Genomic DNA, 50,325 nt, shown 5'->3' with positions numbered 1-50,325 from the left:
CCATGGCAACGGCGGTGTCCGTAGGCTGACGTTTTGGCGAATATCAGCTTACTCGGATTTACCGCCGTTTCTCTATCCTGCCTGTCCTCACGCGCCTTGCCCGTTTCACGCTAATCTGCGATGAACCTAAAAAAAGGCGCCCATCCTTCGACAGGCGCCTAAACGATCGCAACCGGCAGTGATCGCCAGCCGGTCAGCACGAAACTGGACAGGAAACTTGGCAGGAAACAGAAAACCCGCCCTCCGAAGAGAGCGGGTCTGAATCTGGCGCGCCCGGGAGGATTCGAACCTCCGACCACCTGATTCGTAGTCAGGTACTCTATCCAGCTGAGCTACGGGCGCGTAGGCAATGAAACTCATTGCGATGTCGTATTCCAGGAAACTATCGGAATGCAACGTAGGAGAAGATGGCGCGCCCGGGAGGATTCGAACCTCCGACCACCTGATTCGTAGTCAGGTACTCTATCCAGCTGAGCTACGGGCGCGTATCAATCTCTTGATGCACCAGGCATCCAACATGCCTGATCATCGGTACCCATGAAGCCGCTTCACGACATGCATCGTAAAATGGCGGAGAGGGAGGGATTCGAACCCTCGATGAGGCTATAAACCCCATACTCCCTTAGCAGGGGAGCGCCTTCAGCCACTCGGCCACCTCTCCCTCATCGGCACGGTGCGTATCCTACCGAGACGTAAGGCCTTTGTCCAGCCCGAGGCGAAAAAAGTTCTCCGCTCGGCCACCACCTTCACTCATCATCGGCAGCGCCATCGTCAGCCTTCTCGCGCTGGATGCGCTGGTAGATCTCTTCACGGTGGACGGCAACGTCCTTGGGCGCATTCACGCCGATACGCACTTGATTTCCCTTCACCCCCAGAACGGTGACGGTGATATCGTCCCCGATCATCAGGGTTTCGCCGACGCGGCGTGTCAGGATGAGCATGACTGATCTCCTTCTCAGACTTGTTACGTGAGTCGCTACGCCGTCACGCTTCCGGACGACGTGCCCTCTTTCTTGGTGGCGAGCACTAGCGACTCATGACACCTGATTGTGCCGTTTAAGGGAAGCCCCCGGCCGAATTGGCGAGGGGACTCCTTAAAGCGTAGAAGGTGTGCGCCGCGCCGAGAAACTTATTCGCTCTCGATATCGGCCTTGTCGAGACCAAATGCCTTGTGCAGCGCACGTACTGCCAATTCCATCTGCTTCTCGTCGATCACCACGGAGATCTTGATCTCCGAGGTCGAGACCATGCGGATGTTGATGTTTTCCTCGGACAGCACGCGGAACATCTTCGAGGCGACCCCGGCGTGTGAGCGCATACCCACCCCTACCAGAGACACCTTGGCGATATTATCGTCGCCACGCAACTCGCCACCGCCCAGATCGGGGATGACCTGCTGCTCGAGGATGCGCATGGTCTGCTTGTAGTCACCCTTGGCTACGGTGAAGGTGAAGTCGGTGTAGTCACCGGCCGGCGCCACGTTCTGCACGATCATGTCGATCTCGATGTTGGCGTCGGCGATCGGGCCCAGGATGCGCGAGGCCACGCCCGGCACGTCCGGCGTGTTGAGCAGGGTCAGCTTGGCTTCGTTGGCGGTGAAGGCGATGCCTGAGATCAGCGGTTCTTCCATGGAATCCTCGTCTTGTTCGGAGTCTGCAACGATCAGGGTGCCGGGGCCGTCCTCGAAACTGGACAGCACGCGCAGCGGAACATTGTACTTGCCGGCAAATTCGACGGCGCGAATCTGCAACACCTTGGAGCCGAGGCTGGCAAGCTCCAGCATCTCCTCCACGGTGATCGAATCCAGGCGCTGGGCCTTGGAGCAGACCCGCGGGTCGGTGGTGTAGACGCCGTCCACATCGGTGTAGATCTGGCACTCGTCGGCCTTGAGCGCGGCCGCCAGCGCCACACCGGTGGTGTCCGAGCCGCCACGACCCAGGGTGGTGATATTGCCTTCCTCATCGACCCCCTGGAAGCCGGCGACCACCACCACCTGGCCAGCGTCCAGGTCTTCGCGCATCTCGTCGGTCTCGATGCGCTGGATACGCGCCTTGGTGTGGGCGCTGTCGGTCATGATGCCGACCTGAGAGCCGGTGTAGGACGTTGCCGGCACGTCCAGCTTGTGCAGCGCCATCGCCAGCAGCGAGATGGTCACCTGCTCGCCGGTGGACACCAGCATGTCCATCTCACGGGGGGTCGGCTCGTCGTTGATCTCGTTGGCCATCCCGATCAGGCGGTTGGTCTCGCCGCTCATGGCGGAGACCACCACCACGACCTGATGGCCCTGGTCGCGGAAGCCCTTGACCTTCTCGGCCACGGCCTTGATGCGCTCCACCGAGCCGACCGACGTCCCACCGAACTTCTGTACGTATAGTGCCATATGCCGTCTTCCTCGCTCGTTGGATTCAATGAATGAAACTGTTGTCTCTGCGAAGTTTTGTCAGGGCAGAAAAAAGGGCCGGGGACCCTCTCGAGCCCCCGACCCCAGAGGGATCACAATTTGGCGTCCACCCAGGCCGGGACGCTCTCCAGCGCCGCCGGCAGTGCATTGACGTCGCTACCGCCGGCCTGGGCCATGTCGGCACGACCGCCGCCCTTGCCGCCGACCTGTCCGGCGACGTGATTGACGAGCTCCCCGGCCTTGACCCTGGCGGTCAGATCATCGGTCACCCCGGCGATCAGGCTGACCTTGCCGGCGGCCTCGTCGGCCACCCCCAGCACGATGATGCCGGAGCCAAGCTTGTTCTTGAGCTGGTCAAGCACGCCACGCAATTCCTTGCCCGACACGCCATCCAGGTGCGTCGCCAGTACCTTGACGCCCTGAACCTCTGTGGCGCTTGCCAGCATGTCGCTGCCGGCGGCGCTGGCGAGCTTGGCCTTGAGCCGCTCGAGCTCCTTCTCCAGGCCGCGATTACGCTCGACCAGGCTGTCGACGCGCTCCTCGAGCTGCTCGGGCTTGGCCTTGAGGCGCTCGGCCACACGCGCAAGGCGCGCCTCCTGTTCGCCGAAGTAGGCCAGCGCCCCCTCACCGGTGATCGCCTCGATCCGTCGCACGCCTGAGGCGATGCCGCTCTCGGCGACGATATGACAGCAGCCGATGTCGCCACTGCGGGCCACGTGGGTACCCCCACACAGCTCGATGGAGAAGTCATCGGCACCGATGGTCAGCACCCGCACGCTGTCGGCGTACTTGGCCTCGAACAGGGCAGCGGCGCCCTTCTCCTTGGCCTCATCGAGGGTCATGCTCTCGATCCGGGTCGGCGCATTGGCCAGCACCTGCTGGTTGACCAGGCGCTCCACTTCCTTGAGCTGTTCGGCGCTCATTGCCTCGAAGTGGCTGAAGTCGAAACGCAGGCGCTCAGGCGTCACCAGCGAGCCCTTCTGCTGGACATGATCGCCCAGCACCAGACGCAGGGCCTTGTGCAGCAGGTGGGTCGCCGAGTGGTTACGCACCGTCGCCGCACGCAGGCTCTCGTCCACCTGGGGCGTGACCTCGCTGCCGACCACCAGCTCACCTTCGAGCAACACCCCCTGATGCAGGTGATGCCCCGCCTGTTTCTGGGTGTCCTTGACCAGGAACCGTCCGCCCTCGACGTTCAGGTAGCCGGTATCACCGACCTGGCCACCGGACTCGCCGTAGAAGGGGGTGCGGTCCAGCACCACCACGGCGGGATGCTCAGGCGTCAGGCGCTCGAGCGCATTGCCTTCGCTGTCATAGAGCGCGACCACCCTGGCGTTGTCCTCGAGGCGATCGTACCCGGTGAACTCGGTCTGGCCCTCGAGCTCGATGGTGGCGCTGTACTCGGCGCCGAACTGGCTGGCCGCCCGGGCCCGCTCACGCTGCGCCTCGAGCTCCCGCTCGAAGCCTTCGGCATCCAGGGTGACGCCCCGCTCACGGCAGACATCGGCGGTAAGGTCATAGGGAAAGCCGTAGGTGTCGTAGAGCTTGAACACCGTCTCGCCCGGTAGGGTGTCACCGTCGAGCGCGGCCAGCGCCTGTTCCAGCAGGCCCATGCCATGATCCAGGGTGCGAGCAAACTGCTCTTCTTCCTTCAGCAGCACGCGCTCGATCTGCGCGCGAGCCTGGCGCAGTTCCGGGTAGGCCTCGCCCATCTCGGCGTCCAGCGCCGCCACCAGGCGATGGAAGAAGGCTCCCTGGGCGCCCAGCTTGTGACCATGGCGGATTGCCCGACGAATGATCCGCCTGAGCACGTAACCACGACCTTCGTTGGAAGGCAGCACGCCGTCCGCGATCAGGAAGGCACAGGAACGGATATGGTCGGCGATCACGCGCAGCGACGGCGCCTCCAGGTCGCTCGCACCGGTCGCCTCGGCGGCGGCCTTGAGCAGATTCTGGAACAGGTCGATCTCGTAGTTGGAGTGGACCCCCTGCATGACCGCGGCGATGCGCTCCAGCCCCATGCCGGTATCGATGGACGGCTTGGGCAGCGGCTTCATCTCGCCGCGGGCGTCGCGATCGAACTGCATGAACACCAGGTTCCAGATCTCGATGTAGCGATCACCGTCTTCCTCCGGACTGCCGGGAGGGCCGCCCCACACCTCGGCGCCATGATCGTAGAAGATCTCGGAGCTGGGACCGCAGGGGCCGGTGTCGCCCATCTGCCAGAAGTTGTCTTCGTCCAGCTTGGAGAAGCGCTCGGGATCGATACCGATCTCGTCTTTCCAGATGCGTTCGGCCTCATCGTCACTGACGTGGACGGTGACCCACAGCTTGTCCTTGGGCAGTCCAAGCACCTCGGTCAGGAAGGTCCAGGCAAAGCCGATGGCGTCGCGCTTGAAGTAGTCGCCGAAGCTGAAGTTGCCCAGCATCTCGAAGAAGGTGTGATGACGCGCGGTGTAACCGACGTTGTCCAGATCGTTGTGCTTGCCACCGGCGCGCACGCAGCGCTGGGAGGAGGTAGCCCGCACATAGTCCCTGGGGTCACGCCCGAGAAAGACGTCCTTGAACGGCACCATGCCGGCGTTGGTGAACAACAGCGTCGGATCGTTGCCCGGCACCAGCGAACTGGACGGCACGCGGGTATGACCCTGTTCTTCGAAGAACCTCAGAAAGGCCTGTCTGATATCTGCGCTTTTCATGAAATATCCGTGGCGATGAGCGATAGAGCGCGTCGAACCGGCCCACTGCCGTGGCACGCCGGAGCATCCGAGCATGAAACCGCGACCCGGGGCTGTCGCAAAAGGGGACATTATAGCGTAGTTGTCAAGCGACTAAAGTGGGTCGTGCAAAACCGCATCCGAGAAGGCCCGTCTGGCGGCGGTTCAATGATCGCCGAGGGCCCGTATCGCCTCGCGCACCTGGTCGAAGTCGAAACCGCGCCCGGCCAGAAAGCGTTCACGTCGAGCACGTTCCCTGGGATCCGCTGGCAGCTCTCGGCCGAAGCGCCGCTCCAGCGCTTCACTGGCCAGTCGATACCAGTCGACGGACTCCTCGCGCTCCAGTTCCGCCAGCGCCTCCCTGGCCAACGCTCGATCGACGCCCCTCTGGCCCAGTTCCGCCAGCATCTTCACCGGCCCTTGCCCACGCATCAACCGACCGCGCAGAAAGCTCTCGGCGAAGCGCCGGTCGCTCTGCAGGCCTTGATCGGCAAGCGCTTCCAGGGCCTGCTCAATGTCCTCGAGGGCGTGCCCCTTGGCCAGCAATCGCCCTCGCAGCTCTTCACGGCCGTATTCGCGTCGAGCGAGCAGATCGATGGCGTGCTCGCGTGGGGACATCTGGCTGGCAGCCTTGTGCATGTCATCTCCTGTTGGCACGGGACGGCGAGCACTGACGGCGCGAGTCCCCTTTCACAAACGCCTCGGGCCCCTGTCGAGGGGCCCGAGGAAAATCGTACGTTGCGACGTCACAGGCCGGCGTGCCGGCCTGCCGCGAGTCGACCTGCTACAGCAGATCGTCGCCAAGGTCGTCGCCAGCGGGCGCCGCGGCTTCCGCTTCCTTCTCGCTCTTCTTCGGCTCCGGCTGGGTCAGCAGCTGGGCACGAATCTGGGACTCGATCTCTTCCATGATGGCCGGGTTGTCCTCGAGGAACTGGGCGGCGTTGGCCTTGCCCTGGCCGATCTTGTTGCCCTGGTAGCTGTACCAGGCGCCGGCCTTGTCCACCAGCTTGCACTGAACGCCAAGGTCCACCACCTCGCCGGCGTGGTAGATGCCCTTGCCGTAGAGGATCTGGAATTCGGCCTGACGGAAGGGCGGCGCCACCTTGTTCTTGACCACCTTGACCCGGGTCTCGTTGCCGGTGACCTCGTCGCCCTGCTTGACCGAGCCGGTACGACGGATATCCAGACGCACGCTCGAGTAGAACTTCAGGGCGTTACCGCCGGTGGTGGTCTCGGGGCTACCGAACATCACCCCGATCTTCATGCGGATCTGGTTGATGAACACCACCATGCAGTTGGCGTTCTTGATATTGCCGGTAATCTTGCGCAGCGCCTGGGACATCAGTCGGGCCTGCAGGCCGACGTGGGAGTCGCCCATCTCGCCTTCGATCTCGGCTCTGGGCGTCAGCGCCGCCACCGAGTCGATGATGATCACGTCGACGCCACCGGAACGCACCAGCATGTCGCAGATTTCCAGCGCCTGCTCACCGGTATCCGGCTGCGACACCAGCAGATCATCCAGATTGACGCCAAGCTTCTCGGCGTAGCTGGGATCGAGGGCATGCTCGGCGTCGATAAAGGCGCAGGTTTTGCCGTCCTTCTGGGCCTGGGCGATCACCGACAGTGTCAGGGTGGTCTTGCCCGAGGACTCCGGACCAAAGATCTCCACCACTCGACCATAGGGCAGACCGCCGATGCCAAGTGCGATATCGAGACCCAACGAGCCGGTGGATACCGACGGCATCACCACCCTGGGAGCGTCTCCCAGACGCATCACCGTACCCTTGCCGAACTGGCGATCGATCTGGGAAAGGGCGGCGTCCAGCGCCTTGCTGCGGTTCTGATCCTGCGCCATTACGGAGCTCCTGTAGACAATGGATCGGGGTCGAGCGCCTTGCCCGAGTCCCCATCGGGCCCTGCGCCGGACCCTGGCAATTACTGTATGACTGAACAGTAGTATGACGAAATTTGCGGACGACGACCAGCCCTTCGAGGTGACGAATCGAGCGCATAGGGCAAATCAATAGTGGATGAGGGGTTGATCGCTGCGCTGGCACACCCGCGGGGCCGGAACGCTTGCGCCACACGCCCGGCGCACGGCGCTGGGCGCTACGCCCACGGCCACCTCAAGGGCACCGCCGGCTGGGCTCAGGTCAGGCTCTCGAGCCGCCTGATCAGGCCTTCGAGCGCATGGACCACGGCGGCCTGGCGAACCTCATCGCGACCGCCGGCAAAGCGCTGGCGATCGGCCTCGAGCCGCCCGTCGACGGCGAAGGCAAACCACACCGTACCGACAGGCTTTTCAGCGCTGCCGCCATCCGGACCGGCGACGCCACTGACCGAGACGCCAAGTCGGGCACCACTGTCGCGACAAGCACCCTCTACCATCGCCTCCACCACCGGCTGACTGACGGCGCCATGGGCGTCCAGGGTCTCGCCGGGCACCCCCAGCAGCCGCTGCTTGGCGGCGTTGGAGTAGGTCACGTAGCCGGTCTCGAAGTAGCGTGAACTGCCGGCGATATCGGTAATGGCAGCGGCCACGCCGCCACCGGTACAGGACTCGGCGGCGGTCACCGAGACCCCACGCTCGACACACAACTCACCCAGCCGAATCGCCAGGCGACGAACACGATCGTCTGCATTTGTCATCGCAGGCCCGTCTCTTGTGGTGAAAACAGGGTGTCACGATACGACATCACGACAACAATGACAGGCTCGTCGTCGCCTCGGAAACGTCTTGCCACGACAACCGCGACAACAAGCCGACAGGTACAGCGCCCACCAACGCATCGCGGCGACCGAGGTCGCCGCGACAGTGATACCCGTCATCCAGGCAGGTTCAGCGCTTGGCAATGATCCAGATGGCGTGAACGATACCGGGAATATAGCCCAGCAGGGTCAGCAGGATATTGAGCCAGAAGTGCAGACCAAAGCCCACCTGCAGGAAGACGCCCAGCGGGGGCAGCAGGATCGCGAGAATAATGCGTACAACGTCCATATGACAGCTCCTTTGAATAGTCCGTAAAGACAGTTCCTTGTAGGCGACTCCTTGAGAGAGTCCCGCAAGGGAAGAGAGTTCCTTGAAAATCGCTCCGCACTCACCAGAAAAGGCGTCGACCGATCACCCACAAGGGTAGACGGACACCCTCTGGCCCCACAAATGCTGCATCGTGGATACATCATGCTGACACGCCTGGCCCCCGGGAAGAAAGCCCGAGACGGATCTCGGCACAGCGGTACAGGCGCGCCCTGCGCCCATGCTATCCTTGACGCCTTTCGCCAGCGTCCCTCGCGATGCCGGCCCGCCGCCGACGACTCATCAACATCGCTTCGAGATCCCATGAACGACATGGCCAAGCCCAGCGCCCCCAGCCATACGCCGATGATGACCCAGTACCTGCGGATCAAGCGCGAGCACCCCGAGGTGCTGCTGTTCTACCGCATGGGGGACTTCTACGAGCTGTTCTACGAGGACGCCAAGCGCGCCGCCGCGGCCCTCGACATTACCCTGACCCAGCGCGGGCAGTCCGCCGGCAAGCCGATTCCCATGGCCGGCATTCCCTATCATAGCGCCGAGGGCTACCTGGCACGCCTGGTCAGCGCCGGCGAGTCGGTGGCGATCTGTGAACAGATCGGCGACCCGGCCACCTCCAAGGGGCCGGTGGAGCGCAAGGTGGTGCGTATCGTCACCCCCGGCACCCTCCACGACGAAGCCCTGCTCGACGCCCGCCGCGATAACCTGCTGGTGGCGATCGCGCCCCAGGGGGAGCGCATCGGCCTGGCCTGGCTCGAGGTTTCCAGCGGCCGCTTCAGCGTGCTCGAGGTGGAAAGCGAGGCAGAGATGCTGTCGGAGCTGACCCGCCTGGACCCGGCGGAGCTGCTGGTACCGGAAAGTACCGAGCTGCCGCCGGCGCTTGGCGAACGCCGGGGCCTGCGTCGTCAGAGCGACTGGCTGTTCGACCACGAGAGCGCCCATCGGGTGCTGTGTGACCAGTTCGGCGTGCAGGACCTCAAGGGGTTCGGCTGCGCCCACCTGCACGCGGCGATCATCGCCGCCGGGGTACTGGTGGACTACGCCAGAGACACCCAGCGCAGCGCCCTGCCCCATGTCACCGCCATCGGCGTCGAGAGTCGCGACGACACCGTGGTCATCGACGCTGCCAGCCGGCGCAACCTGGAGATCGACACCAACCTTGGCGGGGGCGGCGACAACACCCTGGCCAGCGTGCTCGACACCACCACCACCGCCATGGGCTCACGCCTGCTCAAGCGCTGGCTCAATCGACCGCTGCGTGATCGCGAGCAGGTCATGGGGCGCCAGGCGGCCATCAGCCTGCTGCTCGACCATGACGGCCATGAGCCTCTGCGCGACGACCTCAAGGCGATCGGTGACGTCGAACGCATTCTGGCCCGGGTGGCCCTCAACAGTGCCCGCCCGCGGGACCTGGCACGGCTGCGCGACGCCCTCAACGCCCTGCCGGCACTCGAGGCGAGCCTTGCCGGCTACGCCGACGGCACCACGCTCGACGGCCTGCGTCAGCACATTCGCCCCTTCCCGGAGCTGGCCGAACTGCTGACCCGAGCCCTGGTCGACAATCCTCCCGTGGTGATCCGCGACGGCGGCGTCATCGCCAAAGGCTTCGACGACGAGCTCGACGAGCACCGGGGCCTGGCCGAACACGCCGGGGACTACCTGGTGAAGCTCGAGACCCGCGAACGCTCGCGCACCGGGCTTGCCGGGCTCAAGGTCGGCTACAACAGGGTTCACGGCTACTACATCGAGATCCCCCGTGCCCAGGCCAAGGAGGCCCCGGCCGACTATATTCGCCGCCAGACGCTGAAGAACGCCGAACGCTTCATCATCCCGGAGCTCAAGGAGTTCGAGGACAAGGCGCTGTCGGCCAAGTCCCGCGCCCTGGCCAGGGAAAAACTGCTGTACGACAGCCTGCTCGACAGCCTCAACGCCGAACTTGCCAGGCTCCAGGCGACGGCCAGGGCGCTGGCCGCACTCGACGTGCTGTGCACCCTGGCGGAGCGAGCCCGGGCGCTGGATTTCGTCCGCCCGACGCTGTCAGAGACCCCAGGCTTCGATATCCGCGGTGGTCGCCATCCGGTGGTCGAACAGGTCAGCGACGGCCCCTTCGTGCCCAACGACCTGCGCATGGACGACGATCGCCGCATGCTGGTGATCACCGGCCCCAACATGGGCGGCAAGTCGACCTACATGCGCCAGGCGGCCCTGATCACCCTGCTCGCCCACAGCGGCAGCTTTGTGCCCGCCGACACCGCCACCATCGGCCCGGTGGATCGCATCTTCACCCGCATCGGCTCCAGCGATGACCTGGCCGGCGGGCGCTCCACCTTCATGGTGGAGATGACCGAAACCGCCAATATCCTGCACAACGCCACCGACCACAGCCTGGTGCTGATGGACGAGATCGGCCGGGGCACCAGCACCTTCGACGGCCTGTCACTGGCCTGGGCCAGCGCCGAACACCTGACCCGTACCCGCGCCTTTACCCTGTTCGCCACCCACTACTTCGAGATGACGGCGCTGGCCACAGAGGCGCCGGCGGTGACCAACGTCCACCTGACCGCCGCCGAACACAATGATGGCATCGTCTTCATGCACCGGGTCGAGGACGGCCCCGCGAGCCAGAGCTATGGCCTGCAGGTGGCCCAGTTGGCCGGTGTGCCCCAGACCGTCATCGCCGAGGCACGGACCAAGCTTGCCGCCCTGGAGCAGCAGGAGATCGATCATGGCCGCAGGAGCGCTGATCCGGATGGCGGAAGCCGACACCACCAGTCCACCCCCCAGCAGGCGGACCTGTTCGCCAGCGCCCCCCACCCTCTGGTGGAAGAACTCGGCGGCCTGGCGGTCGACGACCTCAGTCCACGCCAGGCACTGGAACTGCTGTACCGCTGGAAGTCGGCACTGTGAGGCCCTTGTGAGGCATACTCTTGCCCGATAGCGGCGCGAGGACTAGAATGTGGCACCCAAGGACCGTAGATTATAAAAAGCCATTTCTATATAACATTAAGGCTTAAGACGCGCCGGCATGTTACGCCGGACGCGAAGGTTGCATGGCCTGCATGGGCGCCACGCCGCACGCACGTCACCAACGACCCGGGCGAAAGCCACCACTGTACAGAGAGGCCGGCAAGGCGCTGGCCCGAGGAAGGGAGACTGGCATGACATTCGTCGTCACCGAAAACTGCATCAAGTGCAAGTACACCGACTGTGTCGAGGTCTGCCCGGTGGACTGCTTCTACGAAGGCCCCAATTTCCTGGTGATTCACCCCGACGAATGCATCGACTGCGCCCTGTGCGAGCCGGAATGCCCGGCCGAAGCGATCTACTCGGAGGATGAACTGCCCGAGGGCCAGGAACAGTTCCTGGAGATCAATACCGAGCTGGCGGAGGTGTGGCCCAACATCACCGAGAAGAAGGATCCGCCGGAAGACGCCGAGCAGTGGGACGGCAAGCCGGGCAAGCTGGAAAAGCTCGAGCGCTGAGCCTAGCCGCCAGGCAGTACCTGAACAAACGCGACAGCCGCCTTATCCGGGCGGCTGTCGCGTTTGTGTAACGGCAATCTTGAAGGAGGGTGTCCGGCCCTCTCGCCCCCGGACAAGCATCGACCGGCGCGGATTTCTGCCTGACATCGGCGCAGGAAGGACGTGGTGCAATGGCCTTTCGAAGCAGGTGCCCGACAGGCAGGCATAAAAAAAGGCGGCCCGTAGGCCGCCCGCTCCAAGCGTTTCCTTGGGCGGCTCCCTCCGCCCTACTCCCTGAGCGCCCTCCGTGCCCAGAAGCGACTTCCTGTCGCACCAGGCGCGCTCTTGACTCCTGAACGCATCCCGAAAACACCTACCTGAACCGAAGAGTGGCAAGTCCGGCCCATCCGGGTGTCAACCACCGAGGACATCCATGCCCCTTCACTGCCGACGTCGACTCCACCTCCTTGCGGAAACGATGCCGAAACAATGAAGTTTCCGTGGGACAGACGGGCGACTTGCCGCCGCGAAGCCTGACCTCTCGATTCGTGTGGCCATTCTGTCAGTTTCTGGGGTCATCACAAGCACCCTGCTTTTCTCACCCATGACGCAGACCGAGAGGGCCTGTCGGAAAAAGCATTGAAAAATCAAGGCGATAAAAAAGGCCCGCAACACGGTTGCGAGCCTTTTCGACGCCAAAATAGTCAATGTCTTACAAGAACTGTAGTCAATCTCTTACAAGACGCGTCGACACTAGCACCATCGGTGCCTTGCCAAGGGCCTACGCCTGCCCCTTGATGGCGGAGCGGCCCGGATAGCTCGCACGCTCACCCAGCTCCTGCTCGATGACCAGCAGACGGTTGTACTTGGCCACACGATCGCTGCGGCACAGAGAGCCGGTCTTGATCTGACCGGCACAGGTGCCCACGGCCAGGTCGGCGATGGTGGTGTCCTCGGTCTCACCGCTGCGGTGGGAGATGACCGCCGTGAAGCCGGCGTCCTGAGCCATGCGAATGGCATCGAGGGTCTCGGACAGGGAGCCGATCTGATTGAACTTGATCAGGATGGAGTTGCCGATGGACTCGTCGATGCCGCGCTTGAGAATGCGGGTGTTGGTCACGAACAGGTCGTCACCCACCAGCTGCACGCGATCGCCGAGCTTGGCGGTCAGCGACTTCCAGCCGTCCCAGTCGGACTCGTCCAGACCATCCTCGATGGACACGATCGGGTACTCGTCGCTGAGGCCCACCAGGTAGTCACCGAAGCCCTCGGCGTCGAAGCTCTTGTCCTCGCCGGCCAGCAGGTACTGCCCGTCCTTGTAGAACTCGCTGGCGGCACAGTCCAGCGCCAGGGTGACGTCCTTGCCCAGCGCGTAACCCGCATCCTCGACGGCCTGCTTGATGACCGCCAGCGCCTCGGCGTTGGAGGCCAGGTTGGGGGCGAAGCCGCCCTCATCACCGACGGCGGTGGCCAGACCACGCGCCGACAGCACCTTCTTCAGCGCATGGAAGATCTCGGCACCGACGCGAAGCCCTTCGCGGAAGCTCGGCGCGCCGACCGGCTGGACCATGAACTCCTGGATGTCGACGTTGTTGTCGGCGTGCTCGCCACCATTGAGGATGTTCATCATCGGCACCGGCATCAGGTACTTGCCCGGCTGGCCGTAGAGCTCGGCGATGTGCGCGTAGAGCGGCACGCCCTTGGCGTTGGCGGCGGCCTTGGCCGCGGCCAGGGAGACCGCCAGGATGGCATTGGCGCCCAGGTTTTCCTTGTTGTCGGTGCCGTCGAGCTCGAGCATGGCATCATCCAGCCCGCGCTGATCGCGTGCGTCCATACCCAGCAGACGCTCACGGATCTTGCCGTTGGCCGCGTCCACCGCCTTCAGCACGCCCTTGCCGAGGTAGCGGCTCTTGTCACCATCACGCAGCTCCAGCGCCTCGCGAGAGCCGGTGGAGGCGCCGCTCGGTGCGCAGGCGACACCGATCGCGCCGCTTTCCAGGCGGACTTCCGCCTGCACGGTGGGGTTGCCGCGAGAGTCCAGCACCTCGAGGGCACGAATATCGACGATCTTGGTCATCTTGAGGATCCTTGTGGGTGAAAAACTCGTGTCAGCGTTGTCGATCCGCCCGGGTGACACCATAGGCCCCAGGGCCAGAACACACGATCCAACGGAGGTAGCGTCAGCGTATCTCGATCGACGGTAGTTTTTTTACTACGTCATCCAGCGCCTTGATCTGCGACAGGAAAGGCTCGAGCTTATCAAGCGGGAGTGCACAGGGGCCGTCGCATTTTGCTGAATCGGGATCGGGGTGGGCTTCCAGGAACAACCCGGCGATGCCTACTGCCACCCCGGCCCTGGCCAGGTCCAGCACCTGGGCGCGGCGGCCATCGGCACTGTCACTGCGCCCGCCCGGGCGCTGCAGCGAGTGGGTCACGTCGAACAGCAGCGGGAAGCCGGTGTCCTTCATCTCGCCGAAGCCGAGCATGTCCACCACCAGGTTGTTGTAGCCGAAGCTCGAGCCGCGCTCGCACAGCAGCAGCCGCTCGTTGCCGGCTTCCTGGAACTTGGTGATGATGTGGCGCATCTCGTGGGGGGCCAGGAACTGCGGTTTCTTGATGTTGACCACCGCACCGGTCTCGGCCATCGCTACCACCAGGTCGGTCTGGCGAGCCAGAAACGCCGGCAGCTGGATGACATCGGCCACCTCGGCCGCCGGCGCCGCCTGGTGCGGTTCGTGGACATCGGTGATCACCGGCACCCCGAAGCGCGACTTGACCTCATCGAGGATCGCGAGCCCCTTGTCCAGGCCAGGGCCCCGGTAAGAATGCACCGAGCTGCGGTTGGCCTTGTCGAAGCTGGCCTTGAACACATAGGGGATGTCGAGCTTGCCGGTCACCTCGACGTAGGCCTCGGCGACCTCGAGGGCCAGCTCACGAGATTCGAGCACGTTCATCCCTGCAAACAGCACCAGAGGCAATGAATTGCCGGCCCTCAGGCCGGCAAATTCGATGGTACGCTGGGCGTCTGACATGGCGATCACTCCTGGTGCGCGGACTGGGCGCGGGTGCGCTTGGCCTTGTGACCCAGGGCCGCGTTGACGAAGCCGGTGAACAGCGGATGGCCATCACGCGGCGTCGAGGTGAACTCCGGGTGGAACTGACAGGCCACGTACCAAGGGTGGTCCGGCAGCTCGACCATTTCCACCAGAGAGTTGTCGACGCTGCGTCCGGAGACCACCAGGCCTGCCTTTTCCAGGTCCTCGATGAACTGGTTGTTGACCTCGAAGCGATGACGATGACGCTCGACGATGATGTCGTCACCGTAGGCCTCGCGAGCCTTGGACCCCTTGGCCAGACGGCACTCCTGGCCACCCAGACGCATGGTGCCGCCCAGATCGGAGGCCTCGTCACGCACCTCGATCTTGCCCTCGGGGTTGAGCCATTCGGTGATCAGGCCCACCACCGGGTGCTGGGTGTCGTGGGTGAACTCGGTGGAGTCGGCATCGTTCCAGCCGGCCACATGGCGCGCGTACTCGATCACCGCCACCTGCATGCCCAGGCAGATGCCCAGGTAGGGAATGTCGTTCTCGCGGGCGAAACGCGCGGTGGCAATCTTGCCTTCCACACCGCGCTCACCGAAGCCACCGGGCACCAGGATGGCGTCCTTGCCGGCCAACCGGTCGGTGCCGTGACGCTCGATGTCCTCGGAGTCGATGTAGTCGATGTTGACCTTCACGCGGGTCTGGATGCCGGCGTGGATCAGCGCCTCGTTCAGCGACTTGTAGGCGTCCAAGAGCTCCATGTACTTGCCGACCATGGCGATGTTCACCGACTTGAGCGGGTTGAGCTTGGCGTCGAGCACCTTGACCCACTCGCTGAGGTCGGCCTCGTCGGCCTCGAGGCGCAGCTTGTCGCAGACGATGTCATCGAGCCCATGCTCGTGCAGCATCAGCGGAATCCGATAGATGGTATCGGCGTCCTGCAGCGGTACCACCGCGCGTTCTTCCACGTTGGTGAACAGCGCGATCTTGCGACGCTCGGTCTCTTCCAGCTCGACCTCGCTACGGCAGATCAGGATGTCCGGCTGGATACCGATGGAGCGCAGCTCCTTGACCGAGTGCTGAGTCGGCTTGGTCTTGGTCTCGCCGGCGGTCTGGATGTAGGGCACCAGCGTCAGGTGCATGAAGATGGCGTTGCTGGCGCCCGTCTCGCTGCGAATCTGACGGATGGATTCGAGGAACGGCAGCGACTCGATGTCACCCACGGTGCCACCGATCTCCACCAGTGCCACGTCGAAGCCCTCGCCACCTTCGTAGACACGACGCTTGATCTCGTCGGTGATGTGCGGGATGACCTGTACCGTGCCGCCCAGGTAGTCGCCACGACGCTCCTTGCGCAGCACGTGCTCGTAGACCCGGCCAGTGGTGAAGTTGTTGGACTGGGTCATCTTGGTGCGGATGAAGCGCTCATAGTGGCCCAGGTCCAGGTCGGTCTCGGCGCCATCCTCGGTGACGAACACCTCGCCGTGCTGGAAGGGACTCATGGTGCCCGGATCCACGTTGATGTACGGGTCGAGCTTGAGCATGGTGACCTTGAGGCCGCGAGCCTCGAGAATCGCCGCCAGCGAGGCCGACGCAATGCCCTTGCCAAGAGAGGACACAACGCCGCCGGTCACGAAGATATATCGTGTCATGGAGAACCTGTCGAAACGTGATCGGTAGGCCCGGCAGGAAGCCGCGCCAGGATGGGACGACAGACTAGCAGATATCGACTAACGGCTCAATTTGCACAACAGGAAGTCATCCTGGAGAAACCGCCCCGCCCCTCCGCCATGGTTCTCACAACGGGGGACGGGGCTCGGCAGAGCCTCAGATGTCGAGGTAGTCGAGGATGCCCTCACCGGCCTGGCGACCTTCATAGACCGCAGTCACCACCAGATCGGAGCCGCGCACCATGTCGCCACCGGCAAAGATCTTCTCGTTGGTGGTCTGGAAGGCGAAGCTGCCATGCTCAGGCGCCTTGACCCGGCCACGCTCGTCGACCTCGATGCCCACCGACTCGAACCAGGGCGCCGGGCTCGGCTGGAAGCCGAAGGCGATGACCACGGCGTCGGCGGGGATGATCTCCTCGGAGCCCGGCACCACCTCGGGACGGCGACGGCCGTTCTCGTCGGCTTCGCCCAGGCGGGTACGCACCACCTTGACGCCTTCGACCCGCTCTTCACCGACCACCGCCACCGGCTGACGATTGAACAGGAAGTCCACGCCTTCCTCGCGGGCATTGGCCACCTCACGCCGGGAGCCCGGCATGTTCTCTTCGTCACGGCGGTAGGCGCAGGTCACCTCACGGGCGCCCTGGCGAATGGCGGTACGGTTGCAGTCCATGGCGGTATCGCCACCACCCAGCACCACCACACGCTGACCTTCCAGCGAGACGAAGTCCTCGGGATTCTTCTCGAAGCCCAGGCGGTGGTTGACGTTGGCGATCAGGTAGTCGAGCGCCTTGTGCACCCCGGGCAGGTCCTCGCCGGGGAAGCCACCTTCCATATAGGTATAGGTGCCCATGCCGAGGAACACGGCGTCGTACTTCGCCAACAGATCCTCGAAGGCGACGTCCTTGCCCACCTCGACGTTGAGGCGGAACTCCACGCCCATCTCCTCGAACACCGCACGACGACGTTCCATTACCGTCTTCTCGAGCTTGAATTCGGGGATGCCGAAGGTCAGAAGGCCGCCGATCTCGGCGTACTTGTCGAAGACCACCGGCTTGACGCCGTTGCGCACCAGGATGTCGGCGCAGCCGAGGCCAGCGGGGCCCGCGCCGATGATCGCGACCTTCCTGTCGGTCCAGGTCACCTGGCTCATGTCCGGGCGCCAGCCCATGGCGAAGGCGGTGTCGGTGATGTACTTCTCCACCGAACCAATGGTCACCGCGCCGAAGCCGTCATTGAGGGTGCAGTCACCCTCGCACAGGCGGTCCTGGGGGCACACCCGGCCACACACTTCGGGCAGCGAGTTGGTGCGATGCGACATCTCCGCCGCCTCGAGGATGTTGCCTTCGCTGACCAGCTGCAGCCAGTTGGGAATGTAGTTGTGGACCGGACACTTCCACTCGCAGTAGGGATTACCGCAGTGCAGGCAGCGATGCGCCTGGCTGGCCGCCTCCATGGGCTTGAACGGCTCGTAGATCTCGGCGAACTGGCGGGCGCGGGTGCGCGCCGCCTTCTTCTGCGGATCCTGACGACCGACGTCGATGAACTGAAAGTCGTTGTTCAAACGGTTTGCCATGATGTTCTCCTGCCTTGTTCGGGACGCCGTCGGGTTATTCGGGCTGACGCGTGGACTGGGCCAAGAGGCCATTCAGGCTCGCCGCCTTGGGCTTCACCAGCCAGAAGTGGCGGATAAAGTCGCTGAAGTCCTCGAGGATCGCCTGACCGCGCAATGATCCGGTCTCGGCCACATACTCCTCGATGGTTTCCCTGAGGTGTCTCCGATAGGCCTCCATGGCCTCGGTGTTGACCCGATGGATCTCCACCAGTTCGTGGTTGTAACGGTCGACGAAGCAGCGATCCTCGTCGAGCACGTAGGCGAAGCCGCCGGTCATGCCCGCACCGAAGTTGACGCCGGTCTCGCCGAGCACGCAGACGATGCCGCCGGTCATGTACTCGCAGCAGTGATCGCCCGAGCCTTCGATGACCGCGTGGGCGCCGGAGTTGCGCACGCCGAAGCGCTCGCCGGCGGTACCCGCGGCAAACAGCTTGCCGCCGGTGGCGCCGTACAGGCAGGTGTTGCCGATGATCGCCGTCTTGTGGCTCTCGAACTGACTGCTCTTCGGCGGGGTGATGACGATCTTGCCGCCATTCATGCCCTTGCCGACGTAGTCGTTGGCGTCACCTTCCAGGTACAGATTGAGACCACGGGCGTTCCACACCCCGAAGCTCTGACCGGCGACACCGGTGAAGCGCGCGGTCACCGGCGCGTCGTCAAGACCCGCCTCGCCGTAACGCTTGGCGATGGCACCGGAAGTCAGCGCACCCACCGAACGATCACAGTTGGTGATGGTGAAGGACACGTCGGCCCCGCCCTTGGACTCGATGGCGTCCTTTAGCGCCTCCAGCACCTCGAGGTTCTTGGCACCCGGGTCATGCGGCACGTTACGGCTGACCTGGCAATACTGAGGGGCATCTGCCGGCACATGGTCGTTGGCCAGCAAAGGCGTCAGGTCAAGCTTGTGCTGCGAAGGCGTCAGCCCCTCGAACACCTCGAGCAGGTCGGTGCGCCCGATCAGGTCGGTGAGCTTGCGCACACCCACCAGCGCCATCAGCTCGCGCACTTCCTCGGCGATGAAGCGGAAGTAGTGCTTGACCATGTCGACGGTGCCACGGAAGTGCTCGTCGCGCAGGTACTGCATCTGGGTGGCGACACCGGTGGCGCAGTTGTTGAGGTGGCAGATGCGCAGGTACTTGCAGCCCAGCGCCACCATCGGTGCGGTACCGAAGCCGAAGCTCTCGGCGCCAAGAATCGCCGCCTTGATCACGTCCAGGCCGGTCTTCAGGCCGCCGTCGGTCTGCAGCCGGATCTTGTCGCGCAGGCCGTTGATGCGCAGCGCCTGATGCACCTCCGGCAGGCCCAGCTCCCAGGGTGAACCGGCGTGCTTGATCGAGGTCAGCGGGCTCGCCGCGGTGCCGCCGTCGTAGCCGGACACCGTGATCAGGTCAGCGTAGGCCTTGGCCACGCCGGTGGCGATGGTGCCGATGCCGGGCTCGGAGACCAGCTTGACCGATACCTGGGCGTCGGGATTGACCTGTTTGAGGTCAAAGATCAGCTGGGCCAGATCCTCGATGGAGTAGATGTCGTGGTGCGGCGGCGGCGAGATCAGGGTCACCCCCGGCACCGAATAACGCAGCCGGGCGATCAACTCGTTGACCTTGCCACCGGGAAGCTGGCCACCCTCGCCGGGCTTGGCGCCCTGGGCCACCTTGATCTGCAGCACCTCGGCGTTGACCAGGTAGGCCGGGGTGACACCGAAGCGCCCGGAGGCGATCTGCTTGATCTTGGAGCTTCTGATGGTGCCGTAACGCGACGGATCCTCACCACCCTCACCGGAGTTGGAGCGCCCACCGGCCTCGTTCATGGCCTGGGCCAGGGCCTCGTGAGCCTCCGGCGACAGCGCACCCAGCGACATGCCGGCGCTGTCGAAGCGTGGCAGCAGGTCCTCGACCGGTTCGACTTCCTCGAGCGGCAACGCCTCGGCGGCGGGCTTCAGCTTCAGCAGGTCACGGATGGTGGCGGGCGCGCGATCATTGACCAGCTGCGCAAACTTCTTCCACTTGGCGTAGTCGCCCTCCTGCACCGCCTCCTGCAACGCCTTGACCACATCGGGGTTGTAGGCGTGGTACTCGTGACCATGGACGTACTTCATCAGGCCGCCCTGGGAGATGCCCTTGCGCGGCTTCCAGGCGTCCTTTGCCAGCGCCACCTGAGTCAGCTGGATCTCGTTGAAGCCGGTGCCCTCGATGCGCGAGGCCATGCCGGTGAAGCAAAGATCCATCACCTCGGAGGACAGACCCACCGCCTCGAACAGCTGCGAACCACGGTAGGAGGCCAGGGTCGAGATGCCCATCTTGGAGAGGATCTTGAACAGCCCCTTCTGCAGGCCCTTGCGGTAGTTCTCGCGGGCGTCCGCCGGATTGCCTGACAGCTCACCGGTGCGATGCATGTCGGCCATCACCTGGTAGGCCAGCCACGGATAGACCGCGGTGGCGCCCACTCCGAACAGCACCGCCATCTGGTGGGCGTCACGGGCGTAGCCGGTCTCGACGATCAGGTTGACCCGCGGGCGCAGGGCCTTGCGACCGAGTTCGTTGTGGATCGCGCCCACCGCCAGCGCCGGATGGATCGGCACCTGCCCCTGGGGCAGGTCGGCATCGGACAGCACCAGGATCACCTTGTTCTCGTGAACCGCCGCCTCGGCCTCGCGACACAGTTCGAGCAGCGCCGCCTTGAGCCCTGTCTGCTCCGGGTCATAGCCCAGCGACAGACGCTGGCTGGCAAAGGCCGGGTCGTCCTGGCCTACCAGAGCGGTGAACTTGCGCGGCGACAGGATCGGGGTCGTCAGCACGATACGGTGGGCATGCTCCGGGGTCGCCTTGAACACGTTGCGCTCGGCACCGATGCAGGTCTCCAGCGACATCACGATGGCTTCGCGCAGCGGATCGATGGCCGGGTTGGTGACCTGGGCGAACTTCTGACGGAAGTAGTCCGACAGCATCCGGTGCTTGCCGGAGAGCACCGCCATGGGGGTGTCGTCACCCATGGAGCCCACCGCTTCCTGGCCGCTCTCGCCCAGCGGACGCAGCACCTGGTCACGCTCCTCGAAGCTGACCTGGAACATCTTCTGCTGCACCTGAAGGGTGTCGGAGTCCATGTTCTTGAAGGCGGCGAGCTCGGTCAGCGCGGACTCCAGGAACTGAGCCTCCTGCTTGAGCCAGCGCTTGTAGGGATAGGCCGACTTCAGCCGCTCGTCGATGTCGCTGGTGTGCAGCACTTCGCCGGTCGCGGTGTCCACGGCGAGGACCTGACCGGGGCCGACACGGCCCTTGGCCACCACGTCCTCGGGCTTGTAGTCGTAGGTACCGATCTCGGAAGCCAGGGTGATGAAGCCGTTGCGGGTGATCACCCAGCGCGCCGGGCGCAGGCCGTTGCGGTCGAGCATGCACAGGGCCTGACGGCCATCGGTCATGACCACACCGGCGGGTCCATCCCAGGGCTCCACGTGCATGGAATTGTACTCATAGAAGGCACGCAGATCGCCGTCCATGATCTCCACGTTCTGCCAGGCCGGCGGCACCATCATGCGCACCGCCCGATGCAGCTCCATGCCGCCGGTCAGCAGCACCTCGAGCATGTTGTCCATGCTCGAGGAGTCGGAACCGGTGGTATTGACGATCTGGTCGAGGCTGGCGATGTCGGGCAGCCGCTCGGAGACGAAGTTCTCCTTGCGCGAGTTGGCCCAGCCACGGTTGGCCTCGATGGTGTTGATCTCGCCGTTGTGGGCCAGCAGACGGAACGGCTGAGCCAGCGGCCAGCGCGGCGCGGTGTTGGTGGAGAAACGCTGGTGGAACACGCAGATGGCGGTTTCCAGGCGCTCGTCACCCAGGTCCTGATAGAAAGCCGGCAGGTCCACCGGCATCACCAGTCCCTTGTAGGAGACGACGTCGCTGGACAGCGAGCTGACGTAGAAGTCCGGCTCGTCGATCAGCGCCTGCTCGGCCAGTCGGCGGGCCATGAACAGCGAGACGTCAAAGGCTTCCTCGGCGTCACCGGGCTCGACGAACAGTTGACGGATACGCGGCAGGCACTCCAGCGCCATCGGGCCGCACACGCTGGGGTCCACCGGCACCTCGCGCCAGCCGAGCACCTTGACACCACGCTCTGTCAGGCTCGCCTCGAGCACCTGGCGGGCGCGCTCCTCACGCTGGTCGTCGTCGGGCAGGAAGATCACGCCCACGGCATAGCTGTCGCCCAGTTCGATACCCAGGCTTTCCTTGGCGGCGTGGCGCATGAAGCCGTCGGGCATCTTCAACAGCAGGCCACAGCCGTCACCGGTCTTGCCGTCGGCAGCGATACCGCCACGGTGGGTCATGCAGGTCAGGGATTCGATGGCAGTACTGAGCAGTTCATGGCTAGCCTGCCCTTCCATGTGGGCGATCAGGCCAAACCCGCAGTTGTCACGGAACTCGCCGGGCTGGTGAAGACCTCTGTTCATGGGCGCGCCTCAGGTGAAAGGGTTGTAGTCACAGCATAATCGCGATATTATTATCGGTTTTTCTTTTGATTTTAAGCCCTTAAGGGCTTTCGCTAACTGCACGAAAAATGGGTACCCAGCATAGCCAGCCCCCCGCCCTCGCGCAATCTCCCCGCCGCGCACGCCCGATAAAAAAACACCGTAAATCTGATGCTTGCACCAAGGCTTCGAAAAAAAACCTTATCAGGTCAACGACTTGGAAGCCGTTTCCAGCAAGTCTTGCTGTACGCCTTTCGCCACTAGACTTTAGTCGCAAAAACTGTCGACACCCCATGCCGATCAGGCATACGACATACAGATCCACGCATGAGCGGCGCCTATTCCCCCTATCCCGAAGCCGTCGACAGCACCTCGTAGCGCACTCCGTAAAGCCGTGCTCAGGCGATACCAGCGCCTGCCTCTTGCCACGCCAAAGCCACCCGTGCCGAAGCCAACCTTGCCGCTCGGCATGCCCCAGACACGACAACGCCCGCGCAAGGCGGGCGTCGCAGTCGATACGCTGGAGACTGACATCATCAGGCCCGCGGGTAGGCCTCGATGCATTCGCCGAGCAGCGCCGGCGGGGTCTGATCGTAGACGCAGGCCTCGCCGAGCGCGCGCATCAGCACCAGGCGCATGCGGTCATCGGTATTTTTCTTGTCGAGCTTCATGCGCGACACGAAATCCTCAACCGTCATCTCCCTGGGCGCCGCCACCGGCAGACCCGCCCGCTCGATCACTCGACGGGTGCGCGTCACATCGGCCTGCTCGATAAAGCCCTGACGCATCGACAGGTCCGCCGCCATCAGCATGCCCACACCCACCGCCTCGCCGTGCAGCCAGGTACCGTAGCCCATGTAGGCCTCGATGGCGTGCCCGAAGGTGTGCCCCAGATTCAAAAGCGCCCGCACGTCCTGCTCGGTCTCGTCGAGGGCGACGATCTCGGCCTTGATCGCGCAACTACGTTCGATGGCCTTGGCGAGCACAACATCGTCGAGGTCACGCAGCGCAGCCATCTCATCTTCCAGCCAGCCGAGAAAGTCACTGTCATGGATCAGTCCGTACTTGATCACCTCGGCAAGACCCGCGGACAGCTCCCGCTCGGGCAGGGTCGAGAGCGTGGCGGTATCGATCAGCACTGCGCGGGGCTGCCAGAAGGCGCCAATCATGTTCTTGCCCAGCGGATGATTGACCCCGGTCTTGCCCCCTACCGAAGAATCCACCTGGGACAACAGAGTGGTGGGCACCTGAATAAAGGAGATGCCGCGCTGATAGGACGCCGCGGCGAAGCCGACCATATCGCCGATCACCCCGCCGCCCAGCGCTACCAGCGTGGCCTTGCGGTTGAAACCGGCCTCCAGCAGGGCGTCCCAGATGCGCGAGACGCCATCGACATTCTTGTGGGCTTCACCATCCGGCAGCACCAGGGTCTCGATCCTGAGGCGGTCGTCGGCCGCTGCCAGCGCCGAGGTCAGCCGCTCGAGATAGTGCGCGGCAACGGTGTCGTTGGTCACCACCATCACCTGGCGACCGCTGAGATAGGAGGCCAGACGCTCACCGTCATCGACCAGCCCCGGTCCGATATGGATGGGGTAGCTGCGATCGCCCAGGGCGACGGTCAGGGTCAAGGGATTCACGGACGTGGGTGTGCTCATGATGAGGCCTTGCAGGTGAGAGGGTCGAGGAGGCGATGGACGCGACGAACGATATCGTTGACCACCGAGCGCGGCCCGCGGCGGTCGGTGCGGATCACCAGGTCCGCGGTGGCGCGATACAGCGGGTCACGCAGGGCGAACATGTCGCGCAGCAGTTGCTCGCGATCACCGCGCTGCAGAAGCGGCCGGTTGCGATCCTTGGCGGTGCGCTTCAACTGCTGCTCCACGGTAGTGAACAGATAGATGACGGTACCGCCCTCGCGGATACGCTGGCGATTTTCCTCGCGCAGCACCGCGCCGCCGCCAGTGGCGATCACTACCTTGTCGTAGTCCACCAGCTCGCTGATCATGGCGCTTTCCCTGTCACGAAAGCCGCTCTCGCCCTCGACATCGAATATCCAGGGGATATCCGCGCCACAGCGTGACTGAATCTCGTGGTCACTGTCGTAGAACGGACGTGACAATTCGGCCGCCAGCAGGCGGCCGATGGTGCTCTTTCCCGCCCCCATGGGGCCTATCAGAATCAGGTTGGGTACTTCCTGCATCAGTGAGTCGCCAGGCCGTCGTCGAGTATCCGGGGAGTGATGAATACCAACAACTCTACCTTATCGTTGACGTCCTCGGTATAGCGAAACAGCTTTCCCAGCCAGGGGATATCGCCAAGCCAGGGCGTCTTGTACAGCGTATGCAGCTGCTGGGTGGTGAGAATCCCCCCCAGCACCACGGTCTCGCCGTCCTCGACCAGCACCTGGGTCTGGATCTCGTTGGTATCGATGGCCGGCTCGCCGTCGAAGCTCTGCTCGGCCAGGGTGTCGTTGTTGATGGTCAGATCCATGACGATGCGGTCATCGCTGGTAATCTGCGGGGTGACCTCCAGCGCCAGCACCGCCTCCTTGAACTCCACGTTGGTGGCACCGCTGGAGGTGGACTCCTGGTAGGGGATCTCCTTGCCCTGCTTGATCAGGGCGGTGTGCTGATTGGCGGTAATCACCCGCGGCTCGGAGATGGTCTGGCTCTTGCCCTCGCTCTCCAGCGCATGCAACTCCAGATCCAGCAGCACATCCCCGGCCAGATAGCCGAACTTGAAAGAGCTTCCCGGATCCAGGGCATCGCCCAGATCCACCCCCAGGCCACCGTAGGCATCCCCTCGATTGCCGAAGACCCCATCACCGATCTGTACCGATTCACCCAGCGCCCCGGACAGGGCACCGTCGCCGCTCCCCACAGGCAACTTGTCGTGGCGGCTGCGCGCGCCCCAGTTGACGCCAATCTCCTCGGCGGTGTTGTCTCGGGCCACCACGATGCGCGCCGAAATCTGCACCTGGCGTACCGGCACATCCAGGCGCGCCAGGGTCCAGCGAATCTCGTCAAGCTGACTGGCCACGTCCTGGACCAGCAGGGTATTGGTGCGCGGATCGGTGGCCACGCGCCCGCGATCGGACAACAGCCCGAAACCGTTCTCGCCACGCAGCAAGGCGGCGAGCTCCGCCGCCTTGGCATAGCGCACTTCGATGTGTTCGGTCACCAGGGGCTCAAGCTCGTCCAGCCGCGAGGCCGCCTCGAGCTTGAGGCGATCACGCTCGGCCAGTTCCGAGGCCGGCGCCACCAGCAGGATGTCGCCCTGCCGACGACTATCGAGCCCCTGGCTCTCCAGCACCATGTCCAGCGCCTGGTCCCAGGGCACCGCTTCCAGGTTCAGGGTCACCCGCCCAGCGACGCTATCACTGGCGACGATATTGAGGCCGGTGAAGTCACTCAACACCGACAGCACCGAGCGCACCTCGACATCCTGAAAGTTCAGAGTGATCGGCGCGCCCTGATAGCCCTCGCCCTGCGCCCAGCCCGGCGACACCAGCAGCACACCGACCACCAGCCCCACCAGCCACCGCGCGATCGCCTGCCCAGGCGAAAACGCCGATTCGCCTGTCCGACATGAACCGATATCAGGTCGCCTGCTCACTCGCCTACCCTCATGACACGCTCCTTCCAGCGATAGTCCTTGCCTGCAACCGCCTCCAGCCTGACGGCCTCAGCGCTGATCGCCGCGACCCTGGCGGGCGGATTGGCCAGCATCTCCCCTTGCGCCACCCGATAGAGATGACCATCGGGCGCCTCGAACAGCGCCCAATGCCGCTGCCCTCGACCCAGCACTCCCACCAGTTCAAGTTCGTCCAGGGAAAAGGCAGCAAGACCGCTGCCTTGCCCAAACCGCTGACCGCCGAAGCCCTGGCCCTCGAAGCGAAAGGGGCTTCTCGCGTTGGCGTAGCGATACTGAAGCACCGGCAGGCTCACCACCTCGGGCAACGCTACCGGCCGCCGATCGAGCTCCGGCGCCAGCGCCTCGGCCAGACGCCGATCCAGGGCGTCGAGGTCCGCCTGCTGGCAACCCGTCAGGGCCACACCCAACAAGGCGCCCATCAGCACGCCCACCAGCCGGCGCCGCCTCATGAATCCTCCACCAGCGCATCGGCGGCATCCGGCGTCGAATCCGCGACGCGCGCGCCGTCACCAATACTGTAGGTCTGCGCCAGCGCGTGCAGCTCAAGCCCTCCCTCGACCGGCGACAGGCTGAAATCGTGCAACGTCACCAGTCGGGGCAGGTTGGCCAGATCAGCCACGAAACCACCGATGGCGTGGTAGTCGCCCCGCACCCGCAGATCAAAAGGCCGCTCGACATACAGCTCCAGGGGACGCGCCGGCCTCAGTTCGAGCTCCTCCAGCGATAGCCCGCGACGCTTGGCCACCTGGCCGATGCCTTCCAACAGCGATGGGATGGCGGCGCCATCCGGCAACATGCGCCGCCGCTCGCTGACACGCTGATCGAGATCCACCAACAGCCGCTTGAGGCGATCAAGCTCCGCCAACTCGCGTGCGCGACCTTCGAAGTCGGCGACCACCTCTCGCTCCTGACGCTGCAGCTCCACCAGACGCTGTGACAGGGGATGCAGATAGCCCACCACCATGGCCACCAGGGCGAGCACGAAAGCCAGGATCGCCACCAGGGTCCGCAGCGACATCGGCCAGCGCCCGGCCTCACTCAGCTCCAGCCGACGCCAGTCCAGCGCCTTGAGCCGGCGCCACTCATCGAGCCAGCGCTCACGCCAGCTGACGTCACCGCCCTGCTCTGAATTCATGGCAAGGGCTCCAGCGCCGGCAATGCCGCGAGGGTCATCTCCAGCGCAAAATGCTGATAGCCCTGCTCGGCCCCCACCCGCGACAACAGCGGTTCGGCAAAGACCTGCGCTCGCTCGAGGGAGCGCAGCTGCTCGACCAGCCTGGCGCTGTCCACGGCCTCGCCCTCGAGCATCAATCTGTCGCCGATGCGCTCGACACGCTGATAGCGGACCCCCTGCGCCAGGGTGGCTGCCAGGGCGTTGACCACCGCAAGCGTCTGGCGCCGCTCGTCCTGCAGCCGCTCGAGCAACGCCTGTTCCTGATCCAGCAATGAGAGCTGGCGTTCGAGATCTACCATCTCGGCGGACTTTTCTTCCAGACGCTCGACGGCAGCGGCGACATGTCGCTGGCGGGCCTCCATCTGCCTCAACCCCCACTGCAGCCAGAGCGTCGCCATCAACGCGAGCCCGACACCCGCCAACGCCGACAGCGCCACCGCCAGCCAGAAGCGTCGCGTGCGCCTGGCGCGAGCGGCCTCGCGCCAGTCAAGCAGATTGACCTGGACCTCGTTGATCGTCACATCTTTCATGGTCGTCCTCGCATGGCCAGGCCGCAGGCGGTCAGCAGGGCCGGCGCTTCGCCGCGTAGTGCCGCCGCGTCCAGCGATGGCTTGAGCGCCATCCCCTCCAGCGGGTCCACCTGGCTGACCGGCAGGCCGAGGGCCTGGCTCAGACGATCGGCAAGCCCCGCGACCAGGCTGCCACCTCCCGTCAACAGCAGTCGCTCGAGCGGGCGCACATGGTCCGACACCTGATACAGCTGCAACGATCGCTGGATGTGCTCCACCAGGGTCTCGACGAAGGGCCCCAGCACCGTCTGCGAATAGTCGTCCGGCAAACCGCCCCGTTTCTTGCCGAAGCCGGCCTCATCCATGCCGATACCGTAGTGACGCTGGATCGCTTCGGTGAGCTGCATGCCGCCGAACAGGCTGTCATGGCTGTAGACGATGCGCCCGGCCACCACCACGTGCAGCGTGTTGAGGTAGGCGCCCACGTCCACCAGGGCCAGGGCGCCGTCCCCCAGTCGGCGACGACGGCAAAGGCCAGCGATGGCCCGCTCGATGGCGAAGCTCTCGACATCCACCGCCGCAGGCATGAGCCCGCTGGCCTCCAGCGCCTGGGTCAATTGCTCGACGTCCTGGCGACGACAGGCCACCAGCAGTACCTCCTGCCACTGCGGATCGTCGGAGCAGCGCCCCAGGCGATAGAAGTCAAAGGCCACCTCACGGAACGGAAACGGTATGTGCTTGTCTGACTCCCATTCGATACGGGCCTCGATCTCTTCATCATCGAGCGCTGCCGGATAGCGCAGTACCCGGGTTATCGCCGCGCGGGATGGCACCGCCACGGCGGCCTCTCGACTCCCTGGAGAGGCCAGCTCGACCACCCGCGACAGCACCTCGATGACCTCGCCCATATCACGTATGCGGCGCTCCACCACGGCCCCTTGACGCAGCGGTCTGACCGCGTAGCCGGCCACGCGGTGGCCGGCGTCGTCCTCCACCAGCTCGATCAACTTGACCGAGGCGGAGGTGATATCGACACCGACCAGACCCTTGTCCTTCGAGGAAAACCACATGAGCCCATCACACTGCCACCATGGCACCGCGCCCGATGCACGACGCTGTGGCGCCAGCCTAGCCAAAACCGAGCCGGGCCTTACTGATCCATGACGGCACTTTGTGCAACAAGACGGGCAATTCGTCACAATGGTGGTGACAGGCCCTCCCAGTTCCTATAATGGCCGACGCAAAGGACTGCCTTACCCCATCTCTTCGCCCCGCCGTTTTTCGTTCTCAGCATGGACACCGCGATTTCATGAAGTATCTCAGAACGCTCATTTTCTCCGCCGTGTGGCTGGTGATATCGCTTGGCGCCGCCGCGGCCCTGGGCGTCGTCGGTGCCGCCCTCTACTTCGCTCCTGGGCTTCCCGATGTCCGTCAACTGCAGGACTTCGAGCTGCAGACGCCACTGCGCATCTACACCCGCGACGGTCAGCTGATCGGCGAATTCGGCGAGGAACGCCGCATGCCGGTCGACTTCGAGGACATTCCCGAGCCAATGCTCCAGGCACTGATGGCAGCAGAGGATTCGGCGTTCTTCGAACACCCCGGCGTCGACCCCAAGGGCCTGGCCCGGGCCGCAGTGGAACTGGTGTCCAGCGGTGGCGATATCCAGTCGGGCGGTTCGACCATCACCATGCAGGTGGCGCGCAACTATCTGCTGACGCTGGACCGCACCTTTACCCGCAAGCTGCGTGAGATCCTGCTGTCGCTGCAGATGGAACAGATCCTGAGCAAACAGGAAATCATGGAGCTCTATGTCAACAAGATCTTCCTGGGGCACCGTGCCTACGGCATCGCCGCCGCCGCCGAGGTCTACTACGACAAGCCGCTCGATGAGCTGACGCTGGCCCAGCACGCGATGATCGCAGGCCTGCCCAAGGCGCCTTCGGCCTTCAACCCCCTGGCCAACGCCGAGCGCGCGCTGATTCGCCGCAACTGGATCCTGTTTCGCATGCGCGAGCTGGGCTACATCGACCAGAGCGCCTACGACGAGGCGGTGCAGGCACCGATCACCGCCAGTCGCCACGTGGCCAAGGCCGAGGTTCAGGCCGACTATGTCGCCGAGATGGCCCGTCAGTTCGCCACCGATCGCTTCGGAGACGAGGCCTACACCGGCAGCTATCGCATCACCACCACCATCGACAGTGAGCTTCAGCCCATGGCTCGCCAGGCGCTGGCCAATGGCCTGATCGCCTACGACACACGCCATGGCTGGCGCGGGCCTGAGGACACCGAGATTCCCCAGAGTCTGGCCGAAGCCCAGGAAAAGACCGAGCGCACCGGCCTGGAGGAAGAGCTGTCCGAGTCCCCCGAGGTCATGGAAACGGCCCGTCGCGCGGCCGAACGCAGCCAGACCAGCGTCGAGGGCGTCGACGGCGACGTCAGCAACTGGCTGCAGGTACTGGAGCGCACCCCGACCTACGGCCCGCTGGAACCCGCCATCGTGGTGAAGAGCGAAGGTCGCGAGATGCAGGTTCTGGCCCATGAGGGCGAGCTGATCACCCTGGCCTGGGACGGGCTGGACTGGGCCGCGCCCTACAAGAGTGCCCGCTATCGCGGCGCCTCACCGTCCTCGGCCTCAGAGATCGCCAGCCGGGGTGACCTGGTACGCATCCTCCAGCGCGAGGACGGCAGCTGGCGCCTGTCCCAGCAACCGGGAGCCGAGGGCTCACTGGTAGTGATGGACCCGCAGACCGGCGCGATCCTCGCACTCCAGGCCGGCTTCGACTTCGACGCCAGCAAGTTCAACCGCGCGATTCAGGCCCGTCGCCAGGCCGGCTCCATCTTCAAGCCGTTCATCTACCTGGCGGGCCTGAACAGTGGCGAGGTGACCCCCGCCACCGTCATCAACGACGCCCCGGTGGTGCTCAACGACGGCAGCAACGAACTGTGGCGCCCGTCCAACTCCAGCGGTGACTTCCTCGGCCCGACCCGACTGCGGGTCGGCCTTGCCCGCTCGCGCAACCTGGTCACCATTCGCCTTCTGCAGAACATCGGGCTGAGTCGCACCATCGACTTCCTGGTGGACTTCGGCTTCTCCCGTGATCGTCTACCCAACGGCCTGTCGCTGGCACTGGGCAGCGCCAGCCTGACCCCGCTGGAAATGACCAACGCCTACGCGGTGCTGGCCAACGGCGGCTTCCGGGTGTCGCCCTGGTTCATCGAGAAGATCACCCAAGGCGAGCAGCAGACCCTGGTGGAAGAGGCAAGCCCCCGCGTGGCCTGCCGCGAATGCAGCGAAGGCCAGACCACCACAGAGATCGACGGCAAGACCTACGAGGTGGCGCCCAGGGTCGCCAACGAGCGTGCCGTCTACCTGCTGCGCGACATGCTGCGCGACGTGGTCGAGCGCGGCACCGCCCGCCGCGCCCTGGCACTCGAGCGCACCGACATCGTCGGCAAGACCGGCACCACCAACGACCAGCGTGATGCCTGGTTTGCCGGCTTCAACGGCGACTACGCTACTACCGTGTGGGTGGGCAAGGACGACAACACCCCCACCGCCGAGTACGGCGCCCAGGCCGCCTTGCCGATCTGGGTCGACTTCATGGGCCAGGCGCTGGCCGGCAAGCCGGAGAACATCCCCGAACAGCCGCCCGGCATCATCACCGCCAGGGTCGACGCCAACAGCGGTCGCCTGCTGCGCGACGGCCAGGGTGGCGGCGTCGAGGAACTGTTCGACGAAGACCACATGCCCACCGTACAGCCCCGTCGTGTCGAAAGCGCCGTCGAGCGCCACAGCGGCTCCCAGGGTACCGGCGCCTACGAAGCCATCTTCTAAGGCCATTACCCCTCCTTCCCGTCGGGAAGGAGGGGCCCCTTGTCACTTCGCGCTACCCAGCACGCCTTGAACCTTCCTAGAGACCACCTTATGGTGATTTCCCGTTTTCATTTGCCCGCGACGGCACTATGCATTTTCGGGCTTTTTGTGCCGATAAAAGCCTCCCTGGCAGATACCTTCTACGCCCCGACTCCCGTCCATGACGACTCGCCGGACTTTCTCGGCCATGTCGAGTTCGGCTACACCCATCTGTCGGGCAACTCCAACAGCGAGACCTTTCTCGGCAAGGCCCAGCTCACCTGGCTGCAGGGCGCCTGGCTGTCACGCCTGCGCGGCGAGGCCCGCCACGCCAGCGAGGACAGCGAGACCAGTGCGGAGCAGTATCTGGTGTCCTTTCGCCAACGCCGGGAACTGGTCGGCCCGCACTATCTGTTCGGCTTCGGCCGCTGGGAGAAGGATCGCTTCAGCGGCTACGACCACCAGTTCACCGCCATTACCGGCTACGGCCGCCAGCTGATCGACGACGATCGCGCCCACCTGGCGCTGGAGGCAGGCCCCGGCTATCGCGCCGACATCCTGCCCGGCGAGAACGACCAGCGTCTGGCGGTGGCATACGGCGCCCTGGAGGCCGGCTATGCGCTGAGCGATAGCGCCACCCTCGAACAGGAACTGTCGCTGGAGACCACCCGCAAGAACTCGACGGTGCGCTCCTATACCGCCCTGGATACCCGCATCAACGCCCATATGTCGCTGCGCCTGTCCCACGAGATCAAGCACAACTCGGATCCCCCCGAGGACGCCGAGGCCAAGACCGACCGCATCACCTCGGCCTCGCTACGCTACGAGTTCTAGCGACCAAGAACCGACCGGCTCCTCGGCCTCGCTACGCTACGAGTTCTCAAGCAGCTCCCACCCCTTGAGGACGCCGAGGCCAGGACCGATCGGATTACGGCCACCAGACGCGACAAGGCCCTCCACTGGAGGGCCTTGTCGTTGCTGTCGAGACGTCTGGATCTATCGGCGTCTGGATCTAGCGGCGCCTGGATCTATCGGCGCCTGGCTCAGCCGCCGTAGACGTCGTCGATGGTCTTGAGCGGATAGTGCGACGGGTAGGGCTTTCTGGCCACGCCGGAGTCCACCGCCGCCTGGGCCACCGCCGAGGTCACCCGCTCCAGCAGACGCACGTCCACCGGGGTCGGAATGATGTACTCACGGCCGAAGCTCATGGCGTCCTTCTCGTAGGCTTCCAGCACCGCCTGGGGCACCGGCTCCCGCGCCAGGTCCTTGAGCGCGTGGACGGCGGCAACCTTCATCTCTTCGTTGATGCGGGTGGCGCGCACGTCCAGGGCACCGCGGAAGATAAAGGGAAAACCGAGCACGTTGTTGACCTGGTTCGGATAGTCCGAACGTCCGGTGGCCATGATCACGTCCGGGCGGGTCTCCCGCGCCAGGTCGGGATGGATCTCCGGATCCGGATTGGTGCAGGCGAAGACGATCGGGTCCTTGGCCATCTTGCGAATATGATCGGCGGTCATCAGACCAGGGCCGGACAGACCGATGAACACATCGGCGCCATCGATGGCGTCAGCCAGGGTGCGCTTGTCGGTGTCCACCGCAAACATCGCCTTGTACTGGTTGAGGTCCTCACGACCTGTATGGATAACGCCCTTGCGATCGAGCATCACCAGGTTCTCGGGGCGAGCACCACAGGCCACCAGCAGCTTCATGCAGGCGATCGCCGCGGCGCCGGCGCCCATGCACACGATACGCGCCTGATCGAGGGACTTGCCGGCAATTTCCAGCGCATTGAGCATACCCGCCGCCGTGACGATGGCGGTGCCATGCTGATCATCGTGAAACACCGGGATCTTGCAGCGCTCGACCAGCGCCTGCTCGATCTCGAAACACTCCGGTGCCTTGATGTCCTCGAGGTTGATGCCGCCCCAGCTGTCGGCGATCCGCGCCACGGTATCGATGAATGCCTGGGGACTCTCGGCGTCGACCTCGATATCCACAGAGTTGATGCCGGCGAAGCACTTGAACAGCACACCCTTGCCTTCCATCACCGGCTTGCTCGCCAGCGGCCCCAGGTTACCGAGGCCAAGGATGGCGGTGCCGTCGGAGATCACCGCCACGGTGTTGCCCTTGCCGGTATAGCGATAGGCGTTTTCCGGGTCCCGCGCGATCTCTCGCACCGGCTCCGCCACGCCGGGACTGTAGGCCAGCGCCAGGTCCTTGGCCGTGGCGGTCGGCTTGGTCAGTTCGACCGACAGCTTTCCGGGAATGGGGAGGGCGTGATAGTCCAGCGCAGCCTGCTTCTTTGCGTCCGTCATGCTTGGTGTCCGGATGTCCTTGTGGAACGGTGGCAACACAATATAGAAAAATATTCCATTTCTCAACATGATTGAGAAAAGCGTCAGTTATACGCCCGTTTCAGGATTTTCGCTGACAATGTCGACAACTTTTGCTGCATTGCACCAACCCTTGTCATGAAGAAAGATGCAAGGAAGGTGAGCGCAGAGATGGGCCAAGGGTGACGCTGGAAGCTCACCGCTCGGGCAAGCGTGAGTTCGCCCATTGACAACGATGAGGCCCGACCATCGCCTCCCTTTGCTGCTTGAAGCCTAGTCGCCCGCCGCGCGTTGCGCATTGATGCAACGCAATAACGGGAACGCTCACGCGGTCGCGGGCCCTGCCCTTTGCCCCCTGTCCTTTCCCCACGTTCCTCTGCGCAACCCCAGACGCAACGAACCCGCCATGAAGGCGGGTTCGAAGGGGACATTGCCCGAGCATCGTCGACCAGCGTTTCTCGCTGGCGCGTTCAGCTCCGTACGATCAACGCTTGAGCGCGGCACCGAAACGCTTGTTGAAGCGCTCGACGCGACCACCGGTGGTGGCCTGCTTCTGCTTGCCGGTGTAGAACGGGTGGCACTGAGAGCAGACGTCCAGGCTCAGGTCGTGGCCAGCGGTGGAACCGACCTCGAAGGTGGCGCCGCAGGAACAGGTCGCATTGACCGTCTTGTAATCCGGGTGGATACCTTGTTTCATCGTGAACCTCACTTTTCGGTATGCCGCCACCTGATCCATTGCCAGGCACCGCATACGGGTAATGGCACGGGCACTCGTTGGTGCGTCGTCAAGCCCCTGTGCCGGCCGGTGATCCGCTCCCATCAAGGAAGCGGCGGAGTATTCTAGCAGACTTCATTGTGGAGGCCAATTGGCTGACTCTCCTGCCCCGCGCGTGCTGCGGATCGCCATTCCATCCCCCCTTCGCCGCCTGTTCGACTACCTCCCCCAGGGGGCGCCCCCGCCAGGGGGCTGGTCGCCGGGACTGCGCGTGCGCGTCGAGTTCGGCCGCCGCCAGGTGGTGGGCGTCATCGTCGACTGTCGTGACGACAGCGACCTGCCGCTGGCCAAGCTGAAGCCGATCCAGGCCTGTCTGGACAAGGCGCCGCTGCCAGGCGATTGGCTGTGGTTATGTCGATTCACCTCGCGCTACTACCAGCACGCCCTCGGCGACACCCTGGCCCATGCCATGCCGGTGTTGCTGCGTCAGGGACGCCCGCTGGAGGCGCGGGTACGCGAACGCTGGCAGGTCGCTTTGAACGGCGATCCTGCCCGCCTGGGCCGAGCTCCGCGCCAGGCCGAACTGCTGGAGATGCTGCGCCAGCATCCCCAGGGCCTCACCACCCAGGTGATCCAGGCGCAATCCTTCACCCGCGACCAGCTCAAGGCGCTGGAAGCCAAGGGGCTGGTGAGCTGCCACGAGGAAACCCTCACCGGCCCCACCCCCGACGACAGCCAGGGCCTGCTGGCGAGCCCGGCGCTGGCCCTGAACGACGAGCAGGCCAAGGCGCTGAACCAGCTCCACCAGGGGCTCGATCGCTTTCACCCTTGCCTGCTGCACGGGGTGACCGGCAGCGGCAAGACCGAGGTCTACCTGCAGTTGATCGAGGCGGTGGTGGCCAAGAAGCGCCAGGCGCTGGTGCTGATTCCCGAAATCGGCCTGACTCCGCAGACCCTGGGGCGCTTTCGCCAGCGCTTCCGGGTCCCGGTGGTGGCACTGCACTCGGGGCTGACCGACCACGAGCGCCTGGACGCCTGGGAGGCGGCGGCCAGCGGGAGGGCGCCGATTGTCATCGGCACCCGCTCGGCCATCTTCACCCCGCTGGCTCGCCCAGGCCTGATCATCGTCGACGAAGAGCACGATGGTTCGTTCAAGCAGCAGGACGGGCTACGCTACCACGCCCGCGACCTGGCGGTGGTGCGCGCCAAGCGCCATGGCATTCCGCTGCTGCTGGGGAGCGCCACGCCGTCGCTGGAGAGCCTGCACCGCGCGCGCACCGGTGACTACGCTCACCTGCGGCTGACCCGGCGGGCCACTCGCCACGCTCCCGCTCGACTGGAGCTGGTCGACCTCAAGGGGCGCCCTCGACGCGGCGGTCTGATTCCGCCGGTCATCGACGCCATCAAGGCAACGCTGGATGCCGGCCACCAGGTGCTGGTGTTCATCAATCGCCGCGGTTTCGCCCCCACCCTGGCCTGTCACGCCTGCGGCTGGATGGCCGAGTGCGACCACTGTGACGCACGCATGACCTGGCACCGCCAGCCGCCGATGCTGGCCTGCCACCACTGCGACCGCCGCCGGGTCATTCCCGACGCCTGCCCGGACTGCGGCAGCGCCGACCTGCGTCCGCTGGGTAGCGGCACCGAGCGTACGGAGGAGAGCCTGGCCGAAACCTTTGCCGAGACCCCGGTCCACCGCATCGACCGCGATAGCACCCGGGCCAAGGACGCGCTCGAGAAGATGCTCACCGAGGTCCGGCGTGGCGAACCAGCGATCCTGGTCGGGACCCAGATGCTGGCCAAGGGCCACCATCTGCCCCACGTCACCCTGGTCGTGGTGGTCAACGCCGACGCCGGCCTCTACGCCAGCGACTTTCGCGCGCTGGAGCACTCGGCCCAGTTGCTCGAGCAGGTGGCCGGGCGCGCCGGCCGCGCCGCCCACCCTGGCCGAGTGCTGGTGCAGACCATGCACCCGGACGACCCCAGCCTTCGTCTATTGGCCGAGCGCGGCTACGACGCCCTGGCCGAGTCGCTGCTGGAAGAACGCCGCATCGCCGCCCTGCCGCCACTGCGCTTCATGGCCCTGGTCCGCCTGGAAGGCCCGCGGGAAGACGCCCTGACGGCACTCGCCCGGGAGATCGCCGGCGAATTGCGCGAGCAGGTACGTAGCCTGGCTCTGGATCTCGACTGCCTCGGCCCGGTACCTGCCCCCATGGAGCGCCGTCAGAACCGCTACCACCTGCAGATCGCGCTGATGGCGGAGCGACGCAGTCAGCTGCACCCCGCGCTCGAATGGCTGGCCCACCGTCTGGAAGCCTGGCCCGAGGCGCGGCGTATCCGCTGGTCCATTGACGTCGATCCGCAGACCCTGAGCTGAGGTCCGATACGCTGAGCTTTGCCGCCCCGGCCTTTAAAGGCCAGGCGCAATCATCGATAATACGCGGTCTGCCCGCCGACAGGTGCTCCCGCCAGGATTCGCCACGCTCGGCCACCGTGCCACAGGACATAGACGCCTCATGAAAGACACCATCGTTGCGCTGCTGGATGCCGCTCTTGCCGAGCTCAAGCAGCAGGAAGTCGTTCCCCAGGAGCTTTCCCCGGCCTACAAGGTCGACCCGACCAAGGACAAGGCCCACGGCGACTACGCCACCAACCTCGCCCTGATGCTGGCCAAGCCGGCCAAGGCCGCACCGCGCCAGCTGGCGGAAAAACTGGTAGCGGCCCTGCCCGAAAGCGCCGCCGTGTCCAAGGTCGAGATCGCCGGCCCCGGCTTTATCAACTTCTTCGCCGCCACCGACGCCGCGGCCCAGGTGGTGCGCCAGGTGCTGGACGCCGGCGACGCCTTCGGCCGCAGCCTGGCCGGCGCTGGCGAAAAGGTGCAGGTAGAGTTCGTTTCCGCCAACCCCACCGGCCCCCTTCATGTCGGCCACGGCCGAGGCGCCGCGGTGGGCGACTGCCTGTGTCGCCTGCTCGAGGCCACCGGCTACGACGTCACCCGCGAGTTCTACTACAACGACGCCGGCGCCCAGATCACCAATCTGGCGCTGTCGGTGCAGGCCCGCGCCAAGGGGCTGGACCCGGACAGCGACGGCTGGCCGGAGGACGGCTACCGCGGCGGCTACATCGAGGACGTGGCCAAGGCCTACCTGGCCGGCGAGACCATCCACGCCGACGACCGCCACGTCACCGCCAAGGCTGACCCGGAGGATCTCGACGCCATCCGCGAGTTCGCCGTGGCCTACCTGCGTCGCGAACAGGACCTGGACCTGCGCGCCTTCGGCGTCGGCTTCGATGTCTACTTCCTCGAGTCCTCGCTGTACCAGCAGGGCAAGGTCGAGGAGACCGCCCGTCGCCTGACCGATAACGGCCACACCTACGAGCAGGACGGCGCCCTGTGGCTGCGCACCACCGACTTCGGCGACGACAAGGATCGGGTGATGCGCAAGAGCGAAGGCGGTTACACCTACTTCCTGCCCGACGTGGCCTACCACCTCGACAAGTGGCAGCGCGGCTTCACCAGCGTGATCAACGAGCAGGGTGCCGACCACCACTCCACCGTGACCCGGGTACGCGCCGGCCTGCAGGCGCTGGATGTCGGTATCCCCCAGGGCTGGCCGGACTATGTGCTGCACCAGATGGTGCTGGTCACCCGTTCCGGGGTCGAGGTCAAGCTGTCCAAGCGGGCCGGCAGCTACGTTACCCTGCGCGACCTGATCGACGAGGTCGGCCGCGACGCCACCCGTTTCTTCCTCGCCGCCCGTCGCGCTGACTCGCAGCTGACCTTCGACATCGATCTGGCGCGCTCGCAGTCCAATGACAACCCGGTGTACTACGTCCAGTACGCCCACGCCCGGGTGTGCAGCGTGCTGCGCAAGGCCGAGAGCGAAGGCCTGGCCTTCGACCACGCCACCGCCATGGCCAACCTGGGCCTGCTCGAGGCAGACCAGGAAAAGGCCCTGCTCAATCGCCTGGCGCGCTATCCCGAGGTGGTCGAGCACGCCGCCAAGGCCCGCGAGCCGCAGCAGATCGCCCAATATTTGCAGGATCTGGCAGCCGACTTCCATAGCTGCTACAACGCCTGCAAAGTCATGGTCGACGACGACGCCCTGCGCAATGCGCGCCTGGCGCTGGGCCTGGCCGCGCGTCAGGTGCTGCGTAATGGACTCGACCTGATGGGCGTCGGTGCACCGGAGGAGATGTAAGCCATGGCCACTCGCAAGGCGCCCCCGCGCAAGCGCGGAGCAACCACCAGCCAGAAGCGCAGGCAAGCACCCAAGCAGGCCCGCGGGGGTATCCCAGGCTGGCTGTGGGCCGCCGTCGGCGTGGCCGCAGGCTTCCTGCTGGCTCACCACCAGAACGGTACCGCTCCCTGGCAGGATCCCCGTTCACCGGTGGCGGCGGTGCTGCCCAAGCCCTCCAGCGGCGAGCAGCAGGGCAGCAATGCGAGTGGCAGTGCACAAGGCGGACAGACCAGCGAAAGCGAGCCGCCGATGCCGACGTTCGAGTTCTATACCCTGCTGCCGGAGTCCGAAGTCATCGCCTCCGATGAGGAGATGCCGGCGTCCACTGCCAAGCGCCCCGAGGCGGCCCAGCCGAGCGAGGACGAGATCTCCTCGGACGACCCCATCGCCGCGGTGATCGCCGCCAACTCCCGCGAAGAGGAAGCGTCGTCCACGCCATCCGAGACCCCGCGCAGCGCCGAACGTCGCTACATGCTGCAGGCGGCCTCCTTCCGCGAGGTCAACGATGCCCGACAGCTCGCCGGGCGACTCAAGGACTTCGGCCTGCTGGCCAAGATCAGCGAGGTCGAGGCCACCGGCGGCGCCACCTGGCATCGGGTGCAGGTCGGCCCCTACAGCGATCGCAATGAACTGTCGCGGGCCCAGGATCTAATGAGCACTCAAGGCATCGAGCCGCTGCTGATCCAGCTGCAGAACTGACGTCGGCACACCTCCTCCTTCTGAAGCTACGCCCACCAGGCCCAGAACGTCATGTCTGGGCCTGGTGGGTGCTGGCCACCGCTCAAGCACCCATCGTGGCGGTATCTCTCGTCCTTCTGCTGCGCCGTCTTCTCGTCGAAGCGAGCCGCATTCCCGAGTCGCCCGCGCTTGAAATCCTTGCGACCCGCCCGCACCTACCAGCCTATCGCTTATGCAGAGGGCTCTGCCCCTCGACAGTCACCGGAGGCCTCGGCTTCCCCAAGGAGAATTCTCCATGACCACGATCGTTTCCGTTCGCCGCGGCGACCAGGTGGCATTGGCCGGCGATGGCCAGGTGTCACTGGGCAACACGGTGATGAAGGGCAACGCCAGCAAGGTGCGTCGCCTCTATCACGGCCAGGTGCTGGCCGGTTTTGCCGGCGGCACCGCCGACGCCTTCACCCTGTTCGAACGCTTCGAGGCCCAGCTGGAGAAGTACCAGGGCAACCTGGTCAAGGCCGCGGTGGAGCTGGCCAAGGACTGGCGCACCGATCGCGCCCTGCGCCGCCTCGAGGCGCTGCTGGCGGTGGCCGACAAGAAGGCCTCGCTGATCATCACCGGCAACGGTGACGTGGTGGAACCCGAGCGTGGCATCATCGCCATCGGCTCCGGCGGCAACTACGCCCTGTCCGCCGCCCGCGCGCTGCTCGAGAACACGGAACTGTCGCCCCGCGAGATCACCGAGAAGTCGCTGGAGATCGCCGGTGACATCTGCGTGTTCACCAACCATCACGTGACCCTGGAAGAGCTTTGATCATGACCCAGATGACGCCCCGCGAAATCGTCCACGCGTTGGATCAGTACATCGTCGGTCAGCAGGATGCCAAGCGCTCCGTGGCCATCGCCCTGCGTAACCGCTGGCGCCGCATGCAGCTCGACGGCGAGCTGCGCCAGGAGGTCACCCCCAAGAACATTCTGATGATCGGCCCCACCGGCGTCGGCAAGACCGAAATCGCCCGGCGCCTGGCCAAGCTGGCCAAGGCTCCCTTCATCAAGGTCGAGGCGACCAAGTTCACCGAGGTGGGCTACGTCGGCCGTGACGTCGAGTCGATCATCCGTGACCTGACCGAGGCAGCGATCAAGCTGGTACGCGAGCAGGCCAAGGAAGAGGTCGGCCACCGCGCCGAGGACGCCGCCGAGGATCGCATCCTCGACGCCCTGCTGCCGCCGCCCCGTGGCCAGGAAAAAGAGCCGCGCGAGGACTCCTCGACGCGCCAGATGTTCAGGAAGAAGCTGCGTGAAGGCCAGCTCGACGACAAGGAGATCGAGATCCAGGTGTCGCCCCAGGCACCCAACCTCGAGTTCCAGACACCGCCGGGCATGGAAGAGATGACCAGCCAGCTACAGAACCTGTTCTCCGGCATGGGCAAGGGCAAGACCGAGACCCGCAAGGTCACGGTCAAGGAGGCCTTCACCATCCTGCGCGACGAAGAGGCCGGCAAGCTGGTCAACGAGGACGACATCAAGTCCCGCGCGGTGGAGGCGGTGGAGCAGAACGGCATCGTCTTCCTCGACGAGATCGACAAGGTCGCCAAGGGCAGCGGTCAGTCCAGCGGCGGTGAGGTCTCCCGCGAGGGCGTCCAGCGCGACCTGCTGCCGCTGATCGAAGGCTCCACGGTGTCGACCAAGTACGGCATGGTGAAGACCGACCACATCCTGTTCATCGCCTCCGGCGCCTTCCACCTGTCGCGTCCCTCGGATCTGATCCCCGAGCTGCAGGGCCGTCTGCCGATCCGTGTCGAGCTGTCGGCGCTGACGCCGGACGACTTCAAGCGCATCCTGACCGAGCCGTCCGCCGCCCTGACCCGTCAGTACGAGGCGCTGCTGGCCACCGACGGCCTCGAAGTGCGCTTCACCGATGACGGCATCGAGCGCATCGCCGAGATCGCCTTCAACGTCAATGAAGGCACCGAGAACATCGGCGCCCGTCGCCTGCACACGGTAATGGAGCGGCTGCTCGAGGAGGCCTCGTTCAAGGGCTCGGATCTCGGCAACCCGCTGATCATCGACCGTGCCTACGTCGATTCTCAGCTCGGCGAACTGGCCATGGACGAGGATCTGAGCCGGTATATCCTGTAACCACCGGCCAAGCACCCTCGATGACCGGGCCGCCGCGCACTGCGCCGCGGCCCGGTCGTGCTTTCGATGCCGCAAATGCTGAAGTCAGGGCACGCCCACCGTGCTGAAACAGAGAGGATCGCCATGAGCGCCCCCACTCCGACCCTGGTGCACTACCACAGAAAGGCCCGCGAGCTCGAGATCGGCTACGCCGACGGCTCCCGCCACCGCCTGTCGGTGGAGTACCTGCGGGTGTTTTCTCCCTCCGCCGAGGTCCGTGGCCACGGCGGCGACACCGCCACCCTTCAGGTGGGCAAGAAGGACGTGGGCCTTGCCGACATCACCCAGGCGGGCCGCTACGCCCTCAAGCTGCACTTCGACGATGGCCACGACAGCGGCCTTTACAGCTGGGACTATCTGGACTGGCTGATCCGCGAGCGCGAGGCCAACTGGACCGACTATCTCAAGCGTCTGGACGAGGCCGGCGCCAGTCGCGAGCCGCTGGGTATCGAGATCCGTCAGCTTTAGCGATCGACACCGGTGTGGCGACAAGCCGGGTGACGGTCAAAGACAAGCCACCTCGGCAAGGCTACAATGGCCGCTGCCAAAGAGCCCCCATCGGCTCTTCTCGCAATCGCTCACGACTCGGGAGTCCCATGGATAAGCGCACCACCCACTTCGGTTTTCAGGACGTGCCGGTCGAGGAAAAGGCCTCACGTGTCGCCGATGTCTTCCACAGCGTGGCGGCTCGCTACGACGTGATGAACGACCTGATGTCCTTCGGTATCCATCGGCTGTGGAAGCGCCTGACCATCGAACGTTCCGGCGTCCGGCCTGGTCATAGCGTACTCGACATCGCCGGCGGTACCGGCGACCTGGCGCTGAAGTTCTCGCGCATGGTGGGACCGCGCGGCAAGGTGGTGCTGGCCGACATCAACGCCTCCATGCTTGGGGTGGGACGCGACAAGCTGATCGACCGTGGTGTCGGTGGCAACGTCGAGTACGTCCAGGCCAATGCCGAATGCCTACCATTTCCCGACAATACCTTCGACTGCATCACCATCGCCTTCGGTTTGCGCAACGTCACCGACAAGGACGCCGCCCTGGCCTCCATGGCGCGCATCCTCAAGCCCGGCGGCCGCCTGCTGGTGCTGGAATTCTCCAAGCCCGACAATCCGCTTTTGACCCGCGCCTACGACGAGTACTCCTTCCGTCTGCTGCCGAAGATGGGCGAACTGGTGGCCGGCGATGCCGACAGCTATCGCTATCTGGCCGAGTCGATCCGCATGCACCCGGATCAGGAAACGCTCAAGGGCATGATGGAAACCGCCGGACTCGAGCGCGTCGAATACACCAATCTCACCGGCGGCATCGTCGCGCTGCATCGCGGCATCAAGCTTTGAGGACATGATGGCCTTGACCCCGACCCTGCTGCTGGCCGGCATCGAGAAGACCGTCAACGCCCTGCTCGCACGCGACCCTGCCTCGCCTTCTCGGCTGCGCTCGCTGGCGGGCCAGCGGGTGCTGATGTGCCTGGAGTCCCCGCGTGTCCAGCTGGCGCTGTGCTATCACCCCCAGGGGGTTGACCTGCTGCTGGTGGACGAGGTCGATGAAGGCGCCTGGGACGCCATCGTCGAGCTGGACAGCGACACCCTGGGCCGGCTGGCCGGCGGCGCCGACATGGAACGGCTGATGTTCGAGGGCCGTCTCGCGGTGCGCGGCAAGCTCCACCTGCTCGAGGCGACCCGCGACCTGCTGCTGGATCTCGACCTGGACTGGGAGGCTGAGCTTGCCCGCTATCTCGGCGACCTGCCGGCTCACCAGCTCGCCGAAGGCCTGCGCGGCCTGTCCCGCTGGGGCCTGCGCACCCACCGTGAGCTGTGCGCCGACGTCTCCGAGTACGTCTTCGAGGAAGCCCGCTGGCTGCCCGGCCGCCATCAGCTCGAGGCCATGCGCGAGGCGCTGACCGAACTGGAGCTGGCCACCGACCGTACTGAGGCACGTCTCAAGCGCCTGACCCGTCGCCTGGCCCGGGAGAACGACGTCTAATGATCCTCCGCCCGCTGCGCATCATCTGGGTCGTCACCCGCTACCGTCTCGACACCCTGCTGCCGCTGGAAAAGCTGCCCTGGTGGTTGCGGCTGATATTCACCTGGTCGCCGCTCAAACTGATTCCCGTCGGCGAGCGCTCCCGCGGCGAACGCCTGCGCCTGGCGCTGGAGTCACTGGGGCCGATCTTCATCAAGTTCGGCCAGATGCTGTCGACCCGTCGCGACCTGTTCCCCGACGATATCGCCAATGAACTCAAGCGGCTGCAGGATCAGGTACCGCCCTTCCCCGGCGAGCATGCCGAGGCACTGATCGAAGAGTCCCTGGGCGAGCCGCTCGAGGTACTGTTCGCCGAATTTTCCCGTGAGCCGCTGGCCTCGGCCTCGATCGCCCAGGTCCACACCGCCAGGCTGCCCGACGGCCAGGACGTGGTGGTCAAGGTGATTCGCCCAGGCATCGAGCGGGTCATGCGCCAGGACATGGCGCTGATGTACCTGGTGGCGCGAGCGCTCAACAAGGTGCCGGAAGCGCGCCGGCTGCACCCGGTGGAAGTGGTCCGCGACTACGAGACCACCCTGTTCGACGAGCTCGACCTGACCAAGGAAGCGGCCAACACCTCCCAGCTCAAGCGCAACTTCGACAAGTCGCCACTGTTGTATGTGCCGTCGATCCACTGGCCGCTGACCCGCCACAAGGTGATGGTCCAGGAACGCATCCACGGCGTGCCGGTGGCCGACATCGAGGCGCTCAAGGCCCAGGGCACCGACCTGAAGCGCCTGGCCGAGCGCGGCGTGGAGATCTTCTTCACCCAGGTGTTCCGCGACAACTTCTTCCACGCCGACATGCACCCGGGCAACATCTTCGTCTCCCGCCAGGCGCCGTCCGATCCCCAGTACATCGCCATCGACTGCGGCATCGTCGGCAGCCTTACCCGGGAAGACCAGGACTACCTGGCGCGCAACCTGCTGGCCTTCTTCCACCAGGACTACTACGAGGTCGCTGCACTGCACATCGAGTCCGGCTGGGTGGCCGAAGATACCCGCGCCAACGAGTTCGCGGCGGCGGTACGCACGGTATGCGAGCCGATCCTCGAGAAACCGCTCAAGGACATCTCGTTCGGCCAGGTGCTGCTGGGCCTGTTCCAGACCGCGCGGCGGTTCAACATGGAGGTCCAGCCCCAACTGGTGTTGCTGCAGAAGACCCTGCTCAATATCGAAGGCCTGGGCCGTCAGCTCTACCCGGACCTGGACCTGTGGGCCACCGCCAAGCCCTATCTGGAGCGCTGGATGAAGGAGCGCGCCGGCGCCCAGGGCCTGTGGGAGTCGTTCAAGCGGCAGGCGCCGGAGCTGACCCGGCAGCTCCCGGAGTTGCCGGTACTGGCCCACCAGGCACTGTCCCAGACCGAGAAGCGATCGCGCCAGATCACCCAGCAGGGCGAGGTCATGACCCATATTCTCGGCCAGCTGACCCGCCAGGCCAGGCGAATACGCCGGACCCGACTGGGGCTCGCCCTGGCCGCGGTGGCGTTGGCCTGGCAACCGCTGTCCGGCTGGTTGACCGATCAGCCCTGGCCGGTCCTGGTCGCTGCGGGCATCGGCACACTGCTGGTGATCTGGAACTGATCTTTTAATGGAATCTTCACCGATGAGCGATATTCTGAACCAGCTCGACGCCGCCCTCAGCGAACGTCGGCACGCCGATCCTGACACTTCCTACGTTGCCTCCTTGCATCACAAGGGGCTGAACAAGATACTCGAGAAGGTGGGCGAAGAGGCGGTAGAGACCGTACTTGCCGCCAAGGATGTTGACGCGGATCCAGCCAGTCGCGAGGCGTTGATCGCCGAAACGGCAGACCTGTGGTTTCATAGTCTGGTGATGCTCTCGCACCTGGGACTCGACCATCGGCAGGTGCTGGATGAACTCGCCCGACGCTTCGGCGTATCGGGGCATGAGGAGAAGGCCTCGCGCCACTCCTGAGCCTCGGCGGGAACCAACGATTCACGGCGCCTGGCGCCGCATATTGAGGAAGTTCTTATGTTAGGTGGTATCAGTATCTGGCAACTGCTGATCGTACTCGGCATCATCATCCTGATCTTCGGCACCAAGAAGCTCCGCAACGTTGGCAGCGACCTGGGTGGCGCGGTCAAGGGCTTCAAGAAGGCCGTCAGCGAAGATGAGGACAAGTCGGAGGAGGCCAAGCCCCAGGCCCAGGTCCGCCATGACGAGACCGATACGTCCAACAACACCTACGACGTCGAGGCAGAGCGCAAGCCCGAATCCTCCGACGAGCGCAAGTAACGCCACATGTTCGATATCGGCTTTCTGGAACTGCTGATCATCGGGGTGGTGGGACTGCTGGTGCTGGGTCCCGAGCGCCTACCCAAGGCCGCGCGTACCGCCGGCCTGTGGATCGGGCGCATCAAGCGTTCGGTGGCCGGCATGCAGCGCGAGATCAGCGCCCAGCTCGAGGCCGAGGAACTGCGCCAGAAGCTCAAGGAGCAGGAACGCAAGCTGGACGACAGCGTCAACCAGGCCAAGCGCAGCGCCGAACAAGCCAGGCGCAGCGTGGAATCCATCGCCGACACCCCGAACAAGGGCAACGGCGGGCAGGCGGATTCCACCGGCGCCCAGTCTGCCTCGGCCGACCAGCGGCTGGACGACGCCGTCGACAGCGCCGCACGCGCTTCATCGTCCAGCGCTTCGGCTTCCACGCTCTCCCCCGCTCCCAGCGATGACACCGCCTCTTCCGAGCACAAGGACTCCGCCACCCGATGAGCGATACCGGTGACACTCCGCCGTCAAGTCAGGGCCACGCCCCACTGATCGAACACCTGGTGGAGCTGCGCTCGCGGCTGATGCGCGCCGTGATCGCCATCCTGGTGATCTTCCTGGCGCTCTACGCCTTTTCCAACGACATCTACCAGTTTGTCGCAGACCCCCTGATGGAGCTGCTGCCGGAAGGCTCCCAGATGATCGCCACCGAGGTGGCGTCGCCCTTCCTGGCGCCGTTCAAGCTGACCCTGGTAGTGGCGGTGTTCGTGGCCATTCCCTTCGTCCTGCACCAGGCCTGGGCCTTCGTGGCACCAGGGCTGTACGACAAGGAAAAGGCCCTGGCACTGCCGCTTCTGGCCTCGAGCGTCCTGCTGTTCTATCTCGGCGCGGCCTTCGCCTACTACGTGGTCTTTCCCCTGCTATTCGCCTTCTTCACCCAGACCGGGCCGGAGAACGTGCAGGTGATGACCGATATCAACCAGTATCTCAACTTCGTGCTGAAGCTGTTCTTCGCCTTCGGTATCGCCTTCGAGATCCCGATTGCAACCTTCCTGCTCATCCTCACCGGCGCCGCCAGCGTCAAGAGCCTGAGCGCCAAGCGCCCCTACGTCATCCTCGGCTGTTTCGTCATCGGCATGCTGATGACCCCGCCGGACGTGGTCAGCCAGAGCCTGCTGGCGGTACCCATGTACCTGCTCTACGAGGTCGGGCTGCTGTTCGGCCGGCTGGTCAAGAGGCGGAGCAGCGATGACGAGGAAGCGCCGGACGAGGCGTGATCGCCACACCGGCAAAGCCCCCGTCAGCAGAATGCACAAAGCCCGAGGCACTGGCCTCGGGCTTTGCTTTTTTACCGCTCTCGCACCGGTGGTGTTCAAGGCGCTTGCCGACAATGATCCGCCATCGTCTGGCGTCTCAGCGGGGCCTGGCCCCGCTGCCTACAGCGCTCAGGTGTTGACGTCCATCATCTCGTCGATGCGATCCACCAGCTTGTTGATGCCCAGCGCCGCCTCGCTGATGCGGGTGGCCAGCATATAGGCGGGGGTGGTCACCAGGCGATGCTCGAAGTCCACCACGATATCATCCACCGCACAGCTGCGATGCAGGCCGCCCATGGCGCTGATGCAGCCACACACCTCGGGGTCGGTACCGATGGTGACGGCGATGCCCGGCCCCAGTACCTTGGGCACCAGCACCGGCGCGATGCACATCAGGCCGATCGGCTTGCGCGCATCGTGAAACTCGATCAACAGCTCAGCCAGGTCCTCGTGGACCTCCATCTCGGACTTGGCCGTGGCGTAGTTCGAAAGATTCTTGGCCACCCCGAAGCCACCGGGCAGGATCAGGGCATCGAAGTCCGATGCCGACAGTTCGTCCAGCGGCGAAATCTCGCCCCGAGCCAGGCGGGCGGACTCGACCAGCACATTGCGCGACGCCTCGACGGCCTCCCCGCTGTGGTGGTCGATCACCTCCTGGTGAGCAATATCCGGGGCAAAACAGCGATAGGCGATGCCCAGCTGGTCCAGGCGCAGCAGGGTCAGGGTGGTCTCGTAGATCTCGGAACCATCCTGTACGCCGCAGCCCGACAAGACGATCGCTACCTGTTTACTCATGTCATTCTCCTTTATAGCGCGTCGCGAACGGGGCCGGACGCGGCCAAGACTGCCACTACTCTAGAGAGTCGCCACGGGTGCGACAAGACGTGACTTTCGGCGAACGGGAGAGGAGGAATATACTCAATCAATGTCATGCTTTTGTCATGAAGTGCCACCAGACTAGCGCGTGGCGCCGAATCCCTGCTTCCGTGGAGTGCCGTCTTGAGTGCCATTACCCCTCGTCTTTACCCCGCCAGCCGTCCTCGCCGCATGCGCAAGGACGACTTCTCCCGCCGCCTGATGCGCGAGAACCAGCTGAGTGCCGACGATCTGATCTGGCCAGTCTTCGTGCTCGAGGGCGAAGGCCGACGCGAGGCTGTACCGTCCATGCCCGGGGTCGAGCGCCTGTCGCTGGACCTGTTGATCGAAGAGGCCCGCGAGGCCGTCGAGCTGGGCATTCCCGCCATTGCGCTGTTTCCGGTGGTCGACGCCGACAAGAAAAGCGAGCTGGCGGAAGAAGCCTACAGCGCCAGCGGCCTGGTCCAGCGTAGCGTACGCGAGCTCAAGGCCGCCCTGCCCGAGCTCGGCGTGATCACCGATGTTGCCCTGGACCCCTACACCAGCCACGGTCAGGACGGCATCCTCGATGAAGACGGCTATGTGGCCAATGACCGCACCGTCGAGACCCTGATCAAGCAGGCGCTGTCCCATGCCGAGGCCGGGGCCGACGTGGTCGCCCCTTCTGACATGATGGACGGGCGTATCGGTGCCATCCGTGAACTGCTCGAGCGTGAAGGCCTGCCCAACACCCGCATCATGGCCTACAGCGCCAAGTACGCCTCGCGCTACTACGGCCCCTTCCGCGATGCGGTGGGCTCGGCGGCCAACCTGGGCAAGGCCGACAAGTCGACCTACCAGATGGACCCCGCCAACAGCGACGAGGCCCTCCACGAGGTCGCCATGGACATCACCGAAGGTGCCGACATGGTGATGGTCAAGCCCGGCATGCCCTACCTGGACGTGGTCCGCCGGGTCAAGGACGAGCTGCGCGTGCCCACCTACGCCTACCAGGTGAGCGGTGAATACGCCATGCACATGGCTGCCTTCGACAACGGCTGGTTGGACGCTGACACTGTCATCCTCGAGTCGCTGATGTGCTTCAAGCGTGCCGGCGCCGACGGCGTGCTGACCTACTTTGCCAAACGCGCGGCCAGGTTATTGGCCCGCTGATCAGGGGAGGGAGCGGCGCCCTTCCCGAGCCCCGATGAGGAACCACCATGGAAGACGCGCAGAGCGACAATACCACGATTGAACATGCGACCCTGGGCAAGTCCGACGTCTCGATGAGCGACGCGCCCCAGGCCGATACCCCGGTGCCGCGCCTTAACCAGACGCGCACCGGCATCAAGCCCAAGGCAATGCCGGACCCGGAGGCCGACCTCACCGACCCGAGCCTCTACTTCAATCGCGAGCTGTCGCATCTGCAGTTCAACATCCGGGTGCTGGAACAGGCGCTGGACCAGGCGCACCCGCTGCTCAACCGCCTGATGTTCCTGTTGATCTTTTCCTCCAACATGGACGAGTTCTTCGAGATCCGGGTGGCCGGACTGAAGAGCCAACTGGCCGTGGGCGACGACGCCACCGGTGCCGACGGCCGCAGCCCACGTTCGGTGCTCGACGAGATATCGAAGATCGCCCACGAACACGTGGAGCGTCAGTACCGCATCCTCAACGAGCAGCTGATCCCTGCCATGGAAGCCCACAACATCCGCTTCCGTCGGCGTGGCGACTGGACCAAGCAGCAGCGCAAGTGGGTCCATGATTACTTCTCCACCGAGATCATCCCGGTGGTCAGCCCCATCGGGCTGGACCCCTCGCACCCCTTCCCGCGGCTGGTCAACAAGAGCCTCAACTTCATCGTCGAGCTCGAGGGCAAGGACGCCTTCGGCCGCGAGGGCGGCCTCGCCATCCTGCCGGCGCCACGTTCGCTGCCCCGGGTCATCGCGCTGCCGGAAGAGCTGTGCGAGGAAGGCTTCACCGAGTACCTGTTCCTGTCGTCGATGATCCACGCCCACGCCGACGAGGTGTTCCCGGGGATGAAGGTCAAGGGCTGCTACCAGTTCCGTCTTACCCGCAACGCCGACATGACAGTGGATCCCGAAGAAGTCTCGGACCTGGCCTCGGCCCTGCGCGGCGAGTTGCTGGCCCGGCGCTACGGCAGCGGCGTGCGCCTGGA

General features: G+C 64.9%; 41 protein-coding genes and 3 tRNA genes (1 of these 44 only partly in view). 19 read left to right on the top strand and 25 right to left on the bottom strand.

Annotation, left to right across the window (positions count from 1 at the left end; genetic code table 11):
• Positions 1-265: 265 nt before the first annotated feature.
• The 10 genes from C9F12_RS18270 to C9F12_RS18225 form a co-directional block, all read right to left on the bottom strand.
• Positions 266-342 (bottom strand) — tRNA-Arg (locus C9F12_RS18270).
• 66 nt (positions 343-408) lie between these two features.
• Positions 409-485: transfer RNA gene (locus C9F12_RS18265), tRNA-Arg, on the bottom strand.
• An 83-nt stretch (positions 486-568) separates the two neighbouring features.
• A tRNA-Ser gene (locus C9F12_RS18260) sits at positions 569-661 on the bottom strand.
• An 85-nt stretch (positions 662-746) separates the two neighbouring features.
• Positions 747-941: a carbon storage regulator CsrA gene (gene csrA / locus C9F12_RS18255; RefSeq protein WP_045991125.1), complete on the bottom strand. Its 195-nt coding sequence runs from the start codon at positions 939-941 to the stop codon at positions 747-749.
• Between the two features lie 188 nt (positions 942-1,129).
• On the bottom strand, positions 1,130-2,380 hold the full coding sequence (locus tag C9F12_RS18250) for an aspartate kinase (protein WP_045991126.1): 1,251 nt from the start codon (positions 2,378-2,380) through the stop codon (positions 1,130-1,132).
• A gap of 113 nt (positions 2,381-2,493) precedes the next feature.
• Entirely contained in the window at positions 2,494-5,100 is a 2,607-nt protein-coding gene (alaS, locus tag C9F12_RS18245) for an alanine--tRNA ligase (protein ID WP_108449775.1), read from the bottom strand.
• A 183-nt stretch (positions 5,101-5,283) separates the two neighbouring features.
• Positions 5,284-5,757, bottom strand: a complete 474-nt coding sequence (locus C9F12_RS18240) for a regulatory protein RecX (protein WP_108449774.1) — start codon at positions 5,755-5,757, stop codon at positions 5,284-5,286.
• 145 nt (positions 5,758-5,902) lie between these two features.
• Entirely contained in the window at positions 5,903-6,973 is a 1,071-nt protein-coding gene (gene recA / locus C9F12_RS18235; RefSeq protein ID WP_045991129.1) for a recombinase RecA, read from the bottom strand.
• A gap of 293 nt (positions 6,974-7,266) precedes the next feature.
• On the bottom strand, positions 7,267-7,767 hold the full coding sequence (locus C9F12_RS18230) for a CinA family protein (RefSeq protein WP_045991130.1): 501 nt from the start codon (positions 7,765-7,767) through the stop codon (positions 7,267-7,269).
• Positions 7,768-7,957: 190 nt separating this feature from the next.
• Entirely contained in the window at positions 7,958-8,116 is a 159-nt protein-coding gene (locus tag C9F12_RS18225; protein ID WP_045991131.1) for a YqaE/Pmp3 family membrane protein, read from the bottom strand.
• A 351-nt stretch (positions 8,117-8,467) separates the two neighbouring features.
• Between C9F12_RS18225 and mutS the strand changes: the two genes are divergently transcribed.
• Both mutS and fdxA read left to right on the top strand, forming a co-directional pair.
• Complete coding sequence (gene mutS, locus C9F12_RS18220) at positions 8,468-11,059, top strand: DNA mismatch repair protein MutS (protein WP_108449781.1); 2,592 nt, start codon at positions 8,468-8,470, stop codon at positions 11,057-11,059.
• 251 nt (positions 11,060-11,310) lie between these two features.
• Positions 11,311-11,634, top strand: coding sequence for a ferredoxin FdxA (fdxA, locus tag C9F12_RS18215; RefSeq protein ID WP_045991132.1), 324 nt, complete (start codon positions 11,311-11,313; stop codon positions 11,632-11,634).
• A gap of 760 nt (positions 11,635-12,394) precedes the next feature.
• Here the strand turns inward: fdxA and eno are convergent.
• From eno to pilM, 12 genes are all read right to left on the bottom strand, one after another.
• Positions 12,395-13,690: a phosphopyruvate hydratase gene (gene eno / locus C9F12_RS18210; RefSeq protein ID WP_108132316.1), complete on the bottom strand. Its 1,296-nt coding sequence runs from the start codon at positions 13,688-13,690 to the stop codon at positions 12,395-12,397.
• 103 nt (positions 13,691-13,793) lie between these two features.
• Positions 13,794-14,645 carry a 3-deoxy-8-phosphooctulonate synthase gene (gene kdsA, locus C9F12_RS18205; protein ID WP_108449773.1) on the bottom strand — a complete coding sequence of 284 codons (852 nt, stop codon included), beginning with the start codon at positions 14,643-14,645 and terminating at the stop codon, positions 13,794-13,796.
• A 5-nt stretch (positions 14,646-14,650) separates the two neighbouring features.
• Positions 14,651-16,306 carry a CTP synthase gene (locus C9F12_RS18200; RefSeq protein ID WP_108449772.1) on the bottom strand — a complete coding sequence of 552 codons (1,656 nt, stop codon included), beginning with the start codon at positions 16,304-16,306 and terminating at the stop codon, positions 14,651-14,653.
• A 175-nt stretch (positions 16,307-16,481) separates the two neighbouring features.
• On the bottom strand, positions 16,482-17,900 hold the full coding sequence (locus C9F12_RS18195) for an FAD-dependent oxidoreductase (RefSeq protein ID WP_045991136.1): 1,419 nt from the start codon (positions 17,898-17,900) through the stop codon (positions 16,482-16,484).
• A 34-nt stretch (positions 17,901-17,934) separates the two neighbouring features.
• Positions 17,935-22,380, bottom strand: coding sequence for a glutamate synthase large subunit (gene gltB, locus C9F12_RS18190; RefSeq protein WP_108449771.1), 4,446 nt, complete (start codon positions 22,378-22,380; stop codon positions 17,935-17,937).
• Positions 22,381-22,934: 554 nt separating this feature from the next.
• Positions 22,935-24,053 (bottom strand): 3-dehydroquinate synthase, encoded by a 1,119-nt coding sequence (gene aroB / locus C9F12_RS18185; protein WP_108449770.1) that lies wholly within the window; start codon positions 24,051-24,053, stop codon positions 22,935-22,937.
• The gene (gene aroK, locus C9F12_RS18180) at positions 24,050-24,598 is read right to left on the bottom strand and encodes a shikimate kinase AroK (protein WP_045991139.1); all 549 of its coding nucleotides are present in this window, start codon (positions 24,596-24,598) and stop codon (positions 24,050-24,052) included. The genes aroB and aroK overlap by 4 nt, the downstream gene beginning before the upstream one ends.
• Complete coding sequence (gene pilQ / locus C9F12_RS18175; RefSeq protein ID WP_345840324.1) at positions 24,598-26,013, bottom strand: type IV pilus secretin PilQ; 1,416 nt, start codon at positions 26,011-26,013, stop codon at positions 24,598-24,600. Before pilQ ends, aroK begins: the two co-directional genes overlap by 1 nt.
• Positions 26,010-26,501, bottom strand: coding sequence for a pilus assembly protein PilP (locus tag C9F12_RS18170; protein WP_108132312.1), 492 nt, complete (start codon positions 26,499-26,501; stop codon positions 26,010-26,012). Before C9F12_RS18170 ends, pilQ begins: the two co-directional genes overlap by 4 nt.
• Positions 26,498-27,187, bottom strand: coding sequence for a type 4a pilus biogenesis protein PilO (gene pilO / locus C9F12_RS18165; RefSeq protein WP_108449768.1), 690 nt, complete (start codon positions 27,185-27,187; stop codon positions 26,498-26,500). Before pilO ends, C9F12_RS18170 begins: the two co-directional genes overlap by 4 nt.
• Positions 27,184-27,756 (bottom strand): PilN domain-containing protein, encoded by a 573-nt coding sequence (locus tag C9F12_RS18160; RefSeq protein ID WP_108449767.1) that lies wholly within the window; start codon positions 27,754-27,756, stop codon positions 27,184-27,186. Before C9F12_RS18160 ends, pilO begins: the two co-directional genes overlap by 4 nt.
• Complete coding sequence (gene pilM / locus C9F12_RS18155; RefSeq protein ID WP_045991143.1) at positions 27,753-28,805, bottom strand: type IV pilus assembly protein PilM; 1,053 nt, start codon at positions 28,803-28,805, stop codon at positions 27,753-27,755. Before pilM ends, C9F12_RS18160 begins: the two co-directional genes overlap by 4 nt.
• Positions 28,806-29,044: 239 nt before the next feature.
• On the opposite strand from pilM, the gene C9F12_RS18150 reads away from it, so the two are divergent.
• Positions 29,045-31,573: a penicillin-binding protein 1A gene (locus tag C9F12_RS18150; RefSeq protein WP_108449766.1), complete on the top strand. Its 2,529-nt coding sequence runs from the start codon at positions 29,045-29,047 to the stop codon at positions 31,571-31,573.
• A gap of 147 nt (positions 31,574-31,720) precedes the next feature.
• The gene (locus tag C9F12_RS18145) at positions 31,721-32,425 is read left to right on the top strand and encodes a DUF481 domain-containing protein (RefSeq protein ID WP_240184292.1); all 705 of its coding nucleotides are present in this window, start codon (positions 31,721-31,723) and stop codon (positions 32,423-32,425) included.
• 209 nt (positions 32,426-32,634) lie between these two features.
• Here C9F12_RS18145 and C9F12_RS18140 read toward each other — a convergent pair whose 3' ends face one another.
• Both C9F12_RS18140 and rpmE read right to left on the bottom strand, forming a co-directional pair.
• On the bottom strand, positions 32,635-33,906 hold the full coding sequence (locus C9F12_RS18140; RefSeq protein ID WP_108449764.1) for a malic enzyme-like NAD(P)-binding protein: 1,272 nt from the start codon (positions 33,904-33,906) through the stop codon (positions 32,635-32,637).
• A gap of 502 nt (positions 33,907-34,408) precedes the next feature.
• Entirely contained in the window at positions 34,409-34,621 is a 213-nt protein-coding gene (rpmE, locus tag C9F12_RS18135; RefSeq protein ID WP_045991147.1) for a 50S ribosomal protein L31, read from the bottom strand.
• A gap of 169 nt (positions 34,622-34,790) precedes the next feature.
• Between rpmE and C9F12_RS18130 the strand changes: the two genes are divergently transcribed.
• The 13 genes from C9F12_RS18130 (at position 34,791) to tatC (ending at position 47,273) form a co-directional block, all read left to right on the top strand.
• On the top strand, positions 34,791-37,016 hold the full coding sequence (locus C9F12_RS18130) for a primosomal protein N' (protein ID WP_108449763.1): 2,226 nt from the start codon (positions 34,791-34,793) through the stop codon (positions 37,014-37,016).
• A 139-nt stretch (positions 37,017-37,155) separates the two neighbouring features.
• Entirely contained in the window at positions 37,156-38,841 is a 1,686-nt protein-coding gene (argS, locus tag C9F12_RS18125) for an arginine--tRNA ligase (protein ID WP_108449762.1), read from the top strand.
• 3 nt (positions 38,842-38,844) lie between these two features.
• Positions 38,845-39,579: an SPOR domain-containing protein gene (locus tag C9F12_RS18120; protein ID WP_108449761.1), complete on the top strand. Its 735-nt coding sequence runs from the start codon at positions 38,845-38,847 to the stop codon at positions 39,577-39,579.
• Between the two features lie 274 nt (positions 39,580-39,853).
• Positions 39,854-40,372 (top strand): ATP-dependent protease subunit HslV, encoded by a 519-nt coding sequence (gene hslV / locus C9F12_RS18115; protein ID WP_045991151.1) that lies wholly within the window; start codon positions 39,854-39,856, stop codon positions 40,370-40,372.
• A 2-nt stretch (positions 40,373-40,374) separates the two neighbouring features.
• Entirely contained in the window at positions 40,375-41,697 is a 1,323-nt protein-coding gene (gene hslU / locus C9F12_RS18110; protein ID WP_108449760.1) for an ATP-dependent protease ATPase subunit HslU, read from the top strand.
• A 123-nt stretch (positions 41,698-41,820) separates the two neighbouring features.
• Positions 41,821-42,204 (top strand): gamma-butyrobetaine hydroxylase-like domain-containing protein, encoded by a 384-nt coding sequence (locus C9F12_RS18105; protein ID WP_045991153.1) that lies wholly within the window; start codon positions 41,821-41,823, stop codon positions 42,202-42,204.
• Positions 42,205-42,332: 128 nt separating this feature from the next.
• Positions 42,333-43,079: a bifunctional demethylmenaquinone methyltransferase/2-methoxy-6-polyprenyl-1,4-benzoquinol methylase UbiE gene (gene ubiE, locus C9F12_RS18100; protein WP_045991154.1), complete on the top strand. Its 747-nt coding sequence runs from the start codon at positions 42,333-42,335 to the stop codon at positions 43,077-43,079.
• Positions 43,080-43,086: 7 nt separating this feature from the next.
• Positions 43,087-43,725: an SCP2 sterol-binding domain-containing protein gene (locus C9F12_RS18095; RefSeq protein WP_108449759.1), complete on the top strand. Its 639-nt coding sequence runs from the start codon at positions 43,087-43,089 to the stop codon at positions 43,723-43,725.
• Positions 43,725-45,347: a ubiquinone biosynthesis regulatory protein kinase UbiB gene (ubiB, locus tag C9F12_RS18090; RefSeq protein WP_108449758.1), complete on the top strand. Its 1,623-nt coding sequence runs from the start codon at positions 43,725-43,727 to the stop codon at positions 45,345-45,347. Before C9F12_RS18095 ends, ubiB begins: the two co-directional genes overlap by 1 nt.
• Positions 45,348-45,369: 22 nt before the next feature.
• On the top strand, positions 45,370-45,702 hold the full coding sequence (locus C9F12_RS18085) for a phosphoribosyl-ATP diphosphatase (RefSeq protein ID WP_108449757.1): 333 nt from the start codon (positions 45,370-45,372) through the stop codon (positions 45,700-45,702).
• 57 nt (positions 45,703-45,759) lie between these two features.
• A complete protein-coding gene (gene tatA / locus C9F12_RS18080; protein ID WP_108449756.1) occupies positions 45,760-46,023 on the top strand; it encodes a Sec-independent protein translocase subunit TatA in 264 nt (87 codons plus the stop codon).
• Between the two features lie 6 nt (positions 46,024-46,029).
• Positions 46,030-46,500, top strand: a complete 471-nt coding sequence (gene tatB, locus C9F12_RS18075) for a Sec-independent protein translocase protein TatB (protein WP_108449755.1) — start codon at positions 46,030-46,032, stop codon at positions 46,498-46,500.
• On the top strand, positions 46,497-47,273 hold the full coding sequence (gene tatC, locus C9F12_RS18070) for a twin-arginine translocase subunit TatC (RefSeq protein WP_045991159.1): 777 nt from the start codon (positions 46,497-46,499) through the stop codon (positions 47,271-47,273). Before tatB ends, tatC begins: the two co-directional genes overlap by 4 nt.
• A gap of 168 nt (positions 47,274-47,441) precedes the next feature.
• On the opposite strand, the gene elbB is transcribed toward tatC, so the two are convergent.
• Positions 47,442-48,107: an isoprenoid biosynthesis glyoxalase ElbB gene (gene elbB / locus C9F12_RS18065; RefSeq protein WP_108449754.1), complete on the bottom strand. Its 666-nt coding sequence runs from the start codon at positions 48,105-48,107 to the stop codon at positions 47,442-47,444.
• A gap of 204 nt (positions 48,108-48,311) precedes the next feature.
• Between elbB and hemB the strand changes: the two genes are divergently transcribed.
• Positions 48,312-49,319, top strand: a complete 1,008-nt coding sequence (hemB, locus tag C9F12_RS18060) for a porphobilinogen synthase (protein WP_108132299.1) — start codon at positions 48,312-48,314, stop codon at positions 49,317-49,319.
• Positions 49,320-49,366: 47 nt separating this feature from the next.
• A protein-coding gene (gene ppk1, locus C9F12_RS18055) for a polyphosphate kinase 1 (protein ID WP_108449753.1) crosses the window boundary here: on the top strand, positions 49,367-50,325 show its start. Its footprint extends 1,264 nt past the window's final position; 959 of the gene's 2,223 nt are visible here — the first part of the coding sequence; its start codon is at positions 49,367-49,369; its stop codon lies beyond the right edge, outside the window.

This window comes from Halomonas sp. BN3-1, from assembly GCF_003056325.1.
GTDB lineage: Bacteria > Pseudomonadota > Gammaproteobacteria > Pseudomonadales > Halomonadaceae > Halomonas > Halomonas litopenaei.
The sequence above is the reverse complement of the archived record's forward strand: the minus strand, read 5'-3'. Positions and strand labels throughout refer to the sequence as shown.

Coding starts and splice junctions, on each gene's coding strand:
- C9F12_RS18150 (WP_108449766.1), top strand. CDS start 29,045: ATGAAGTATCTCAGAACGCTCATTTTCTCCGCCGTGTGGCTGGTGATA.
- hslU (WP_108449760.1), top strand. CDS start 40,375: ATGACCCAGATGACGCCCCGCGAAATCGTCCACGCGTTGGATCAGTAC.
- aroB (WP_108449770.1), bottom strand. CDS start 24,053: ATGAGCACACCCACGTCCGTGAATCCCTTGACCCTGACCGTCGCCCTG.
- tatB (WP_108449755.1), top strand. CDS start 46,030: ATGTTCGATATCGGCTTTCTGGAACTGCTGATCATCGGGGTGGTGGGA.
- elbB (WP_108449754.1), bottom strand. CDS start 48,107: ATGAGTAAACAGGTAGCGATCGTCTTGTCGGGCTGCGGCGTACAGGAT.
- C9F12_RS18200 (WP_108449772.1), bottom strand. CDS start 16,306: ATGACACGATATATCTTCGTGACCGGCGGCGTTGTGTCCTCTCTTGGC.
- alaS (WP_108449775.1), bottom strand. CDS start 5,100: ATGAAAAGCGCAGATATCAGACAGGCCTTTCTGAGGTTCTTCGAAGAA.
- pilO (WP_108449768.1), bottom strand. CDS start 27,187: ATGAATTCAGAGCAGGGCGGTGACGTCAGCTGGCGTGAGCGCTGGCTC.
- C9F12_RS18195 (WP_045991136.1), bottom strand. CDS start 17,900: ATGGCAAACCGTTTGAACAACGACTTTCAGTTCATCGACGTCGGTCGT.
- recA (WP_045991129.1), bottom strand. CDS start 6,973: ATGGCGCAGGATCAGAACCGCAGCAAGGCGCTGGACGCCGCCCTTTCC.
- aroK (WP_045991139.1), bottom strand. CDS start 24,598: ATGCAGGAAGTACCCAACCTGATTCTGATAGGCCCCATGGGGGCGGGA.
- argS (WP_108449762.1), top strand. CDS start 37,156: ATGAAAGACACCATCGTTGCGCTGCTGGATGCCGCTCTTGCCGAGCTC.
- gltB (WP_108449771.1), bottom strand. CDS start 22,380: ATGAACAGAGGTCTTCACCAGCCCGGCGAGTTCCGTGACAACTGCGGG.
- ubiE (WP_045991154.1), top strand. CDS start 42,333: ATGGATAAGCGCACCACCCACTTCGGTTTTCAGGACGTGCCGGTCGAG.
- C9F12_RS18095 (WP_108449759.1), top strand. CDS start 43,087: ATGGCCTTGACCCCGACCCTGCTGCTGGCCGGCATCGAGAAGACCGTC.
- eno (WP_108132316.1), bottom strand. CDS start 13,690: ATGACCAAGATCGTCGATATTCGTGCCCTCGAGGTGCTGGACTCTCGC.
- C9F12_RS18105 (WP_045991153.1), top strand. CDS start 41,821: ATGAGCGCCCCCACTCCGACCCTGGTGCACTACCACAGAAAGGCCCGC.
- csrA (WP_045991125.1), bottom strand. CDS start 941: ATGCTCATCCTGACACGCCGCGTCGGCGAAACCCTGATGATCGGGGAC.
- hslV (WP_045991151.1), top strand. CDS start 39,854: ATGACCACGATCGTTTCCGTTCGCCGCGGCGACCAGGTGGCATTGGCC.
- pilM (WP_045991143.1), bottom strand. CDS start 28,805: ATGTGGTTTTCCTCGAAGGACAAGGGTCTGGTCGGTGTCGATATCACC.
- C9F12_RS18240 (WP_108449774.1), bottom strand. CDS start 5,757: ATGCACAAGGCTGCCAGCCAGATGTCCCCACGCGAGCACGCCATCGAT.
- C9F12_RS18250 (WP_045991126.1), bottom strand. CDS start 2,380: ATGGCACTATACGTACAGAAGTTCGGTGGGACGTCGGTCGGCTCGGTG.
- tatC (WP_045991159.1), top strand. CDS start 46,497: ATGAGCGATACCGGTGACACTCCGCCGTCAAGTCAGGGCCACGCCCCA.
- C9F12_RS18170 (WP_108132312.1), bottom strand. CDS start 26,501: ATGAGGCGGCGCCGGCTGGTGGGCGTGCTGATGGGCGCCTTGTTGGGT.
- tatA (WP_108449756.1), top strand. CDS start 45,760: ATGTTAGGTGGTATCAGTATCTGGCAACTGCTGATCGTACTCGGCATC.
- rpmE (WP_045991147.1), bottom strand. CDS start 34,621: ATGAAACAAGGTATCCACCCGGATTACAAGACGGTCAATGCGACCTGT.
- C9F12_RS18120 (WP_108449761.1), top strand. CDS start 38,845: ATGGCCACTCGCAAGGCGCCCCCGCGCAAGCGCGGAGCAACCACCAGC.
- C9F12_RS18160 (WP_108449767.1), bottom strand. CDS start 27,756: ATGAAAGATGTGACGATCAACGAGGTCCAGGTCAATCTGCTTGACTGG.
- ubiB (WP_108449758.1), top strand. CDS start 43,725: ATGATCCTCCGCCCGCTGCGCATCATCTGGGTCGTCACCCGCTACCGT.
- kdsA (WP_108449773.1), bottom strand. CDS start 14,645: ATGTCAGACGCCCAGCGTACCATCGAATTTGCCGGCCTGAGGGCCGGC.
- C9F12_RS18085 (WP_108449757.1), top strand. CDS start 45,370: ATGAGCGATATTCTGAACCAGCTCGACGCCGCCCTCAGCGAACGTCGG.
- C9F12_RS18230 (WP_045991130.1), bottom strand. CDS start 7,767: ATGACAAATGCAGACGATCGTGTTCGTCGCCTGGCGATTCGGCTGGGT.
- C9F12_RS18140 (WP_108449764.1), bottom strand. CDS start 33,906: ATGACGGACGCAAAGAAGCAGGCTGCGCTGGACTATCACGCCCTCCCC.
- fdxA (WP_045991132.1), top strand. CDS start 11,311: ATGACATTCGTCGTCACCGAAAACTGCATCAAGTGCAAGTACACCGAC.
- mutS (WP_108449781.1), top strand. CDS start 8,468: ATGGCCAAGCCCAGCGCCCCCAGCCATACGCCGATGATGACCCAGTAC.
- C9F12_RS18225 (WP_045991131.1), bottom strand. CDS start 8,116: ATGGACGTTGTACGCATTATTCTCGCGATCCTGCTGCCCCCGCTGGGC.